Annotated in this window: 52 protein-coding genes (2 of these 52 cut by a window edge); 31 read left to right on the top strand and 21 right to left on the bottom strand. The window is 64.7% G+C overall.

Features of this window, described 5'->3' with window-relative positions:
• On the bottom strand, positions 1 to 626 hold the 5' end (the start) of the coding sequence (locus BMZ97_RS25020) for a hypothetical protein (RefSeq protein ID WP_092176268.1). It extends 850 nt beyond the left edge of the window; the window shows 626 of its 1,476 coding nt (coding positions 1-626); the start codon lies at positions 624 to 626; the stop codon falls past the left edge of the window.
• Positions 627 to 954: 328 nt separating this feature from the next.
• Between BMZ97_RS25020 and BMZ97_RS25015 the strand changes: the two genes are divergently transcribed.
• The 10 genes from BMZ97_RS25015 to BMZ97_RS24970 all read left to right on the top strand — a co-directional run bounded on the left by BMZ97_RS25015 (position 955) and on the right by BMZ97_RS24970 (position 12,266).
• Positions 955 to 1,731, top strand: coding sequence for an HAD-IA family hydrolase (locus tag BMZ97_RS25015; RefSeq protein WP_092176265.1), 777 nt, complete (start codon positions 955 to 957; stop codon positions 1,729 to 1,731).
• Positions 1,728 to 3,023 (top strand): glycosyltransferase, encoded by a 1,296-nt coding sequence (locus tag BMZ97_RS25010; RefSeq protein WP_092176262.1) that lies wholly within the window; start codon positions 1,728 to 1,730, stop codon positions 3,021 to 3,023. Before BMZ97_RS25015 ends, BMZ97_RS25010 begins: the two co-directional genes overlap by 4 nt.
• Positions 3,020 to 4,159, top strand: a complete 1,140-nt coding sequence (locus BMZ97_RS25005) for a glycosyltransferase family 4 protein (protein ID WP_092176260.1) — start codon at positions 3,020 to 3,022, stop codon at positions 4,157 to 4,159. The genes BMZ97_RS25010 and BMZ97_RS25005 overlap by 4 nt, the downstream gene beginning before the upstream one ends.
• Before the next feature lie 6 nt (positions 4,160 to 4,165).
• Positions 4,166 to 5,677: an oligosaccharide flippase family protein gene (locus tag BMZ97_RS25000; RefSeq protein ID WP_092176257.1), complete on the top strand. Its 1,512-nt coding sequence runs from the start codon at positions 4,166 to 4,168 to the stop codon at positions 5,675 to 5,677.
• Positions 5,678 to 5,736: 59 nt separating this feature from the next.
• A complete protein-coding gene (locus BMZ97_RS24995; RefSeq protein ID WP_092176254.1) occupies positions 5,737 to 6,549 on the top strand; it encodes a hypothetical protein in 813 nt (270 codons plus the stop codon).
• A 234-nt stretch (positions 6,550 to 6,783) separates the two neighbouring features.
• A complete protein-coding gene (locus tag BMZ97_RS24990; RefSeq protein WP_092176251.1) occupies positions 6,784 to 7,941 on the top strand; it encodes an acyltransferase family protein in 1,158 nt (385 codons plus the stop codon).
• Between the two features lie 188 nt (positions 7,942 to 8,129).
• The gene (locus BMZ97_RS30930) at positions 8,130 to 8,342 is read left to right on the top strand and encodes a hypothetical protein (protein ID WP_139221325.1); all 213 of its coding nucleotides are present in this window, start codon (positions 8,130 to 8,132) and stop codon (positions 8,340 to 8,342) included.
• A gap of 614 nt (positions 8,343 to 8,956) precedes the next feature.
• Positions 8,957 to 10,528 carry a Fic family protein gene (locus BMZ97_RS24980; protein WP_092176462.1) on the top strand — a complete coding sequence of 524 codons (1,572 nt, stop codon included), beginning with the start codon at positions 8,957 to 8,959 and terminating at the stop codon, positions 10,526 to 10,528.
• A gap of 271 nt (positions 10,529 to 10,799) precedes the next feature.
• Complete coding sequence (gene dusA / locus BMZ97_RS24975; protein WP_092176246.1) at positions 10,800 to 11,801, top strand: tRNA dihydrouridine(20/20a) synthase DusA; 1,002 nt, start codon at positions 10,800 to 10,802, stop codon at positions 11,799 to 11,801.
• A 9-nt stretch (positions 11,802 to 11,810) separates the two neighbouring features.
• Entirely contained in the window at positions 11,811 to 12,266 is a 456-nt protein-coding gene (locus BMZ97_RS24970) for a PaaI family thioesterase (protein WP_092176459.1), read from the top strand.
• A gap of 360 nt (positions 12,267 to 12,626) precedes the next feature.
• Here the strand turns inward: BMZ97_RS24970 and BMZ97_RS24965 are convergent, their stop codons facing one another.
• The 15 genes from BMZ97_RS24965 to BMZ97_RS24895 form a co-directional block, all read right to left on the bottom strand.
• Entirely contained in the window at positions 12,627 to 13,118 is a 492-nt protein-coding gene (locus BMZ97_RS24965) for a DUF2867 domain-containing protein (protein WP_175525729.1), read from the bottom strand.
• A 372-nt stretch (positions 13,119 to 13,490) separates the two neighbouring features.
• Positions 13,491 to 14,696, bottom strand: a complete 1,206-nt coding sequence (gene mmsB, locus BMZ97_RS24960; protein WP_092176241.1) for a multiple monosaccharide ABC transporter permease — start codon at positions 14,694 to 14,696, stop codon at positions 13,491 to 13,493.
• Positions 14,693 to 16,243 (bottom strand): multiple monosaccharide ABC transporter ATP-binding protein, encoded by a 1,551-nt coding sequence (gene mmsA / locus BMZ97_RS24955; protein ID WP_092176239.1) that lies wholly within the window; start codon positions 16,241 to 16,243, stop codon positions 14,693 to 14,695. Before mmsA ends, mmsB begins: the two co-directional genes overlap by 4 nt.
• Positions 16,244 to 16,455: 212 nt before the next feature.
• Positions 16,456 to 17,523, bottom strand: a complete 1,068-nt coding sequence (gene chvE / locus BMZ97_RS24950; RefSeq protein ID WP_092176235.1) for a multiple monosaccharide ABC transporter substrate-binding protein — start codon at positions 17,521 to 17,523, stop codon at positions 16,456 to 16,458.
• A 75-nt stretch (positions 17,524 to 17,598) separates the two neighbouring features.
• The gene (locus BMZ97_RS24945) at positions 17,599 to 18,501 is read right to left on the bottom strand and encodes an SMP-30/gluconolactonase/LRE family protein (protein WP_092176232.1); all 903 of its coding nucleotides are present in this window, start codon (positions 18,499 to 18,501) and stop codon (positions 17,599 to 17,601) included.
• A complete protein-coding gene (locus BMZ97_RS24940; protein WP_092176229.1) occupies positions 18,495 to 19,421 on the bottom strand; it encodes a Gfo/Idh/MocA family protein in 927 nt (308 codons plus the stop codon). Before BMZ97_RS24940 ends, BMZ97_RS24945 begins: the two co-directional genes overlap by 7 nt.
• The gene (locus BMZ97_RS24935) at positions 19,418 to 20,344 is read right to left on the bottom strand and encodes a dihydrodipicolinate synthase family protein (RefSeq protein WP_092176226.1); all 927 of its coding nucleotides are present in this window, start codon (positions 20,342 to 20,344) and stop codon (positions 19,418 to 19,420) included. Before BMZ97_RS24935 ends, BMZ97_RS24940 begins: the two co-directional genes overlap by 4 nt.
• A gap of 8 nt (positions 20,345 to 20,352) precedes the next feature.
• Positions 20,353 to 21,147, bottom strand: coding sequence for a FadR/GntR family transcriptional regulator (locus BMZ97_RS24930; RefSeq protein ID WP_092176224.1), 795 nt, complete (start codon positions 21,145 to 21,147; stop codon positions 20,353 to 20,355).
• Entirely contained in the window at positions 21,144 to 22,130 is a 987-nt protein-coding gene (gene yjfF, locus BMZ97_RS24925; RefSeq protein ID WP_092176221.1) for a galactofuranose ABC transporter, permease protein YjfF, read from the bottom strand. The genes BMZ97_RS24930 and yjfF overlap by 4 nt, the downstream gene beginning before the upstream one ends.
• The gene (locus BMZ97_RS24920; RefSeq protein ID WP_092176219.1) at positions 22,127 to 23,110 is read right to left on the bottom strand and encodes an ABC transporter permease; all 984 of its coding nucleotides are present in this window, start codon (positions 23,108 to 23,110) and stop codon (positions 22,127 to 22,129) included. Before BMZ97_RS24920 ends, yjfF begins: the two co-directional genes overlap by 4 nt.
• 13 nt (positions 23,111 to 23,123) lie before the next feature.
• Positions 23,124 to 24,683: a sugar ABC transporter ATP-binding protein gene (locus BMZ97_RS24915; RefSeq protein WP_175525738.1), complete on the bottom strand. Its 1,560-nt coding sequence runs from the start codon at positions 24,681 to 24,683 to the stop codon at positions 23,124 to 23,126.
• Between the two features lie 164 nt (positions 24,684 to 24,847).
• Positions 24,848 to 25,801 (bottom strand): galactofuranose ABC transporter, galactofuranose-binding protein YtfQ, encoded by a 954-nt coding sequence (gene ytfQ / locus BMZ97_RS24910; protein ID WP_092176457.1) that lies wholly within the window; start codon positions 25,799 to 25,801, stop codon positions 24,848 to 24,850.
• A gap of 153 nt (positions 25,802 to 25,954) precedes the next feature.
• Positions 25,955 to 27,040 (bottom strand): aldose epimerase family protein, encoded by a 1,086-nt coding sequence (locus BMZ97_RS24905; protein WP_092176213.1) that lies wholly within the window; start codon positions 27,038 to 27,040, stop codon positions 25,955 to 25,957.
• 175 nt (positions 27,041 to 27,215) lie between these two features.
• On the bottom strand, positions 27,216 to 28,742 hold the full coding sequence (locus BMZ97_RS24900; RefSeq protein ID WP_175525728.1) for a PAS-domain containing protein: 1,527 nt from the start codon (positions 28,740 to 28,742) through the stop codon (positions 27,216 to 27,218).
• A gap of 704 nt (positions 28,743 to 29,446) precedes the next feature.
• Positions 29,447 to 30,781: an aminotransferase-like domain-containing protein gene (locus BMZ97_RS24895; protein WP_280141783.1), complete on the bottom strand. Its 1,335-nt coding sequence runs from the start codon at positions 30,779 to 30,781 to the stop codon at positions 29,447 to 29,449.
• Between the two features lie 95 nt (positions 30,782 to 30,876).
• On the opposite strand from BMZ97_RS24895, the gene BMZ97_RS24890 reads away from it, so the two are divergent.
• From BMZ97_RS24890 to BMZ97_RS24875, 4 genes are read left to right on the top strand one after another with little or no spacing between them, the layout of a single operon-like run.
• Entirely contained in the window at positions 30,877 to 31,848 is a 972-nt protein-coding gene (locus BMZ97_RS24890; RefSeq protein WP_092176208.1) for a substrate-binding domain-containing protein, read from the top strand.
• A gap of 31 nt (positions 31,849 to 31,879) precedes the next feature.
• Positions 31,880 to 32,773, top strand: a complete 894-nt coding sequence (locus tag BMZ97_RS24885) for an ABC transporter substrate-binding protein (RefSeq protein WP_092176204.1) — start codon at positions 31,880 to 31,882, stop codon at positions 32,771 to 32,773.
• A gap of 3 nt (positions 32,774 to 32,776) precedes the next feature.
• Positions 32,777 to 33,694, top strand: coding sequence for an amino acid ABC transporter permease (locus BMZ97_RS24880; RefSeq protein WP_092176201.1), 918 nt, complete (start codon positions 32,777 to 32,779; stop codon positions 33,692 to 33,694).
• Positions 33,691 to 34,482 (top strand): amino acid ABC transporter ATP-binding protein, encoded by a 792-nt coding sequence (locus tag BMZ97_RS24875; RefSeq protein WP_092176199.1) that lies wholly within the window; start codon positions 33,691 to 33,693, stop codon positions 34,480 to 34,482. The genes BMZ97_RS24880 and BMZ97_RS24875 overlap by 4 nt, the downstream gene beginning before the upstream one ends.
• A gap of 136 nt (positions 34,483 to 34,618) precedes the next feature.
• Here BMZ97_RS24875 and BMZ97_RS24870 read toward each other — a convergent pair whose 3' ends face one another.
• A complete protein-coding gene (locus BMZ97_RS24870) occupies positions 34,619 to 35,377 on the bottom strand; it encodes an SDR family NAD(P)-dependent oxidoreductase (protein WP_092176451.1) in 759 nt (252 codons plus the stop codon).
• Between the two features lie 183 nt (positions 35,378 to 35,560).
• Between BMZ97_RS24870 and BMZ97_RS24865 the strand changes: the two genes are divergently transcribed.
• The 6 genes from BMZ97_RS24865 to BMZ97_RS24840 all read left to right on the top strand — a co-directional run bounded on the left by BMZ97_RS24865 (position 35,561) and on the right by BMZ97_RS24840 (position 41,641).
• Positions 35,561 to 36,820 carry an extracellular solute-binding protein gene (locus BMZ97_RS24865; RefSeq protein ID WP_092176197.1) on the top strand — a complete coding sequence of 420 codons (1,260 nt, stop codon included), beginning with the start codon at positions 35,561 to 35,563 and terminating at the stop codon, positions 36,818 to 36,820.
• Between the two features lie 78 nt (positions 36,821 to 36,898).
• Complete coding sequence (locus BMZ97_RS24860) at positions 36,899 to 37,804, top strand: carbohydrate ABC transporter permease (protein ID WP_244546589.1); 906 nt, start codon at positions 36,899 to 36,901, stop codon at positions 37,802 to 37,804.
• Positions 37,797 to 38,648 (top strand): carbohydrate ABC transporter permease, encoded by an 852-nt coding sequence (locus BMZ97_RS24855; protein ID WP_092176191.1) that lies wholly within the window; start codon positions 37,797 to 37,799, stop codon positions 38,646 to 38,648. Before BMZ97_RS24860 ends, BMZ97_RS24855 begins: the two co-directional genes overlap by 8 nt.
• A 46-nt stretch (positions 38,649 to 38,694) precedes the next feature.
• Complete coding sequence (locus BMZ97_RS24850; RefSeq protein ID WP_092176189.1) at positions 38,695 to 39,792, top strand: Gfo/Idh/MocA family protein; 1,098 nt, start codon at positions 38,695 to 38,697, stop codon at positions 39,790 to 39,792.
• 143 nt (positions 39,793 to 39,935) lie between these two features.
• Complete coding sequence (locus BMZ97_RS24845; protein WP_092176186.1) at positions 39,936 to 40,577, top strand: ThuA domain-containing protein; 642 nt, start codon at positions 39,936 to 39,938, stop codon at positions 40,575 to 40,577.
• Entirely contained in the window at positions 40,577 to 41,641 is a 1,065-nt protein-coding gene (locus tag BMZ97_RS24840; RefSeq protein ID WP_092176184.1) for a LacI family DNA-binding transcriptional regulator, read from the top strand. The genes BMZ97_RS24845 and BMZ97_RS24840 overlap by 1 nt, the downstream gene beginning before the upstream one ends.
• 549 nt (positions 41,642 to 42,190) lie before the next feature.
• On the opposite strand, the gene BMZ97_RS24835 is transcribed toward BMZ97_RS24840, so the two are convergent.
• Positions 42,191 to 42,838, bottom strand: coding sequence for a TetR/AcrR family transcriptional regulator (locus BMZ97_RS24835; RefSeq protein WP_092176181.1), 648 nt, complete (start codon positions 42,836 to 42,838; stop codon positions 42,191 to 42,193).
• A gap of 110 nt (positions 42,839 to 42,948) precedes the next feature.
• On the opposite strand from BMZ97_RS24835, the gene BMZ97_RS24830 reads away from it, so the two are divergent.
• The 8 genes from BMZ97_RS24830 (at position 42,949) to BMZ97_RS24795 (ending at position 51,137) form a co-directional block, all read left to right on the top strand.
• A complete protein-coding gene (locus BMZ97_RS24830; RefSeq protein ID WP_092176179.1) occupies positions 42,949 to 44,139 on the top strand; it encodes an HlyD family secretion protein in 1,191 nt (396 codons plus the stop codon).
• A gap of 31 nt (positions 44,140 to 44,170) precedes the next feature.
• Positions 44,171 to 45,760: an MDR family MFS transporter gene (locus tag BMZ97_RS24825; protein ID WP_092176176.1), complete on the top strand. Its 1,590-nt coding sequence runs from the start codon at positions 44,171 to 44,173 to the stop codon at positions 45,758 to 45,760.
• 82 nt (positions 45,761 to 45,842) lie between these two features.
• On the top strand, positions 45,843 to 46,853 hold the full coding sequence (locus BMZ97_RS24820; protein ID WP_092176173.1) for an aldo/keto reductase: 1,011 nt from the start codon (positions 45,843 to 45,845) through the stop codon (positions 46,851 to 46,853).
• Between the two features lie 16 nt (positions 46,854 to 46,869).
• Complete coding sequence (locus BMZ97_RS24815; protein WP_092176171.1) at positions 46,870 to 48,054, top strand: thiolase family protein; 1,185 nt, start codon at positions 46,870 to 46,872, stop codon at positions 48,052 to 48,054.
• 453 nt (positions 48,055 to 48,507) lie between these two features.
• Positions 48,508 to 48,852, top strand: coding sequence for an ArsR/SmtB family transcription factor (locus BMZ97_RS24810; RefSeq protein ID WP_092176168.1), 345 nt, complete (start codon positions 48,508 to 48,510; stop codon positions 48,850 to 48,852).
• An 89-nt stretch (positions 48,853 to 48,941) separates the two neighbouring features.
• Positions 48,942 to 49,397, top strand: coding sequence for an SRPBCC family protein (locus BMZ97_RS24805; protein WP_092176166.1), 456 nt, complete (start codon positions 48,942 to 48,944; stop codon positions 49,395 to 49,397).
• 207 nt (positions 49,398 to 49,604) lie between these two features.
• A complete protein-coding gene (locus BMZ97_RS24800; RefSeq protein WP_092176163.1) occupies positions 49,605 to 50,354 on the top strand; it encodes a DUF899 domain-containing protein in 750 nt (249 codons plus the stop codon).
• A gap of 72 nt (positions 50,355 to 50,426) precedes the next feature.
• A complete protein-coding gene (locus tag BMZ97_RS24795; protein WP_092176160.1) occupies positions 50,427 to 51,137 on the top strand; it encodes a DUF1428 domain-containing protein in 711 nt (236 codons plus the stop codon).
• A 377-nt stretch (positions 51,138 to 51,514) separates the two neighbouring features.
• Here BMZ97_RS24795 and BMZ97_RS24790 read toward each other — a convergent pair whose 3' ends face one another.
• Positions 51,515 to 52,741 (bottom strand): SMP-30/gluconolactonase/LRE family protein, encoded by a 1,227-nt coding sequence (locus BMZ97_RS24790; RefSeq protein WP_092176159.1) that lies wholly within the window; start codon positions 52,739 to 52,741, stop codon positions 51,515 to 51,517.
• 337 nt (positions 52,742 to 53,078) lie between these two features.
• Between BMZ97_RS24790 and BMZ97_RS24785 the strand changes: the two genes are divergently transcribed.
• Both BMZ97_RS24785 and BMZ97_RS24780 read left to right on the top strand, forming a co-directional pair.
• The gene (locus tag BMZ97_RS24785; protein WP_092176157.1) at positions 53,079 to 53,912 is read left to right on the top strand and encodes a sulfite exporter TauE/SafE family protein; all 834 of its coding nucleotides are present in this window, start codon (positions 53,079 to 53,081) and stop codon (positions 53,910 to 53,912) included.
• A 29-nt stretch (positions 53,913 to 53,941) separates the two neighbouring features.
• Positions 53,942 to 54,433, top strand: coding sequence for a GNAT family N-acetyltransferase (locus BMZ97_RS24780; RefSeq protein WP_092176154.1), 492 nt, complete (start codon positions 53,942 to 53,944; stop codon positions 54,431 to 54,433).
• 131 nt (positions 54,434 to 54,564) lie between these two features.
• Here BMZ97_RS24780 and BMZ97_RS24775 read toward each other — a convergent pair whose 3' ends face one another.
• Complete coding sequence (locus BMZ97_RS24775) at positions 54,565 to 54,762, bottom strand: DUF1289 domain-containing protein (protein WP_092176151.1); 198 nt, start codon at positions 54,760 to 54,762, stop codon at positions 54,565 to 54,567.
• The gene (locus BMZ97_RS24770; protein ID WP_092176149.1) at positions 54,759 to 55,649 is read right to left on the bottom strand and encodes an adenosylcobinamide-GDP ribazoletransferase; all 891 of its coding nucleotides are present in this window, start codon (positions 55,647 to 55,649) and stop codon (positions 54,759 to 54,761) included. Before BMZ97_RS24770 ends, BMZ97_RS24775 begins: the two co-directional genes overlap by 4 nt.
• A 129-nt stretch (positions 55,650 to 55,778) precedes the next feature.
• Here BMZ97_RS24770 and cobT point away from each other — a divergent pair, with 129 nt between their 5' ends.
• On the top strand, positions 55,779 to 56,478 hold the 5' portion of the coding sequence (cobT, locus tag BMZ97_RS24765) for a nicotinate-nucleotide--dimethylbenzimidazole phosphoribosyltransferase (RefSeq protein WP_092176449.1). 332 nt of this gene lie beyond the right edge of the window; only the first 700 of its 1,032 coding nucleotides appear in the window; it begins with the start codon at positions 55,779 to 55,781; its stop codon lies off the right edge, out of view.

Raw genomic sequence — 56,478 nt, 5'->3', positions numbered from 1 at the left:
GCCGTATCGAGCATGCGATAGGTGGCGTTGCGCATGAAGAACAGATAGTCCGCCGTCTGGGTGTAGTAGGTCAGATAATCGAGCGCGGCGAACAGGATGTCGACGAAGCCGCAGGCGATGAAAGCGCCGGCGAGCCAGCGCTTTCCGTCACGGTCGCCGGCGAAGGCCTGGAAGATGCCGAAACACACGACGTCGCCGATGAAATAAACGGTCTGGGTGACATTGCCGCTGACCGGGCCGAGCGGCGTGAGCAGCAGCCCGCTCTCGCCGCTATCGGTGCGTGCGATGGTGAAGACGTCGGTCCAGCCGGCCAGAATGCGTGGCATGAACAGCGTCACGATGAGTGCGTAGATCAGCGTGCACAGCAGCCACCAGCCTGGGTTGGGCCAGGCATATGACGCAAGCACGCGACCCAGGAAGCGGCGCCGCGCGGCAATCAGCACGACGAAGCCGAACAGGAGATGGGAAGGCGGCAGGTTCGCCGAACCCAGGAACGTCAGCACCGACGCCGTTGCGGCGCCCAGAAGGGTCGAAAGCACCAGCGCGATGATGGCGAAACGACGCCCGTCGAACAGGCAGACGATGCCTGCGACAAGGGTGGCTGCTCCGATCCATTCGAACGACATCGCTTGCGTCACGGCTCCCTGGCCGCCATCGCGACGCGCTCTGCGAAACGCGACGCTGGATCGACCTCGTTTGCTGACAGCTTTCGGCGCGGCCGAGCGAGGCCACGTCTTGGAGACACTGGTTCGCAAGTTCCGTGCCGCCAGGCAAAATCGCTCACAGTCGCGCGCCAATTCTTTTCCGACGCTACGTCATGCTCTGGAATTTTCGCGCAAGGCGATGGCACAGTTTTTGTATGGAGAGGCTGCCTGATCAACTGCCGGCCTCAAGTCCGCGACCTGTAAAGCGGTCGTTTCAGTCTTGAGGTGACATGTCTCGTGCGTGGATTGGATGCGGATGTTTCCCTCGGAGCCCACCCCAGACACGGTGTTATCCTGCGACGTCTTCGACACGCTTCTGCATCGCGACCACCGTTCCCAGTTTCGCAGACTCCGCGATATCGCCGCTCTTTCATCGTCGCGGCTGGCTGCGGAGCGCGGAATCGCTAGGGCTCCGGGGACGATATGGCGCATCCGCATGGAGGTGCAGCGCGAGGCCTATGCGGCCCAGGCCATGGGGCGCCCCAACGGCGACATCAGGTTCCAGGACGTCATCGACGCAACGGCGCGCCTGCTCGCGCTCGACAAGGCCGGCGGCACCATTCTGCATGAGGCGGAGCTCGCCGTGGAGCGGGTGCAGCTGACGCCGCACACGGCCCTGTTCGACTGGCTGAAGGCGCAGCGCGCGCGGACAGGCTGCCGCATCATCGCGATAAGCGACACCTATCACACAGCCGCGACCATCTCGCAGTTGCTCGGTCAACTCGCGCCCGACCATCCGATCGATGCCGTGCACACCAGCGCAGACCATGACGCGACCAAGCGCTCGGGCGCCTTGTTTCATGCAGTCCTGAGGCAAGAGGGCCTCGAGCCTGGACAGATGCTCCATATCGGCGATGATCCGGTCGCCGATATCGCCATGGCGCGCGCCGCGAAATTGCGGCCCTGGCGGGTCGTGCGGCCACGTTATGTCCGGGCGCGGCGGAAATTCGACGCCCTTCTCGGCCGACTTCAGGCGATCATGCACCCGCCAGGCCTGTCCGAGGCGCTTGAAAGCAAGAGCGCATGACCGCGATCGGCAGCGGCGATCTCGCTTCCGCGGAGCGGCAAGCCTTCGGCTACGAGGCGCTGGGACCGATCCTGGCCGAATTCTGCCTGCGGCTCTGGCTGTTCCAGCGCTTCTTCGCCGACGCCGACGACACGACGTTGCTGTTTTGCGCGCGCGGTGGATTGCGGCTTCAGAGGCTCTATGAGCGTTTCCTGGCCCGGACCGGCCTGCCGGCCGCCATGGCGCATGACAATCTGATGATTTCGCGGCTGATTGCGGCACGAACGGCCATCGAACGGCCCGGCGACGGATTGCTGTCGGAACTCGGCCGCGAATTCGCGGGACGCCCGATGAGGGAGGTTGCCGTCGCCCTGACCCAGCGCGGTGATATCGCCCTGTCCCTGGAATGGGACGCAGCCTTCGAAGGCGAGCGCTTCCGCAGCCTGCTTGCCGCGACAGATGACGGGGCGATGGCGTTGAGGCAGGCGGTCGCCAGCCAGGATGCGAGCTTTCGCGACCATCTCGCCAGCAGGACGCAAGGGCGAGGCCGCGTCATCCTTTGCGATACCGGGCTGTACGGCAGCACCGTGCGCCTGCTTCGCGAGGGCATGCCGGAGCGCAAATGGTATTGTCTCCAGTTCGCGCGCGCCAACTACAAGAACCTCGCGACACCGCATTTTGCCCATACGCGCGGGCTCAGCATCGAAAGCGACGTCTACCTGCCCTGGCATGCGCCGACGGCGGGCCTGCGCTTCTGGCATCTGATCGAAGCCGCTCTCGAGCCGGACCTGCCGAGCGCGCGCGTCTTTGAAGGCAGCAAGGCTGGTGGCGACCTCCGCTCGAATCTGGAGGTCGAAGGCTGGCAAGCGCGGATCGCTCCCGATGGGCCGGGCCTGTTTGCCGGCGCGCTGGCCTATATCGACGCGCTGGATGAGATGGCGCTGCCGCATGTCGCGGGCCGGGCGGCGCTGGGCTGGCGTCGCTTCAAGCGTGCCGTCGTCTGGCCGGATCGCGCCGCCGTCGCCGCGCTCAGCCTGAACGACCGCTCGCGCGACTTCGGACGCAGCGACCATGTCGCGCAGTTCGCGCAGGCCGGGGCGATCGGGCCGCTGGCCCGCATCCGCGACAGCCTCTGGCGCGAGGGCGCGGTGAGGCGCGCCTTCCCCCGGCTGGGATGGGCCGGTCTCCTCGTGATCGAGGCTGCGCACACGGCCCGGGCGCTCAGATTCCGCGGGGCGGCGCTTCGGCGTCGCTTCAGGCGAGAAACCTCGATCGATCGCGCCCCCGGCATGGCTCTCGGGGGCGGGCCATGAGGATCCTGCACCTTGCCAATCACTGCCACGAGATCGGCAACGGCATCATGAATGTCGCCGTCGACATCGCGTGCAGCCAGGCGAGCGCCGGGCACGACGTCGCCTTTGCCAGCGCCGGCGGCTCCTATGTCGAGCTTCTCGAACGATATGGCGTCGAGCACATCCTGCTGCCGCAGAACTGGCGGGCCGTCTGGACCCTGCCACGCGCCGCCTGGAGCCTGCATCGGCTCCTGCGCCGCTGGCGCCCCGACGTCGTGCACGCCCATATGATGACCGGAGCACTCCTCGGCCGCCTTGTTCGGGGCCGGAGCCGGTGGCGGCTCATCACCACGGTTCACAATGAATGGCAGCGCAGCGCCATCATGATGGGGGCGGGCGACCGCGTCATCGCGGTGAGCGCAGCTGTGGCGGCGCAGATGGCCGTCCGGGGCATTCCGGCGGACAAGATCGATGTGGTGCGCAACGGGCCGTTGAACTCGCCGCGCCGCCCGCGCAAGGCCGCGATGGCGGAGGCCGGATTGGCGCATCCCGCCATTCTCACGGTTGCCGGGCTTTATGCCCGCAAGGGAATCTCCGACCTGATTGACGCCTTTGTCCTGCTGGCGCCGCATTATCCCGGGGCAGCGCTCTACATCGTCGGAGACGGTCCCGACCGCGCGGTGTTCGAAGAGCGGGCGCAGGACAGCGGCCTTGCCGAGCGTATCAATTTTGCTGGCTTCATCGCGGATCCGCGGCCCTATTTTTCGGGCGCCGACATCTTCGTGCTGGCCTCGCGCAGCGAACCCTTCGGGCTGGTGATCGCGGAAGCCCGCGAGGCGGGCTGCGCGGTGGTCGGCAGCAATGTCGGCGGCATCCCGGAGGTTCTGGAGGAGGGGCGTGCCGGCCTCCTGGTGCCGCCGGGCGATCCATCCGCATTGGCCGAGGCCCTGTCGACCCTGTTGTCCTCCCCCGATCTTCTGGCGCGCTGGCGCAAGGCCGCGGGCGAGAATCTCGCCTGGCTCGACGTCAGCCGGGTGGCGGAGGAAACGGTGCAGGTCTATCGCCGGGCGCTCGGCTGGCAGGGAACTGCGATCGAAACATCGAGCCCTGCCTGCGCCACGGGCGAGATGTCGCTCGATACCGGCCCGAGAAAGTAGGCGCGTATGTCGGACCGCTTCGCGCGCAACTCCCTGTTCAGCACTGTGGCGGGCATCGGCACGGCCCTGAGCAGCCTGCTCAGCATGGTGCTCGTCTCACGGCTGCTCGGACCCTCTGAGGCAGGCACGGTCGCCTATGCCTTGTGGATTGCGACGCTCGCCGTGACGTTTGCCGATTTCGGCATCTATCAGTCCCTGACCCGCTATCTGCCGGAGCTGACTGCTCGGGGTGACGACCATGCGGCATGGGGGCTGGCGGCCTTTCTCCTGCGTCCCTGCCTGATCCTGGCGGCGCTGGGCCTGGCCGTCTTCGTCTGGCGCGGCGGCACGGCGATTGACGAGCCCGGTGCAGCGCTGCCGCCGCGGATGTGGTGGCTGATCGGGCTGCTCTTCACCAGCCAGCTCGTCAGCAGTTTCGGGCTCGGCCTGCTGCGTGGCTTCCAGCGTTTCGACAAGGCGGCCAGGCTGACATTGTCCTCTCTTGTCGTGCAGCTCATGGCCGTTGCCGCAGGCGCCGTCCTGGGCGGAGCCGGCGGGGCGCTGCTGGGCTATTGCGCCGGCAATCTGCTGCCGATCGCGATGATCCTGCGCAGAGAGCTGCTCCATGGCCGGATCGGCCCGGCGCTGCGGGGGCGGGTTCTGAAATTCGCCCTCTACTCCTGGGCCGGCGCGCTCACCGTCGCGATGGTCTGGTCGCGCCTCGAGATCTTCTTCCTGGCGCGCTATCACGGCTCCGAGGCGGTGGCGCTCTACACGGCGGGGCTCACCTTCTCCAATCTCGCCTCCCAGGGGCCTCTTCTGTTGACGGGAGGGCTTCTGCCCTATTTCTCGGAGCGCATCGCCGAAAACTCGCTGCAACAGCTCAACAGCAGCTATGCGACGGCGACGCGTGTCATGGCCTTCCTGCTGTTCCCGATCTGCCTTGGCCTGGCTGCAATCCTTCCCGCTCTGCTCCCGCTCGTCTATGGCCCCGCCTTTGTGGCCGCCATTCCCTCGGCCAGCATTCTCGTCGCCGGCGCGGCGTTTGGTGCCAGCGGCGCCGTAGGCTCGCAGATGATCTATGCGCGCGAACGGAGCGATTTCGTTTTTTTCAGCGGCATCGCCGGCGCGATACTGTCCGTCGCCGCCTATGCGATCGTGATCCCCGTCTACGGGCTCGAGGGTGGCGCCTGGGCGCGGGCCGGGATCCATATCTTCATGGTGGCGTTCGGTTCCTGGTTCATCTGGCGCCGGCTGGCTTGCCCGATACCGCTGCTTTCCATCGCAAAGATCTTCCTCGCCGCCGCGTGCTGCGCTGTTGCTGCTCATCTCTGCGTGAGATTGATCGCAAATCCCCTGCTTTCGCTTCCCACGGCGCTGATTTCGGGCGCGCTCGTCTACAGCCTGTGCGTGCGCTGGTTGAGGGCTTTGCCTTCCCAGGATCTCACCCGTTTGAGCGGGCTGCTCGGGCGGCTGCCGGTTATGGCGCGCATCCCGGCCATCGGATGTCTTGCGCTGCTGTCTTCCGAGCGGATCTGAGCGATGTCGCGGATCTGACCCATGTCGCTTGCGTCCCTGACCGCCACGGAGTTCCCTCGATGATCCGTTACGGACCAGCCCGGATCGCGCGTGCCCTCTATCGCCGGCTGTTGCGGCTGACGCCCTTTCTGGAGGAAAAGATCCGCTGCGACGCCTTTCCACGCCCGCAATTCGCCTATGGCATCTACCTTGCGGCACGCCAGGCGAAAGCGCTGGGCTATGATGGGTTCAGCGCCATCGAATTTGGCGTCGCCGGCGGCAACGGCCTGATCGCCATGGAAAGGATCGCGACCGAAATCGGTCGCAGCATGGGCCTGACGATCAGTGTCTATGGCTTCGACACCGGCCAGGGCATGCCGCCTGCCGTCGACTATCGCGATGCGCCGTTCATCTGGTCCGCAGGCCAGTTCAAGATGGATTTCGCCCTGCTTCAGAGCCGTCTCGATCATGCGACCTTGGTGATCGACGACGTGCAGGCGGGCGTCCAGACATTCCTGAACACAATGAAGGCCGCGCCGATCGGATTTATCTCCTTCGACATGGATTATTACTCATCGACGACGAAGGCGCTGGCGATCTGTGACGCGCCCCATCAGCGCTTCCTGCCGCGGCCGATCTTCTACTTCGACGATATCGTCGGCGACGATGACGAACTGCATTGCGAATTCATCGGCGAGCTTCTTGCCATCCGGGAGTTCAACGATGCTCATGCCGCAATGAAGATCGCGCAGATCCATGGTCTCGAGACAAAGCGCGCCTATCGGGACCACTGGCACGTCAAAACCTTTGTGCTGCATCGGTTCGACCATCCCAGATATTGTGAATTCGCCGGCAGGGACCAGAACTGGCAGATGCCGCTGGAGCAGGTTTGATGTCGTATTGCCTGGAGCAATGTCCGATCCAGCTGGATCGCTCAATTGCTCCAGATCCTTGTCTTAACGCGTTTTCTTCACGCGAACCGGTATCCGCTTCGCTCGAAAACGCTCTGGTGCCGCGCAGGAGGCAGCGCGATGCCGAGAGACGGATTCAGATTTCAGATGGGGGTCACAAAGTGATCCCATCTGAAATCTGAATCCGTCTCTCATGTAAGAGTTGGAGCAGGATCAATGCGAAAAACCGGTGCCCATTTTTTCGCATCCTGCTCTAGCCATGACGCGCGGCTGAATCAGCTCGACGGTCTGCGTGGCGTCGCGGCTTTCAGCGTGGTGATCTATCATTTCGTCTGCGCCTTCGTGCCGTCAGCGACCGATCCTGATGCGACGACCCTCACGCGGCCGGGCGAGGTGGTTCTCCGGTTCCTGTTCAGCGGCTCCTTCGCCGTCGCGATCTTCTTCGTGTTGAGCGGTTTCGTCATTGCCAACTCCGCCGCCGGCCGCCGCCAGCCGCTCCTGGTCAGCGCCTTGCTGCGCTATCTGCGTCTCGCCTTGCCGGCGGCCGCAAGCGTGCTTCTGGCCTGGCTCCTGCTGCGGGCTCTGCCGGACGCCGTCCGCCGGCTCGACGCGATCTCACCGAGCTGGTGGTTCAAATGGACCTATCAGGACCCGATCCCGCCCCTGCTCACCGCATTGCGTGACGGGCTGCTGGACAACTTCCTGACGGGAGGATCGCAGTTCAACAATGTGCTTTGGACGATGCGGATCGAGCTGATCGGCTCGCTGCTGCTCTACGCCATCTTCGCGGTCTCGCGGGGGCGGGTTCGCATCGCCGTGCTTGTCGCCACGGGCGTGCTCTTCATCGCGCTGCAACGCCATCACTATTGCGCTTTCATCCTCGGCGCGCTGCTGCGCGAAGGCTGGGCGGCCGGAAAGCTGCCCAATCTTCCGGCCGGGCGGCTGTTCTGGGCAGGCCTGGTGCTGGGCAGTGGCGCCTCGCTCATCGCTCTGCTGGGCGGTGGTCCGTTTCAGAAAGCCGAGACCATGATCGAGGGGTTGGCCGCGACGGCGGTGGTCTTCGACCTTCTGGCGTGCAACAGGCTCAAATCGCTGTTCGGTTCGGCCGTCCCGCTGTTCCTCGGCCGGATCTCCTTTGGCCTGTATCTCGTCCATGTCCCGATCTTGTATACGCTCGTCGCAACCGGCGTGGTCGGTTTCGCGGCGCTGGGCCCGATGGCCCTGAGCCTCTGGTTCGTCGCTTTCGTGGGCATCAGCCTGTTCGCAGGGCTGGTCTTCACATGGTTTGTCGATGAGCCCGTACTGGGCTTCAACAAGCGCCTGCGCCGGCGAATGGAGACGTGGCATCAGCTGTTGCGGACGCGCTTTGCTTGATCTGACGTAGCTGTTCCAGCGCAGCACCCCAGAATCCGTTCCAAGTGTCTGATTTTTCATCACCTGCGGATAAGTTCGGCCATGTCGGGGCGAAGCTTTGACCCCCCGTTACGGCGGATAGATTTGGCACATTATTTGCTGCTTCGAGCTGAGCCGTTGTTCGGCCGGGTCGTCTCGGAGCTGGACTGATGGAAATCGATTCCGGAAGACATTTTGGATGCGAGGCATGCGGCTCTCCATCCGTCGATTTGCCTTCGCCATTGACCGAGAGCTGCGTCATCCGCTGCCATGCCTGCGGAAAGTGCATCACGACATGGCGCGAGTTTCGCGAACGCATTCATGCCGAGATCCTCAAGCACGAAGGCCCACGCTCCTCCCGCGTGCTCTGCGCCGATCCGTGAGATGGCTGAATAGCACACGGGCCTCGCGGGGAAAGTGCTCCGCAACGGACCCAGCCGCCGCTTGAGCCATTCAGGCGTGGCGGCTTTGGAGTGCAGAGGAGCCTTGCCGAGGTCGCAGATGTCGCCGATATGAAGGTCGATGAGTGCCTCGCATGTGTCCAGCCGCGATGTGTGACGCGTGCGGAGCCTCACCACGATCAAGTCGGCGCTCGGCCCCGGTGGCACGCGAAGCGCCAGATATGCACTGACTTGCAAGAGAAAAATGCAGGACCTCAAGTACATAGATTTTCCGTGGCGCCGATGATGGACGGGGCGGATCGCTTTACGGGCCATCATCTGGAAGGTTCGTACGCAACACGTTCCGTTCTGTTTCATTTTCCTTTGCGCGATTGACACGCCGATTGGTCGCCAGGCGGTGCGGGCTGCCACCCTTGCCTAACCTGCTTTGCGCGAACCTATGCGGGTCTTTTCAAAAGACCGACACGAGGTGGGCGCCAGGCTCGTGATCGAAATTCACGGCGAGGATTCGTTTCGAGTGGTTTGTGGTTGCGAGTTATCAAATTTCATGAAAATATCTCACAGAAATCAGTTTTCATGGATCGATATTGAAATTCATGCAGAAGGGGCGGTGGAAGCCATTTTCAGGCGCCGTGACGGTTTTTCACGGCAGACGCTTGCCGGAAGAGGCCACGCCTGTCGGCTACGCGGCTCTGATCGAAGCGTACGATCTGGCGGCTCCAATCCCGCTCACCCTGGCGGCGATCGGCCCTCGCCATAAGGTCTACCAGGACGATGGCTGGCGCATCTATACGCCCCGTCATGCGCCGGGTGCCGATCTCGTGGGGCACCTGACCTTCGCCCTGCGTTATGAAGGGCTGGACTTGGCCGTGCTGAAGGCACTGTTTCGTGCCACCGGCCCCGATGCGATTATCAGCATGGTGCGGGCCGCTCCGACTGGTGCCTATGCCCGGCGGGTGTGGTTTCTCTATGAATGGCTGTTGGAGGAGCGGCTCGATCTGCCGGATGCGGGGCAGGGGGCTTACGCCCTGATCGTCGATCCGAAGTTGCAATGGGCGATCGAGGGTACGGCCTCCACGCGTCATCGCGTGAAGAACAACCTGCCGGGCACGTCCGGCTTCTGCCCGATGATCTTCCGGACACCGGCGCTGGAGGCGTTCGTCGCCCGCGATCTGGCCGGCGAGGCCCGCCGCCTTGCTGCGGAAGTGCCGGCGGATCTGCTTGCGCGGACGGCGGCCTTCCTGCTGTTCAAGGATTCACGATCGAGCTTCCAGATCGAAGGGGAAGACCCGCCGCAGGACCGAATCCAGCGCTGGGGCCAAGTCATCGCGGAAGCGGGTCGCCGAGCGATCGACCGCGACGAGCTGGAGCGGCTGCAGCGTATCGTCATCGGCGATGCGCGCTTCGTCCATTTGGGGCTGCGTCAGGATGGCGGCTTCGTCGGCGAGCATGAGCGCGAAACGGGCGCGCCCATTCCTGACCATATCAGCGCACGGCATCAGGATCTGCCTGAGCTGGTCGCAGGACTGACCGCTTTCGACAGGGGCGCGGCCCGGGCGCTTGATCCGGTGCTTGCCGCCGCCATTCTGGCTTTCGGCTTCGTCTACATCCACCCGTTCGAAGATGGGAACGGCCGCCTGCACCGCTATCTCATCCATCACGTGCTGGCTGAGCGCGGTTTCAACCCGCCGGGCCTCGTCTTTCCCGTCTCGGCGGTGATCCTCGACAGGATCGACGACTACCGCCGGACCCTGGAGAGCTATTCGCGCCGCCTGCTTCCGCATGTGCGCTGGCGACCGGTCGATCGCGGCAATGTCGAGGTGCTGAACGACACGATCGATTTCTACCGCTATTTCGACGCGACCCCGCATGCCGAGTTCCTGTTTGCCTGTGTCGCTCGTACGGTCGATGTCGACCTGCCGGCGGAGACCGCTTTCCTTCGGGCTTACGACACGTTCAAGGGCCGTGTCTCGGGGATGATCGACATGCCGGACAGGTTGCTGGACCTGCTGTTCCGATTCCTGAGGCAGAATGAGGGGCGGCTATCGCAGCGGGCGCGTGAACGGGAGTTTGCCGCTCTGACCGATGAGGAGACTGCGGAGATACAAGCGATCTACGCAGACCTTCGCCTGAGCTTAGATATCGGGCCTGAACAGCGGAGAGAATAGTCCGAAAACGGGTCGCTGGGCGGCCGACATGCGTCTAGCGCGATCGTGTCGGATTTATCGCAGCCTTGCCTCAAAGGCGGTTTAACGCTGCGGCTTGGCTGAACGTCTACTGACAAAGCGCTTTGATCTCGCGGACTGCCTCCGACGCCTCTTGTCGAGATCGAGCGAAGCACCGGAGCAGTCACCCGATCAGCGAAACCGGTCGAAAATCGCCCGGTTTCGCGTATAAGGGCTCGCCAAGCATGACTTGCATCGCTCTTACCTGGATGAAATGCAGCACTATCAATCACATAGATTTTCCGTTGCGCCGATGATGGACTGGACTGATCGGCATTGCCGCATCATCCATCGCCTGATGTCGCGTCGCGCCCGGCTCTATACCGAGATGGTGACGGCGCAGGCCGTGATCCGGGGCGATCGCCAGCGCCTGATCGGTTTCGACGCCTTCGAGCATCCGGTCGCGCTCCAGCTCGGCGGTAATGATCCCGTCCTGCTGGCTGAAGCGGCCCGGATCGGCGCCGATTTCGGCTATGACGAGATCAACCTGAATTGCGGCTGCCCTTCGGACCGTGTCCAGGGCGGCGCCTTCGGGGCCTGCCTGATGCGCGAGCCCGACCTCGTGGGCGATTGCGTCGCGGCGATGAAGGCCGCCGTCTCCATCCCCGTGACGGTGAAATGCCGCATCGGCGTCGACGATCAGGATCCGGAAGCGGCGCTCGATGCGCTGACCGCGGCGGTGCGCGCAGCCGGCGTCGACGCCTTGACCGTCCATGCCCGCAAGGCCTGGCTCCAGGGGCTCTCGCCGAAGGAGAACCGCGAGGTGCCGCCGCTCGACTATGAGCGCGCCTACAGGCTGAAGGACGCCAATCCCGACCTCGTCGTCACCATCAATGGCGGCATCCGCGCGCCTGAGGAGTGGAGCGGCCATCTCGTCCGTCTCGACGGCGTCATGATCGGCCGCGAGGCTTATCAGAACCCCGAGATCCTGCTCCAGGTCGATCCGCTGCTCTTCGGCGAGGCCGCGCCGGTCGCGGATGCCTTCGCCATGCTGGAAGCGCTGGAGCCGCATATCGCGGCGCATCTGGAGCGGGGCGGGCGATTGCATGCCTTCACGCGCCATCTCGTTGGGCTGTTCCCGGGCCAGCGCGGTGCGCGCCTGTTCCGCCGCCATCTCGCCGAGCATTGCGTTTCCGCGGAAGCGGGGCTTGCAGATCTGCGCGCGGCGGCGGGGCATGTGTCGCGCTATGAAGAGGCAGCTGTTGCCGCCGCCTAGGAGTTGCTGATGCCGGATATCCTGCTCCCGCAGGAGGACATGGTCCGGCGGATCGCCGACAGCTTTGCCAAGCAGGCCTTCATGACCACGCTCGGCGCAAGGCTGCTGCATGTGCGCCCCGGCGAGATCGAGATCGACTTGCCGGTCGCGACGCATCTGACCCAGCAGCACGGCTTCGTCCATGCCGGCGCGGTCGCGAGCATCGCCGATTCCGCCGCTGGCTATGCGGCTTTGACGATGATGCCGGCGGGGGTGGGCGTGCTGACGGCAGAGTTCAAGATCAACCTGCTTGCGCCGGCCGCCGGAGAGCGCCTGCTCGCCAAGGGCAGGGTGATCAAGGCCGGGCGCACCTTGACGCTCGCCATGGCCGAGGTTTTCGCGATCTCGGGCGGCACCCCCAAGCTCTGCGCCATGCTGACCGCGACCTGCATGACGATTGCCGGGCGCGAGGGCGTGTCCGACTAGAGCAGTTTCCGATCCAGTTTGGATCGCTCAATCGCTCTAGGTTATTGTTTTAATGCGTTTTCTCCGCGCAAACGCTTCGCGTTTGTCGCGAGGGAACCGGTATCCACTTCGCTCGAAAACGCTCTTGAGCAGTGTCTGAATCAACTTGATCAGAAACTATTCTAACTCCTTGTTTCAACACGTTTTCTTCGCGTGATCCGGTGCTCGTTCTTCGCGCGGGCCGGTGCCCGCTTCGCTGGAAAACGCTCTGGAGCAACTTCTGAATCAACTTGATCAGAAACTGCTCTAGATCTTTGTTTTAACACGATTTTTAGACAGCCGGTGTCCGCCTGGGGCAGGAACCAAGATCTTCGTGGTCACCTAACCTTGTGCTCGTGCAAGCTGTGCCAGGCTGGTCCTGACGACGAGGTGATGAAAGGGCCTGATCACGTTGAGATAGGTGAGGCCGAAGGCATTATGAGAGTGCACGACGGTCGTCGCGATGAGCTGCGTGCCGGTTGGAGACTTGCGGCGCAGCAGCGACAGTCGGAAGTCGAGGTGTCGATCATCTTCACCCAGCACAATCTCGTCCTGGCCTTCCCATTGCACCGGGAAGAAGTCGACGCGTTCGGTGTCGGCCCTGGACGCTCGGACCTCCCCGGAGGTTTTGACGCCAAAGGGCGTCATCATGGCGTCGCGCAGCGCGACCAACGCCTTGATCCAGGCCGGCTGATCGCCGACTGTCCGGGTCGCCAGCACGCGCATGCTGTCCTGTTTCGATGAACTCAGATCGATGCTGTAGCTATCGAGCAGGCTGGCGTTCTCGTACCAGCTTGCAACGACGCTTTCAGGTGGCGGCGTGGTCCGGCGCACCGGCGCTTTGCGTTCTAAACACATGCCGAAAGCCCGATCATGACAGTATCTGCGACAGCTGGCCGGTCCATAGCGGTGAGGGTACATGCCTTGGAACGAAGCCGGCCGGGACCGATATGATATCGCGCGTGAGCGCCATACACATGATTTACCCGATGACGAATACGCCCTGCTAGAGCCGTCGCTGTCGCAGCCCAGGCGGCGCGGCCGCTAGAGCCGGATGATTTCAGCTGGGATCACCAAGTGATCCCAGCTGAAATCTGAATCCGTCTCTCATCTAAAAGTGCGAGCAGGATCAATGCGAAAAACCGGTTCCCACTTTTTCGCATCCTGCTCCAGGCTTATGATGGATCTTGATGTCGGGTCAGGCGCTCAGCGCTTCTGATTGTAGACGTCGAGGCAGACTGCACCCAGCAGGACCAGGCCCTTGATCACCTGCTGATAGTCGATGCCGATGCCCAGGATCGACATGCCGTTGTTCATCACGCCCATGATCAGCGCGCCGATCACCGCCCCCGAGACACGCCCGACCCCGCCATAGGCCGAGGCGCCGCCGATGAAGCAGGCGGCGATCACGTCAAGCTCGAAGCCCAGCCCCGCCTTTGGGGTCGCCGTGTTGAGCCGCGCCGCGAAGACGAGGCCGGCGAGCGCCGCGAGGACGCCCATATTCACGAAGGTCAGGAAGGTCAGCCATTCCGTGCGCACGCCCGAAAGCTTGGCGGCGCGGGCATTGCCGCCGACCGCATAGATCTGCCGGCCGATGCTGGTGCGCGTCGTCACGAAGGCATAGAGCGCGATCAGCACCCCCATCACCACGAGCACATTCGGCAGGCCGCGATAGGAGGCGATGAGATAGGTCGCGTAGAGGATGATCGCGGCGAAGGCGAGGTTCTTGGCGATGAAGAAGCCCTGCGGCTCGAGCGGGATGCCATGGCTCTGCTGGCGCATGCGGCTCTTGAGATTGAGCACCACGAGCAGGATCGCGAGCGCGGCCCCGATCGCCAGCGAGGTCGGGTAGAGCGCGCCGGCTTCTGGCATCAGCTCGGGGATGAAGCCCGAGGACAGCTTCTGGAAGGTCACCGGGAACGGCCCCAGCGACTGGCCCTGCAGGATCGCCAGCGCCAGCCCCTTGAAGACGAGCATGCCGGCAAGCGTCACGATGAAGGAGGGGATCTTGAAATAGGCGACCCAATAGCCTTGCGCCGCGCCGATCAGCGCGCCCAGTGCCAGGCAGATCAAGGCGGCTGGCACGAAATGCATCTCGTAGCGCACCATCAGCACGGCGGCGACCGCGCCGACCGCGCCCGCCACCGAACCGACCGACAGGTCGATATGGCCGGTGACGATGACGAGCAGCATCCCCAGCGCCATGATGACGATGAAGCTGTTCTGCAGCACGAGATTGGTCAGGTTCAGCGGCCGCAGCAGCGTGCCCCCGGTCACGACCTGGAAGAACAGCATGATCGCCACCAGCGACATCAGCATGCCGTAGTCGCGCAGGCCCGTCTTGAGGTGGCTGCCCGCCGGACGCGCCGGTGCTTCGCTTATGGTTTTGCCGCTCAAGGTTTCGCCGCTCATGCTCTGGTCTCCCCGTTGCGCATGATGGCGCGCATGATTTTTTCCTGGCTTGCATCCTGCGCGGAGAATTCGCCGACGAAGGCGCCCTCGTTCATCACGCAGATGCGGTCGCAAATGCCCAGCAGTTCCGGCATTTCCGACGAGATCACGATGACGCCGCGCCCGGAATCCGCCAGCTCGTTGATGATGCAGTAGATTTCGTATTTGGCGCCGATGTCGATGCCGCGCGTCGGCTCGTCCAGGATCAGGACCTTGGGCTCGGTGAAGAGCCATTTCGACAGCACGACCTTCTGCTGGTTGCCGCCCGAAAGCTGGCCGGTTTCCTGGTAGACGCTGGCGCTGCGGATCCCCATGCGCGAGCGATAGCCCGTCGCCACCTTGAGCTCTGCCATGTCGTCGATGACGCCGCCGGGAGCGACCGCCGGCAGGTTGGCCAGCGTCATGTTCTTGCGGATGTCCTCGGCCAGGATGAGCCCGAGCTCCTTGCGGTCTTCTGTGACATAGGCGAGCCCGGCATTGACGGCGCGCCGCACGGTGGAGAGATCGACCTCGCGCCCCTCCAGCCTGGCGCGGCCGCTGATGTGGCGCCCATAGGAGCGGCCAAAGACGCTCATCGCGAATTCGGTCCGGCCTGCGCCCATCAACCCGGCGATGCCGACGATCTCGCCGCGCCGGACCTGGAAATCCACACCCTTGATCACGCGCCGCCCGGCATCCTGCGGATGGAACACCGTCCAGTCCTCGACCTCGAAGATCACCTCGCCGATTTTCTCTTGGCCTATCTTGGGCTCGCGCTTGGGATAGCGATGCTCGAGATCGCGATCGACCATGCTGCGGATGATGCGGTCTTCCTCGACCGGGCCGGCGCGACAGTCGAGCGTGTCGACGGTGCGCCCGTCGCGCAGCACGGTGATGTGGTCGGCGACGCGCGCGACCTCGTTGAGCTTGTGCGAGATCAAGATCGAGGAGATGCCCTGCGCCCGCAATTCGACCAAGAGGTCGAGCAGCGCCTCGCTGTCGCGCTCGTTGAGGCTCGCGGTCGGCTCGTCCAGGATCAGCAGCCGGACATCCTTGGACAGCGCCTTGGCGATCTCGACGAGCTGCTGCTTGCCGACGCCGAGATCGATGACGCGGGTGTCGGGCGCCTCGTTCAGGCCGACCTTGGCCAGCAGCGCCAGGGCGCCGCGATAGACCGCTCCCTGGTCGATCACCCCGAATTTCGTGGGCGGGTTGGCCAGATAGATGTTCTCGGCGATGGACAGGAGCGGGATCAGCGCCAGCTCCTGATGGATGATGATGATGCCGAGCGCCTCGGATTCGGTGATGTCCCGGAAGCGCCGCTCCTCGCCATCGAAGATGATGGCCCCGTCATAGGAGCCATGCGGGTAGACGCCGCTCAGCACCTTCATCAGGGTCGATTTGCCGGCGCCGTTCTCGCCGACGACGGCGTGGATCTCAGCCGTCTCGACCGAAAACGAAACCTCGCTCAGGGCCTTGACGCCAGCGAAGGCCTTGCTGATGCCGCGCATGGCCAGGATCGGATTCATGTCATCTGCTCCGCGACCGGCGCTCTGCTTCGCGACCGGATTGATCGACGGCCCCGCCTAGAGCCGGATGATTTCAGATGGGCTCACCAAGTGATCCCAGCTGAAATCTGAATCCGTCTCTCATCTAAGAGTGAGAGCAGGATCAATGCGAAAAACCGGTGCCCACTTTTTCGCATCCTGCTCTAGGGCGGGGCCGCGCGCGAGGGGGCGCGTTACTTGATCTGCCCGGCCTTGTAGTAGCCCGACGCGACCAGGATCGCTTCCCAGTTCGACTTGTCGACCGCGACGGGGGTGAGCAGATAGGACGGCACGGTCTTGCGGCCATTGGTGTAGGTCTTGGTGTCGTTGACCGGCACCTCCTTGCCGCTGAGCATGGCATCGACCATGTCGGCGGTGACCTTGGCGAGCTCGCGAGTGTCCTTGAAGATGGTCGAATACTGCTCGCCGGCGAGGATCGACTTGACCGAGGGAACCTCCGCATCCTGGCCCGAAACCAGCGGCATCTTCATCGAACCCGAGCCGTAGCCGACGCCCTTCAGCGAGGACAGGATGCCGATCGAGATGCCGTCATAGGGCGAGAGCACGGCGTCGATGCGCTTGTTGTTGTAGAAGGCGCTGAGCAGGTTATCCATGCGCGCCTGGGCTGTTGCGCCGTCCCAGCGCAGGGTCGAGACCTTGTCCATGCCCATCTGGCCGCTCGCCACCACGAGCTGCTTGGAGTCGATGAAGGGCTTCAGCACCGACATCGCCCCGTCATAGAAGAAATACGCGTTGTTATCGTCCGGCGAACCGCCGAAGAGCTCGATGTTGAACGGCCCCTTCGCCTCGGGCAGGCCAAGACCCTTCACCAGCGTCTGCGCCTGCAGGACCCCGACCTTGAAGTTGTCGAAGGTCGCATAATAATCGACATTCGGTGAGTTCCGGATCAGGCGGTCATAGGCGATCACCTTGGTGCCGGCGGCGGCCGCCTGCTGCAGGATGTCGGACAGGGTGGTGCCGTCGATGGCGGCGATCACCAGGACCTTGGCTCCCTTGGTGACCATGTTCTCGATCTGCGAGAGCTGGTTGGGGATCTCGTCCTCGGCATATTGCAGATCGGTATTGTAGCCGCGCTCTTTCAGCACCTTCACGATGTTGTCGCCGTCGGCGATCCAGCGGGCGGAGGATTTCGTCGGCATGGCGATGCCGACGGTGGGCTTGGATTGCGCCAATGCAGGCCCGGCAAAGGCAAGCGCGCCCAGCGCGAGAGCCGACAGTAGCTTGGTGATCCCGGATGTCATCGTTTTCTCCCTTGGTTGAATATTTCGCTGAACATTCAGTGCCGCCTGCAAGCGGTCTTGGTTGAGACGAGACTGTCAGTGCGCTCCCAGCTTGACCCGCGGCTCCGCCTTTCCGACCGCGCCGGGGGTGAATACGAATGTCGCGCCGCCCAGCGGATCGGCAGCGCGGGCTGCTTCATCCTGACCCTCCCAGGCGCTGGTGACCAGCAGGCGGTCAAAGGCCCGGCCGACGAAGACCGGGCAGCTCGGCTGGCGCGCCGGCACGGCCAGGCTGCGGACGGTCTCGCCCTGATCGGTGAGGACATCGATGCGCGCCCCACCCCAGCGGGCAATCCAGATCAGCCCCTCGCGATCGATCACGGCGCCGTCGAGCCCTTTGCCGTCATCGGACAGGGCAAGCGAGGAGGGCGCCTCGCGCGGCAGCCCCGTCACGGGGTCCAGCGGCACGCGGTAAAGTTCGTTTTGCGCCGTGTCGGCGAAAAACCCTTGCCGGCCGTCGGCCGAGAAGCAGATCGCGTTGGGGATCGTCAGCCCGGAAAAAAGCAGCACGACCTCGCCGCCCGACAGCGCATAGATCGAGGCGGCGCTGGCCTTGGCGCTCTTGCTCATCATGCTGAACCAGAACGCGCCGCCGGGATGCGCGCGCGCGTCGTTTGAGCGTGTCGTGCGGTCATCCGCCTCGACGGCGCGAAACAGCGTCATTGCACCGTCCCGGCGTGAACGCAGATACAGCCCGCTCTCGTTCGAGACGATCTGGCGCTCGTCGTCGACCATGGCCAGCGCCGAGGCCATCAGCGGCAGCTCGTGGCAGATCACCGAGCCGGCTCCCAGATCTGCCTCGAACAGCTTGCGCTCCAGGATGTCGAACCAGAACGCCGAGTCGGTCGCGGCGTCATAGGCGGGGCCTTCGCCGAGATGGCAGCGCGTTTCGCCCAGCAGCACGGGAGCGGGCAGGGCGGCCGGCGTCGCGCTCACCATGTGAAGGCCTCCACGCTGCGACGCTGCCCGAGCAGGAAGGCGTCGGCCACGAGCTGCAGAGGCGTCAGATCGACATCACTCTCACGCCTGCCGACAAGGTCGACGAAACGGCGGTAGAGCGCGGGATACTCCGCCTCCGCCTCGTCGACGAGCGGGCGGCCGTCATGGGTGAGCTTGGCGCCGCCGGCTGAAAGCATCAGCGTTCCGCCTTCCGTCTCCATGCGCATGTCCCAGCTTTGCGGCCCTGTCTGCAGGAAATCGAATTCCGCCCGGATCGGCAAGCCGGCCTCGTCGGCAAGATCGAGCTCGGCTGCGATCGGCGCCGCGCGATTGGCGGGGAAGGCGAGCCCGGCACCCTGGAGAAAGACCGGGCGCGGCAGGATGCGGGTCAGGATCGACAGTGCGTTGATCCCGGGATCGAACACGCCGAGCCCGCCGGCCTCGAAAATCCAGTCCTGACCGGGATGCCAGACCCGGACATCTTCGCGCCAGTCGATCCTGACCGATAAGGGCCGGTGCGCGGCGAGAAAGGCGCGGGCCGGATCGACCGCCGGCGCAAAGCGGGAATGCCAGGTTGCAAACAGCGTCAGGCCCTTGTCGCGCGCGGCCGCGATCAGCGGGGCAAGCTCGCTGACGGTCGCGCCCGGCGGCTTTTCCAGCATGACATGCTTGCCGGCCGCCAGGGCGAGCGCGGCCTGGGCGCGTCGCACCTGCGGCGGCGTGCAGAGCGCCACCGCATCGACCGCGACATCGGAGGCGAATAGCTCGTCGAGGGTCTCAAAGCAGGGCACGCCGTCCAGCCTCGCATTGCGGCTGACGACCGCTGCGATCGCGATAGAGGGCAGGCCCGCCACCGCGGGCAGATGCTGGTCGCGGGCGATCTTGCCCAATCCGACGATGGCCAGGCGCAGCATGCTCATTGGCTCCAGCGCAGAACCGCGGCGTCGAGGCTTTTGGCGATCTCGATCAGCCCGGCCTGCGTCTTGGGATGGGGCAATTCGAGCGGATGACGCAAGGCGGCCGATCCGATGATCCCGCCCTCCTTCATCAGGATCTTCGCAGCCGAGAGGCCGGTCTGGCGGTTCTCGTAATTGATCAGCGGCAGCCAGCGCGCATAGGCGGCCATGGCCTCGTCGCGGCGCCCGGCGAAGTAGGGATCGACGATCTGGCGGATGCCGTCGGGATAGCCGCCGCCGGTCATCGCGCCGGTCGCGCCCGCATCGAGATCGGCCATCAGCGTGATCGCCTCCTCGCCGTCCCACGGCCCCTCGATCGTCTTGCCGCCGAGTTCGAGCAGCGTGCGCAGCTTGGCCGCGGCCTGGGCGACCTCGATCTTGAAATACGAGACGTTCTCGATCTCGCCGGCGAGCTTGGCCAGGAAGGCGGGCGAGAGCGGCGTGCCGGCCACCGGCGCGTCCTGGATCATGATCGGGATCGAGATCGCATCCGAGACGCGACGGAAGAAGGCTTCGATCGCCGCCTCGCCGACCCGGAAGGTCGCGCCGTGATAGGGCGGCATGATCATCACCATGGCGGCGCCCTTGTCCTGTGCGCGGCGCGAACGCTCGGCGCAGACCGCGCTGCTGAAATGCGTCGTCGTGACGATGACCGGCACCCGGCCCGCGACATGGTCGAGCGCCACATCCATCACCGTGTCGCGCTCGGCATCGGTCAGCACGAACTGCTCGGAGAAGTTCGCAAGGATGCACAGCCCATCCGAGCCGGCCTCGATCATGAAGTCCAGGCAGCGGCGCTGGCCGTCCGGATCGAGCCTGCCGTCATCGTGGAAGATGGTCGGCACGACGGGGAAGACGCCGCGATAGGGTCTGGTCGCTGCAGGCATGGCGGTGCTCAATCCTTGTCTGTGAGAAGGCGGGAAGGGGCGATGAGGCGATGCGACCCGGGGAGCCGTTCGGAGGGTTCGCTGCGCGTCGCGCCGTGGCGGCGCAATCCGTTGAAGATGACAGCCACCATGGCGTCGGCTGCGCCCTCGACGTCGCGGGCAGCGATAGCGTCGACGATCTTCCTGTGCGTCATGATGACGATGTCGCGCTCGGGTTCCTCGACCGGCGCGCTCAGCAGGAAGGAGGCCCGCAGCGCAACGTCGATGACGCCGCCGACCGAACGCATGAACGGATTGCCCGAGGCATTGGCGACCGCCACATGCAGCGCGAGGTCGGCATTGGCGAAGGCAACGGAATCGGACGGCTCGCGCTGCATCGCGGCCAGGCCCGCGCGCATCGCCGCGAGATCGGCCTCGGTTCTGCGCTCTGCAGCCAGGGCCGCCGCACGCGGCTCGACCGCCAGCCGAATCTCGGCGAGATCATCTAGGAAGCGGCGGTCGATGCCGGCCTGAAGGTGCCAGGCGAGCAGGTCGCCGTCGAACATGTTCCAGGCGGCGCGCTCGCGCACCACCGTGCCGACCCTTGCCTTGGTGGTGAGCAGGCCCTTGGCGACGAGCGTCTTGACGCTTTCGCGCAGCACCGGGCGCGAGACGCCGAAGCGCAGCATCAGCTCGGCATCGCCGGCGAGCTTGGAGCCTTCCTTGGCGCGCCCGGCGATGATGTCGATCGCGAGCATTCGCGCCACCTCGGCGTGGTTGGAATGCTCCCGCCGTTCGGGAACCGCGACGATTCCGGGTTTCATGGCGTGGTCCCTTTTGCCGCAGTGCCCCGCACCGAGCGACGGGCCAGCGCCAGCGTCGCCTGCTGGAAAGCGATGAAGGCAAACAGCAGGACGCCGGTGACGATCTTGGTCCACCAGCTCGACAACGTGCCGTCGAAATTGATGTAGGTCTGGATCAGGCCCTGCATGAGAACGCCCAGGAACGTTCCCGCCATGAAGCCGTACCCGCCCGTCAGCAGCGTGCCGCCGATCACCACGGCCGCGATCGTGTCGAGCTCGACACCGACCGCCGAGAGCGAATAGCCCGACGAGGTGTAGAGCGAGAACACGATGCCCGACAGCCCCGCCAGGAAGCTCGACAGGGCATAGATCGCGACCGTGTGCCGGCCCACCGAGATCCCCATCAGCCCGGTCGAGACCCGGTTGCCGCCGAGCGCATAGACGTTCGTGCCGAAACGCGTGAGATGGAGCAGGATGCCGCCGGCCAGGAAGACCGCGAGCATGATCAGCCCAACGACGCTGAGCCGGCCGCCGCCGGGCAGGCGCAGCGCGAAGTCGGAAATCGCGCCATAGAGCGGCGCGGTGACCGGGATCGACTCGGTCGAGAGCAGGAAGCTCGCGCCGCGCGCCAGGAACATGCCCGCCAGCGTCACGATGAAGGGCGGCATCTCGAAGCCCTGGATGAGCGCACCCATCGTGGCGCCAAACAGCGTCGCAACCAGCAGCACGAGCATGAAGGCCAGCAGCGGGGGAATGTTCCATGTCCCGATCGCCAGGGCGAGGAAGACCGTCGTGAACCCCACGACCGAACCGACCGACAGGTCGATGCCGCCCGAGATGATCACGAAGGTCATGCCGACCGCCAGGATGCCGAGGAAGGCGTTGTCGGTCAAAAGGTCCGCGATCACGCGCGTCGACAGGAAGGCGGGGAACTGGAGCGCGCAGACGGCATAGCCGAGCGCGAAGACGGCGGCGGTGACGATGACCGGGAGATAGCGCGTCATGCCGATCTCCGGGCCAGCAGGACGCCGAGGCCCGACAGGCGCGGCGATTGCGCCAGCAGCACCACGAGGACGACGACCGCCTTGACCACGAGGTTGAATTCGGGCCTGAAGCCGGCGAGCAGGATGCCGGTGTTCATCGCCTGGATGATCAGCGCGCCCAGCACCGCCAGAGCGAGGCTGAAGCGGCCGCCCAGGAGCGAGCTGCCGGCGATCACGACCGCCAGGATGGCGTCGAGCTCGAGCCAGAGCCCGGCATTGTTGGCGTCCGCGCCCAGGATGTCGGCGGCAGCGACGATCCCGGCCAGGGAGGCGCAGAAACCGCTCCAGACATAGACAGCAATGGTGGTCATGCGCGTCTCGATGCCGGCGAGCGCGCTGGCGCGGGCATTGGCGCCGGTCGCCTCGATCAGGAGCCCGAGCGCACTGCCGCGGACGACAAGCGCCGCCACCGCCAGCACCGACGCGGTCAGCACCACCGGGACCGGCAGTCCCAGGATCGAACCGCCGCCGAACCAGGCGAGGCCGGGCGAGGTGAAGGTGACGATCCGGCCCTCGGTGATCAATTGCGCGACGCCGCGGCCGGCGACCATCAGGATCAGCGTCGCGACGATCGGCTGGATGCGCAGCACGGCGACGAGGATGCCGTTCCAGAGCCCGCAGAGCAGCCCCGCACCCAGCGCCGCCAGCAAGACGACGGGCAGCGGCTGCGTGTCGGCCAGTGTCGCCGCGAGCGCGCCTGAAATCGCCATCACCGCGCCGACCGAGAGATCGATCCCCCTGGTCGCCACGACCAGCACCATGCCGAGGGAGAGGAGCGCCACGGGCGCCCCGCGGTTGAACACGTCGATCAGGCTGCCGAACAGGCGGCCATCCTGCAGCCTGAGGTCGAAGAACTGCGGCGAAACGGCGAAATTGATCAGCAGCACGATGATGAAAGCTGAGATTTGCGGCAGGCCCTTGCGGGGCAGGGTCAGGCTCATCGGATCCGCTTCCTCACGCCGCGAGCGGGGCTGCGTCGGCGGCGATCGCCTGCAGGATCGCGGTGACGTTGACGGCCTCGCCCTCCAGCGTGGCGATCTGCCTGCGGTCGCGCATCACCACGACCCGGTCGGCATAGCTCACGATCTCCTCCAGTTCGGACGAGATCACGACGAGGGTGAGGCCCTCAGTGCAGAGCTGCCGGATCAGGCGGATGATCTCGGCATGGGCGCCGACATCGATGCCGCGCGTCGGTTCGTCGAGAATGAGAAGGCGCGGCTGCGTCGCCAGCCAGCGCGCCAGCAGGGCCTTTTGCTGGTTGCCGCCCGAAAGCAGGCCGATCGGCCGCTCGGGATCGGGCGGGCGGATGTCGAGCATGGTGATGAAGCGCCGCGCGATCTCGTCCTGCTCCCGCCGCGAGAGCGGGTGCAGCGCACCGCGCCGCGCCTGGACGGCGAGCACGATGTTCTCGCGCACCGTGAGTTCGGCGACGATGCCTTCGGTCTTGCGCTCCTCCGGGCAATAGCCGAAGCCCTGCGCGATGGCGTCGCGCGGTGATGCCAGGCGCACGCTGCGGCCGTCGATGGTGAGGCGGCCGCTATCGGCGGCCTCCGCCCCGAACAGCAGGCGTGCCGTCTCCGTGCGCCCCGAGCCGAGCAGGCCGGCAAGTCCGACGACCTCGCCGCTTGCCAGAGCAAGGTCGAAAGGCGCGACATAGCCGGCCTTGCCGAAGCCCTCGAACCGGATCGCGCCGCCGGCTTCGGGCGCGGTCTCGGCGGCGTCCTTGGCCGGATGCTCCGAGGTGGCCTCGCTGAGCTCGCGGCCCAGCATCATCCTGATCAGCTCCATGCGCGGCAGCGCTGCCGTCTCGCGCTCGCCGACGAGCCTGCCGTTGCGAAGCACCGTGATGCGGTCGCTGATCGCATAGACCTGGTCGAGGAAATGCGTGACGAAGAGGATGCCGAGGCCCCGACCGGCGAGACCGCGCATGACGCGGAACAGGATCTCGACCTCATGAGCGTCGAGGCTCGCCGTCGGCTCGTCGAGAATCAGGATCCGTGCCGACATGTCGACGGCGCGCGCGATCGCCACCAGATGCTGCACGGCGACCGAATAGTCGCCCAGCGGCGCGCCAACATCGATATCGAGGTCGAAATCACGCAGCAGCGCCGCCGCACGGCGGCGCATCTCGCCTTCCCGCACGAGGCCAAAGCGCATCGGCTGGCGTCCGAGGAACAGGTTTTGCGCGACCGAGAGGTTGGGCAGCAAGCTGACCTCCTGGTAGACGGTCGCGATGCCGGCTTGCAGCGCCTCCTGCGCCGAACGGGGCGCGATCTCGGCGCCCTCCAGCGCCACGGTTCCCGCGTCGCGCGCGATGACGCCGGTGACCGCCTTAATGAAGGTCGACTTGCCGGCGCCGTTCTCCCCGAGCAGGGCATGGATCTCGCCATGCCGGAGCGTGACGTCGATGCCGGCGAGCGCGGGAAACCCCGCGAAACTCTTCGAGAGCCCGCGTACGGCCAAGAGCGGCGCGGCGTCGATCGGCGGCACGGCGTCAGTCGGGGATAAGGACATGGTCGGGGGCAAAGACATGGGCACGGTCTCCACGCAGGCCGCGCCGGTGGCGCGGCCGTGGGAACAAGCTCGGGAGAGCGTGCGCGCCCTCAGAGCCTGTTTTTGAAACTCGCTCCGGTAAGCCGCGTCAGACGGCCGCCGGAGTAGAGTTTCGGGACAGGCTCTCAGTAGCCGAGGCCTTTCTTGGAGTCGTAGACCTTCTGCGGATTGTCGGCGGCGGTGTAGAGCTTGGATTCGGTCTGGATCCACTTGGGTGGCACAGTGCCCTTGCTCTTATAGGCGGTCAGCGCCTCGAAGGCGGGGCCGGCCATGTCGGGCGTCAATTCGACCGTGGCATTGGCCTCGCCGGCCGCGATCGCCTTGAAGATGTCGGGCACCGCGTCGATCGAGACGGTCAGCACGTCCTTGCCCGGCTTCAAACCGGCTTCCTTCATGGCCTGGATCGCGCCCACCATCATGTCGTCGTTATGCGCATAGACGGCGCAGATCGACTTGCCGCCGCCCTCGGCCTTGATGAAGCTCTCCATCACCTCCTTGCCCTTGGCGCGGGTGAAGTCGCCCGTCTGGCTGCGCACGACCTTGATGTTGGAGGCTGATGCGATCGCCGTATCGAAGCCCTTCTTGCGGTTGGTCGCGACGCTGGCGCCGACCGTGCCCTGCAGCTCGACGACGTTGCAGGGCTTGGAGCCGACCGTCTTGGCGAGCCATTTGCCGGCGACCTCGCCCTCATGGACGCTGTCGGAGGTCACGGCGGTCAGATAAAGCTCCTTGCCCGCCGGATCGATGTCGCGATCGAGCAGGATGACCGGGATTTTGGCTTCCTTGGCTTCCTTCAGCACGGAATCCCAACCGCTGGCGACGACGGGAGCGAGGAAGATCGCGTCGACGCCCTGCGCGACGAAGGAGCGGATCGCCTTGATCTGGTTCTCCTGCTTCTGCTGCGCATCGGCGATCTTGAGCGTGATGTTGCGCTTCTTGGCCTCGCTCTTGGAGACCGAGGTCTCGGCTGCGCGCCAGCCCGATTCCGAGCCGATCTGTGAAAAGCCGACAGTGAGTTCCGCCGCGCTGGCGGCATTGAGACCGCCGGCCAGCATGGTCGCGGCAAGCAGCGTGGTCATGGATGAAAGACGGCGCATGAGCTTCTCCCGGAACATTATCAATCGAGGCGCCTCTACGTGCGCATCCCTGTTCTACCGGGGTCTCCTGAACCTGTAAATAGTCATACTATCTTACTAATGGGCAGGTGTGTGTGTGTGTGTGCGAGGGCCGCTTCAGGCGGTGAAGCGATAGAGCGTGCGATGTCGGTAGATCATGCCCGGCGTCAGCCTGGCCGATGGGAAATCCGGACGATTGGGTGCGTCGGGCCAGATCTGCGGCTCCAGGCAAAAGGCGTCGGCCTGGCGGTGGAGCCTGCCGTGCTTGCCCGCCACGCTGCCGTCGAGAAAATTGCCGGAATAGAGCTGGAGGCCGGGCTGGTTGGTATGCAGCTCCATGATCCGCCCGGAGCGGGGTGCCTCGACGCAAGCGGCCAAACGCAAGGCATCTGCCGGCAAACCGTCCGTCGGCAAGCCATCAGCCGGAGCCAGGCAGAAATTATGGTCGTAGCCGCGGCCGCGCCGCAGCTGTTCGTCGGACTGCCGGATGCGGGCGCCGATCGGATGGGCCTCGCGGAAATCGAACGGCGTGCCAGTGACGTCTCGCGGCGGCTCCTGCAATGGGATCGCGGTCTCGTCCACCGCGAGAAAACGATCGGCGGCGATCTGCAGGCGATGCTGCAGGATATCGCCTGCCGTCGCGCCGTCGAGATTGAAGAAGCTGTGATTGGTCAGGTTGACCACCGTCGCCTGGTCGCTCGTCGCGGTGATGTCGAGCAGGAGTTCATGTGGCGCCGGCAGGCTATAGCGCAATCGGGTCTCAACCGTGCCGGGATAACCTTCCTCGCCATCGGGGCTGCGGCAGGCCAGCGTCAGCGACGGAACGGGGCCATCCTCGGCCGAGACGATCCTCCACGTCTTGCGGCTGAAGCCGTTGACGCCGCCATGCAACGCATTGGGGCCATTGTTGCGGGCAAGCGAAACCTGCGCCCCGTCGATGACGAAGCGGCCGCCCGCAATGCGGTTGGCGTAGCGCCCGACCGTCATGCCGAAATAGCAGCCCGGGCGGGTATAGGGCTCAAGCGCGTCAAAGCCGAGGACGATGTCGTCGATTGCTCCTGCGCTGTCGGCCACCAGCAGCGCCTGGAGAGCTGCGCCATAGCTGATGATGCGCGCCGTCAGCCCGCCATCCCGCCTGAGCGTGACGCGCTCGATGGCGGTGCCGTCCGGCAGGTGCCCGAAGATCTCGCGTTCGACCGGCATGCGTCTCTCTGCTTCGGCGCTCTTCGGCAAGTGTCGGCAAGTCGATGTCGACAAGCCAATGTCGGCAAGCCGAGGCTCGCCGTCGCGACTGAAGTCTGCCGCCAGAGCGGCGCGATGTACATCGTTCTCGTATTCCGCAGGCGCGCATCCGCAGGACCGCGGCGTCCGGGGCCGCTCAGCCTGCCCGCAGCCGCGGCATCGCGGCGGCCTGATCGGTCCGGTCTTCGATCAGGCTGATCAGGTACTGCGCTCCGTCTTCACCGCTGGAAGCGGGAAGATGCCGGATTGCCGCGACGCGCTCGCCATTGCCCGGCGTCGTTATAGTCCGGATCGCAACTGCGGCGGCCTTGACGGGCGGGGCTTTGCCGCTGCCCTCGATCGCCTCGGCGGTCTCCTCGCCGAAGACGTCGCCTGCCGTTCGCCCGACTATGGCGGCGCGCGGCAGGCCGAACAGGGTTTCCGCGGCCCGGTTGACGAGCAGATAGCGATGGCTGAGCGCGTCCTTGGCCAGGATGGCCTCGTGCACGTTCTCGACGATCGTTCCAAACAAGCGCTCCATGCGCTCCAGCGTCTGCTGCAGATGCTGCTGCTTGGTGAAGTCCTCATGGGTCGCAACCCAGCCGCCATCGGGTGTCGGCTGCTCGAACACGCGGATCTTGCGGCCGTCCTTCAAATCGACATGGCTTACCGACGGTTGGCCGAGCGCGATCCGGGTCAGGATCGTTCTGACGTAAGTTTTGCTGTCTCCGGAAAACAGGCCGGATTCGGCGCGGTATCGCAGTATGTCGCGAAGATTGCAGCTCGAAGCCATGATCTCTTTCGGCAGATTATACATCTTCCGGTAGGATTCGTTCATGAGAATGACGTTCGCGTGCACATCGAGCATGATCAGGCCCTGGGCCATATTGTTGATCGCCGCAATGAGATGGATCTTGTTCTCTTCGAGGTGATCGCGTTCCCGCGATGTCGCCAGCTCGCGCTTCTGGAGCTCACGGTTTCGCTCGATCGTGCTCTGCAGTTGCTGGACAGCCAAAGCGAGCTTGCCGATTTCATCCTTTCTGCCGGCGTGCGGGATCGCTGCCAGAATCTTGCCGGAGACAATGCTGTCGGCTGCCCATGTGATGGCGAGCAGCGGCTCGATCACCGAGGCCCTGAACAGAGAGGCTGTCAGCCAGGTCAGGGCGATAGCGCCGATGCCGAGGATCACCAGCAATATGGTCGTGAACTCGACCTGCTCTCCCAGCTTGGCGATGGCGTGGGCGCGCTTGAAGTAGACCGTCGCGAGAGCCGTGAGATCCTCGTTGAGTGCGATGCGCACCTGGCGGTTCGCGTCGTTGTCTCCCCATTCGCGACCTGCTGCCTGGCCGATGGTGTTCGCGCGCCGCACGAGCTCCGCGCGGAAACCGATAAACTCGGAGACACGGGTCTTGAAGGCCGCGAAGAGTTCCGTATCGTCATTGCGAACGATGCGCTGCCATTGATCCATGACCTCGGCCAATTCGCGGTTTCGCTGCAGGAGCGCGACGCCATAGCGCTTCACAGTCGCCATATCGCTCGACATGTAGATGCCGCGCGATTCCATGACGACGGCGAAGATCAGGCCGTTGACCTTTTCGACGTTGGCAGCAGCCTGCGCCGAAACGTCAAGTTGCCCATGATAGGCGGATTGTTCACGGACCGAATAAACCGAAAGCGCGACCAACATCAGGATCAGGATTAACAAACCGGAAAAAGCAGCATAAAATTTTACTTTTATGCTGGTTTCATGCGGGATGTATGGAAAATTATGTGTCAGCGCAGCCATTGCATGTGCCTTTTATCGTCCAGATTTGAAGTTTATAGCGTGGATTGTTGAATTTTGCTTTCGATCCTACGTTGTTGATGCCTGTTCGATTGTGCGCCTCTCGCGGCGGGTGCGCTAATCGGATTGCGGAGCTTTCCGGACAATCGCGGCGAGGCTATGCCTCGCCTTTCAAAGCTGATCGTCTCGCAACGTCTGCGTCCCGCAATGCCTTCGCATGTCTCGCAGCTGGAGCGAGCGCCAATCCGGTGCGTCGTGAGATGGCAGCCCGCGTGCTCGCTGATCAGAGGTGAGGGGACGAACTCCGGCTGACGGGCATGGTTTGCGGTGGCTCTGCGCAACTGCAGCAGACTTTGGGTTTCCCCACAGGTCTGTGTGCGCGACCCCAGGTTGGTCGGCATCGGCCTCTGGACGTGATTGATTTCGTTCAGGCCAAATTGCGTCGTCACACTGAGTGAGGAGAGCCAGCGACGTTCGCGATATTGACGCCGGTGTCGCGAACCAGCGGCTGGCGCGGGATTTGGCCGGAGCTGAAATGATCGAAGCCGCCGTCGCCGATCGCGCGCGAGACGGCGAGACAAGCGGAACCAGTCTGATTTGGCCGATCAGCTGTCGCCTGTAACCGCAAGCCGGATCGACTCCGCGACATAGTCGTGGCGATCGGCGAGGATGGCCGTCGCGACGCGGATGTGGCGGGTTGGCATCACCGCGCATTTGCTCCCGGGCAGGACGGCGATGCGTCGCGCCGCGAGCGTGACCAGGGCAAACTGCTCGGAGGCGACCGGTATCCAGATGCTCAATCCGTCGCCGGGCGGGATTGCGATGCCACGTGCGCCGAGCGCGGTCACCAACGCCGCGCGCCGCTCTGCATAGAGACGCCGGTTGGCGGCGAGGCACTCTTGGGTATTGCCGTCGGCCAGCAACCAGGCCGTCGTCTCCTGCAGCAGCCGGCTCGTCCAACCCGAACTGAAGCTGCGATAGGACTGAATCTGGCGCCGAACCGTCGCGGGGCTCGATAGCACGGCAAGGCGTAGATCCGGGCCGTGCGATTTCGAGAAGGACAGGATATGGATGACCCTGTCGGGAAATCGGCTGCCGAGGCTCATGAGCGGTTGCGGCGAGGCCTCTCCGATGCCGTCGTCCTCGATGATCAAGCAATCGCTGCCCGCCAAGACCTCAGCCAGAGCGGCAAGCCGCGCGGGGCTGACGGCACGGCCCGTCACCGAATGCGTGCGAGGCTGGTAGACGAACGCGGCGGGCTTCGCCGCCAGGGCCTGGGCGAGCGCGTCCGGCAGCGGTCCTTCCGCATCGCAGGCGACAGAGAAGGGGCGCGCGCCCCTGTCCTCGATGATGTCGAGCAGACGCATCCCGGTCGGATCCTCGATCGCGACTATCGCGCCTGGCATGATCAGCGCCTGCACCACCGAATAAAAGGCGTTGTAGCCGCCATTCGTTGCCAGGAAGGCTTCCGGTTCATAGGGCCAACGCTGCTGCACCGCATGACGAAGGCTGTCCAGGATCGGGGTTCGCTCATAGCTGTGCAGGTTCTGGGCCGCAGACGCGTGTCGTAGCGCCGCATCCAACGGCGGCAGCACGTTCACGTCGGGTACGGAGAGCGAGAGGTCGAGCACGTCGCTGCCGAAGGCGCCCGACGTCGCGGTGCGGGCCGGGCGCGGTCCGATCGTATCACCCGCAACCCAACTTCCCGAGCGTCCGCGCCCCTCGATCATGCGTTGATGCCGCAATTCGCTCCAGGCTTCGGAGATGGTCGCCGGACTGATGCCGAGCCGATAGGCGAGGTCCCGAACCGTCGGCAGCTTTGTGCCGGCCGGCAGCACGCCTCGGCGGATCAGCATCGCGGTCTGGTTCGCGATACCGCGCGCACTGATGTCGGAGAAATGCCCGGCAAGCCAGGCCGCATCGTCGGTTCCGTCTGCCACAGAATCCACTCTAGTTTGTTCGATAACGTAATAACGATTGATCGCCGCTTCTGAACATTCAATTCTCCGCCGAATTGTCAATGTGGAGTAGGCCGATGAAGGTCGAAGTCCGGCTGGCCTTGCGCGATTGGGACTATGTGACGCCGCTCGTGCTGGGCGATGTCGCCGACGAGCGGATCGCTCTGAAGGTCGATCGCGTCGGCACCTTGCCCGAAGATCTGGCGACCGACCCGGATTTCGATGCCTGCGAGGTCTCGTTCAGCCGCTACACGACCGGCCGCAGCCGCGGCGAGGGCGGTATCTTCGGTGTGCCGAACTTTATCATGCGTGGCTTCCGGCAGCGTTGCATCGTCACGAGCCGTGCGAGCAAGCTGACGAAGCTGGAAGAGCTGAAAGGCTGCCGCATCGGCGTCACCGGCTGGCAGGATTCCGGCAACACCTGGACGCGCGCCGCGCTGTCGCGCGCTGGCGTCGGCATCGAGGACGCGCGCTGGTACGCCGGGCGCCTCAGCGCCGCCCATCCGATTACCGACCGGCTCGGGCCTTATGCCCGGCCGGGGCGGATCGAGGCCATGCCCGGCGAGAAGCCGATGCTCGACGCATTGCTCGACGGCGAACTCGACGCCATCTTCACGCCCTTCATGCCGCCAGGCTTCTATGAGCCGGAAGCGCCGTTCCGGCATCTGCTGACCGACTTGCCCGGTGCCGAACTCGGCTATTTCCGCGAGGTCGGCTACGTGCCGGGCATCCATATTCTCGGCATCAAGGCCGATTTTGCCCGGCGCCATCCCTGGTTGCCGCAGGCGCTGAGCGATCTCATCGACGAGTCGCAGCGGCTTTGGCTGGAGAAGCGTCGCAAATACGCCGACACGACGCCCTGGATCATCGACGAGCTCGGCCGCTGTGGCCGCGACCTGCCGGAAAACTGGAACGCCAGCGGGCTCGAGGCCAACCGGCGGATGATCGCGGGCTTCCTCGATGAAATCCGTAGCCAGGGCCTGGCCGAGACCGATCTGACGCCGGATGCGCTGTTTCCGCCGCTCGAACATCTTGCCGACGCCGCCTGAACCGACAAGCACAAGCAAAGGGGTCCCGACCATGAAGCTTCGTATCGCGGTTTGCGCCGCCGCCTTCGCCACCCTCGCAGCGGCTCCGGCCTTCGCCCAGGCCGATCCTGGCGTGAAGATCGCCAAGCAGAGCGCGAACGAGCCGTTGCGCGCGCGCCTGCCGGAAGCGCTCCGCAGCGCCGGCAAGATGACCGCGGTCAATAGCGGCTCCTTCCCGCCCTACGAGATCGTCCAGTCGCCGACCGAGGTGACCGGCGCGAGCGCCGATCTCGGCGATGCCATTGGCGAGCTGCTTGGCATCAAGATCGAGCACGCGACGGTGAACGGCCTGTCGTCGATCCTGACCGGCATCAAGGCTGGCCGCTATCAGTTCGCGATGGGGCCGGTCGGCGACTTCAAGTCCCGGCAGGAAGCCAACGATTTCGTCGACTGGGTGCGTGAATACGTCGTCTTCGCCGTGCAGAAGGGCAATCCGGGCGGCATCAACAGCCTGGACGAGGCCTGTGGCAAGCGTATTGCCGTACAATCGGCCGGCTCGGCCGAGAAGGTCATCAAGGCGCAGGCGGAGAAATGCGCCGCCGAGAGCAAGCCAACGCTCACGGTCCAGTCTTATCCCGACCAGCCGACCTCGATCCTCGCCGTCCGCTCGAAGCGGGCCGACGCCTTCTTCTCTTCGCAGGCGCCGCTGACCTATTTCGTCCAGCAGTCCAATGGTGAGCTGGAATTGGCGGCCGTCGGCAAGTCCAACGGCTTCAGCGACCTGTTCCAGGGCGCTGTGGTGCCGAAGGGCTCCGAGCTCGGCGGCGTGCTGAAGGACGCCATCAAGGTCCTGATCGACAACGGCACCTATGCGGCGATCATGAAGAAGTGGGGGCTCGACAACAACAAGATCGACGCCCCCGGCATCAATCTTTCGCAGAACTGAGCCATGGCAGGCGCTTCGATGGAGACCGATCTGGCGAAGGCGTCGCTGCGCGACGTTGCCAACGCGCATCAGCCCGCTGAATGGGGGCGCTGGCTGCTTTGGGCCTTCATGCTGGCTGTGGCGGCGGAATTCGCCTGGATCGTCGCGCGCAACCCGAATTTCGGATGGCCCATCGTCGGCCAGTGGTTCACCGAGGCCTCGATCATGCGCGGGCTCGGTGTCACGCTCGGCCTGACCGTGGTGGCGATGGCTCTGGGCACGGCGCTCGGCCTCGCGCTTGCCGTCGCGCGCATGTCGCAGGACCGGCTGTTCGGCACGCTCTCGGGGCTGTTCATCTGGTTCTTTCGCGGCACGCCGCTCCTGGTGCAGTTGATCTTCTGGTACAACCTCTCGACGCTCTTCCCCGAGATCGTCCTCAAGGTGCCGTTCGGCCCGGTCCTGGCGACCTGGAACACCAACGACCTGATCACGCCGATGACCGCCGCGATCGCCGGGCTCTCGCTCAACGAGGCGGCCTATATGGCCGAGGTCATCCGCGGCGGCCTGCTCTCGGTCGACAAGGGGCAGGTCGAGGCCACCGACGCCTTCGGCATGACCCGCGCCCGGGCGCTCCGGCGCGTCATCATCCCGCAGGCAATGCGCTCGATCGTGCCGCCGACCGGCAATCAGCTCATCAGCATGATCAAGGCGACCTCGCTGGTCAGCGTCATCGCCATGGCGGATCTGCTCTACTCGGCGCAGAACATCTACAACCGCACCTTCGAGGTCATCCCGATGCTGATGGTCGCGGTGATCTGGTATCTGATCATCACCACGGTCCTGAACGTCGTGCAGGGCTTCATTGAACGCTACTACGCACGCGGCGAGCGCGGCACGGGCAATGCCGACCATGCGCCCGTTCGGGTGGAGGAGCCGGCATGAACAAGGCCGCGGAGGGGGCCGCGCCGATGGTGCGCGCCCGCAACGTCCATAAATCCTTCGGTCTCAACGAGGTCTTGAAGGGCATCGACCTCGATGTCGCCTCGGGCGAGGTCGTTGTCGTGCTCGGGCCTTCCGGCTCAGGCAAGTCGACCTTCCTGCGTTGCATCAACCATCTCGAATCGATTCGGCGGGGCTTCATCGAGGTCGATGGCGAGCAGATCGGCTACGCGTTGCGCGGCACCCGGCTCAACCGGTTGTCTGACCATGCCATCGCCGTACAGCGGCGCAAGATCGGCATGGTCTTCCAGCAATTCAATCTCTACCCGCATATGACGGCGCTGGAGAACATCGTCGAGGCGCCGATCGGTGTGCATGGGCAGCCACGTCGCGAGGCCGAGGCCTATGCGATGGAGCTCCTCGCCCGCGTTGGGTTGACCGAGAAGGCGAATGCCTATCCGCGCCAACTGTCCGGCGGGCAGCAGCAGCGCGTCGCCATCGCGCGAGCGCTCGCGATCCGGCCGAAGCTGATGCTGTTCGACGAACCGACCTCGGCTCTCGACCCCGAACTCGTCGGCGAAGTGCTGAACGTCATGCGCGACCTCGCCGGTCAGGGCCTGACCATGATCGTCGTCACCCACGAGATCGGCTTTGCTCGCGAGGCTGCCGACCGGGTCGTCTTCATGGATGGCGGCGTGGTCGTGGAACAGGGACCGCCGGAGGCGGTGCTGGGCAACCCGCAGCATCCGCGAACGCGGCTTTTCCTAAGCCGCTTCATCGAGAAGATCTGAAGGGGGACACCTAGAGCATTTCCGCGTTTCTCCGAATCGCGAAAATGCTCTATCTCCTTATTTTAACGCATTTTCTCCGCGCAAACGCTTCGCGTTTGCCGCGAGGGAACCGGAGCCCACTTCGCTCGAAAACGCGCTAAACCCACCCGCCATCCACGACATAATGCTGTGCGGTGCAGGCTGACGCTTCATCCGATGCGAGGAATACGGTGAACTTCGCCAATTCGTCCGGCGTCAGCCGGCGCTTGAGACATTGCCGCCGCATCAGCTCGGCCTCGCTTTCCGGCGTCAGCCATTTCTCGATCTGTCGCTCGGTCATGATCCAGCCGGGCGCGATGGCGTTCACGCGGATGTTGTAGGCGCCGTAATCCCGCGCCAGCGAGCGGGTGAGACCGATCACGCCGGATTTGCTGGCGGTGTAGGCGGCCATGCCGCCTTGACCCGCCATCCAGGAGGTCGATCCGAAGTTGATGATGGCGCCGCCATTGGCGGCCTTCATGTCCGGCAGCACCGCTTGCGCCGCGAAGAACTGGTGCTTCAGATTGACCGCAATCCGATCGTCCCAGTACTCCGGCGTTACCTCCTCGGTCGCATGCCGCTCATCATGGGCGGCATTGTTCACGAGGATTTCGATCGGCCCATGGAGCGCGCGCGCCTGTTCGATGCCGGCCCGCAGTGCCGGGATGTCGGTGAGGTCGACAGGCTGGAAATGCGCCGCCAATCCAGCCGCGCGCAGCTCCCGCGCCAGCGCCTCGCCGGTGTCGCGCATGATGTCGAACAGCACCACGGTCGATCCCTGCTCGGCAAATCGGCGCGAGATCGCCGCGCCGATGCCTGAAGCGCCGCCTGTGACCAGAACCACCTTGCCGGCAAGATCGCGATAGACGGCAGCCATCATCAACTCCGATAGGCATTGGCGCTGACCGCTCGGCCCGGTTCCGCCGTGAACGGCCAGTCAGTTGCGGAACAGACGAAAGCATTCGGCGAGCGCTCATGCAACGCATTTTCTGAGTTGCGTACCTCAGAATTTGAGTTAGGTTGGCGTCAACCCGCAGACAGACGGGACTGGGAGGATGCGATGCGATTTCTCACGAGGCTGGCGCTCGCCGCCGCAGGATTGACAGTGGCTGCTGGCGCCGCGGCCGCGCAGACCACCGTCCGCTGGCTCCACCTCGAGCAGAACCCCGCCCAGGTGAAAATCTGGGAGGAGGTCGCCCGGCGCTTCGAGGCCAAGAACGCCGGCGTGAAGGTCGAGATGCAGTTCCTCGAGAACGAGGCCTACAAGGCCAAGCTTCCGACCATCCTGCAGTCCAAGGACCGGCCGCACATTCTCTATTCCTGGGCCGGCGGCGTGCTGAAAGCCCAGGTCGAGGCCGGGGTTCTGGAGGATGTCACGGCCGGCGTCGGCGCCTACAAGGACGCGCTGTCGGCGAGCGCCGTCGCGGCCTTCGCGGTCGATGGCAAGCTCTACGGCCTGCCTTACACGGTCTCGCAGGTCGGGTTCATGTACAACAAGGATCTCTTCGCCAAGGCTGGCGTCGACGGCGGCGCGATCAAGACCTGGGACGATCTCCTGGCCGCGGTGAAGACGCTCAAGGCTGCCGGTGTCACGCCGATCGCCGTCGGTGGACAGGACAAGTGGCCGCTGCATTTCTACTGGACGCATCTCGCGGTCCGGCTCGGCGGCAAGCCGGCTTTCGAGGCGGCGCTCAAGGACCAGAATGGCGGCTTCGAAGGCGAGACCTTCCAGAAGGCCGGCGAGTTGATGAAGCAGCTTGTCGATCTCGAGCCGTTCCAGAACGGCTTCCTCGGTTTCAAGAACCAGCAGGCGCTCGGCTTCTTCGGTGATGGCAAGGCCGCGATGAACCTCGCGATCTCGAGTCACTCAGCGACGCAGCGCGCGCTGGCGGCCGACAAGAAGGGCATCTCCGAGGAGAAGCTGGGCTGGTTTGACTTCCCGATGCCTACCGGCGCCAAGGGCCGGCCGTCCGACACGCTTGGCGGCGTCAATGGCTGGATCATCACCAAGGGTGCCCCGAAGGAGGCGGTGGAGTTCGTCAAGTTCTTCATCTCCGACGAGGTCCAGCGCGAGCTCGCCAAGCAGAACTTCATCATCCCGACCTTCAAGGGGGCGGAAGCGGCCCTGAGCTCCGCCTTCATGCAGAACGTGGCCAGGAACATCGCCGCGTCCCAATACCACCAGAACTTCTACGATCAGGATCTGGGCCCCTCGGTCGGCCGGGTGGTGAATGACGCGACGGCCGAGATTGCCGGTGGCTCGATGACACCGAAACAGGCCGCCAAAGCGATCCAGGACGCATTCAAGCAAGGCAATTGAGCAAGCAAGGCAATTGAGACCGGCCCGCGCGTCAACCTGCGAGTGACACTGATGTCTCAGTACAGCGGAGCAGCCGTCATGAGCGGCAAGCCTGCAGCGTCCGGTGCTCGCCGGAGAGCGGCGACCGACGGGCGCCTCGCCTCGCTCCTGCTGTTCCTGCCGCCGGCGCTGTTGCTGTTCACAGTGTTCGTGGTGCTGCCGATTGGCGAGGCGGCCTGGTATTCTGGCTTCAACTGGAACGGGTTTGGCAGCCCGACGCGCTGGATCGGCTTCGACAATTACCGCTTCGTCTTCGATACGCGCGGCTTCGGCACGGCGTTTCGCAACAACCTGCTGATCATCGCGGTGTCGCTGGTGATCCAGCTGCCCCTGGCGCTGACGCTGGCTCTCATCCTCGCCGACAAGTTTCGCGGCTCGGTGGCGCTGCGAATGCTGTTCTTCCTGCCCTATGTGCTGGCCGAGGTCGCGACCGGCCTGATCTTCAGCTTCATCTATGACGGCAATTATGGGCTTCTCGCATCCATCTACAGGACGTTTGGGGCCGAGGCGCCGCACCTGCTCGCCAGCACGCAGACTTCGATGCTGGCCATCCTGGTCGTCGTCGTCTGGAAGTATTTCGGCTTCCACATGATGCTGTTCATCGCCGCGCTGCAGGGCATGGACCGCAATCTGGTCGAGGCGGCGCGGATCGACGGCGCCTCGCGCTGGCAGGTGCTGCGCCATGTGGTGATCCCGCTGCTCTATCCGACGATCCGCCTCTCGGTATTCTTCGCCGTCGTCGGCTCACTGCAGCTCTTCGACCTCGTCATGCCGCTGACCCGGGGCGGGCCGGCCGACTCCTCCAACACGATGGTCACTTTCCTTTACAACAACGGCGTCTCGCGCATGCGTGTCGGCTATGGCAGCGCCATCGGCGTGATCCTGTTCGTGATCTGCGTGACCTTCGCCATCACCTACAAACGCTGGTTCATGCGCGATGAGTGACACGTCCATCGTTGGCCGCCGGCCGCTCGATCTCGTCCTGATCTACAAGGTGCTGTTCCTCGCGCTGGTGGCGGCATTCGTCGCCGTGCCGCTGCTGGCGACCTTGCTTGGCGGCTTCAAGACGCTCGGGGAACTACGCACCAATCCGTTCGGCCTGCCAGAGACCTGGGAGTGGCAGAACTACACCGGCATCCTGTTGTCCAAACGCTACTGGCAGTTGCTGGGGAACTCGTTGGTGATCGGGAGCTTCACTGTCGTCCTGACGCTGATCGTGGCGTCGATGGCGGCCTTCGCCTTCGCTCACATCCATTTCTTCGGCAGCTCCATGCTGCTGAGCTATCTCACCATGGGACTATTGTTCCCGGCCGCCACCGCCATCCTGCCGCTCTTCATCAAGGTTCGCGATCTCGGCCTGCTGGACAATTATTTCGGCGTCATTCTGCCTCAGGTCGCCTTCAGCCTGGCCATGAGCATCCTGCTCCTGCGGCGCTTCTTCAAGGATCTGCCCCACGAACTGCTGGAGGCCGCGCTCGTCGATGGTTGCAGCTACTTCGCTTTCTTCCGCCACGTGACGCTGCCTCTGTCGCGGCCGATTCTCGCGACTGTCGGCACCATCACCTTCGTCCACAGCTGGAACAGCTACCTGCTGCCTCTGGTGATGCTGAATTCCGAACAGCTTTATCCCTGGCCGCTCGGCATCATGATCTATCAGGGCGAATTCTCGTCGGAATGGCACCTGATCCTGGCGTTCATCACGCTGACCCTGCTGCCGACGATCCTGCTCTTCATCTTTGCTCAGAAACACATCGTCGCGGGCCTCACCGCCGGGGCGGTCAAGGGCTGAGCGCGTCTCGAATAACCGGCCTCGGACATCACCTGTGGAGACAAGAATGCGCAAAGTCGGAATCGGCGTCATTGGCTGCGGCAACATCAGCACGAAATATCTCGAGGCGATGCGGCAGTTTCCGATGCTGGAACTCAAGGCCGTCGCAGATATGCGCAGCGCCGCGGCGGAGAAGCGTGGCGCCGAGTTCGGCGTGCCCGGGCTGCGCGTGGGCCAACTCCTCAAGCGCGACGACGTCGAGATCGTCGTCAACCTGACCGTGCCGCTCGCCCATACCGATGTCAGCCTCGCGGTGCTCAACGCCGGCAAGCATGTCCATTCCGAGAAGCCGCTTGGCATCAACACGGTCGAGGCCCGCAAGGTCATGGATCTCGCCGCCCAGAAGGATCTGCGCGTCGGCTGCGCGCCGGACACCTTCCTCGGCGGTGGCCACCAGACCGCGCGGAAGCTGATCGACGACGGCGCGATCGGCACGCCGGTGGCCGGCAGCGCCTTTTTCGGCTGCCCCGGCCATGAGAGCTGGCATCCGGCGCCGGGTTTCTACTATCTGCGCGGTGGCGGCCCGATGCTCGACATGGGGCCCTACTACATCACGGATCTGGTGCAGTTGCTGGGGCCTGTGGCCGGCGTGATGGGCTCGACGGCGCGACCGCGCTCCGAGAGGCGCGTCACCAGCCAGCCGATGAACGGCGCGCTGATCCCGGTCGAGGTCGAAACCCATGTCGCCGGGACGCTGGAGTTCGAGAGCGGCGCCGTGGTCTCGATCACGATGAGCTTCGACGTGCCTCAGCACACCCATTCGCCGATCGAGATCCATGGCGACAAGGCAAGCCTGCTGGTGCCCGATCCGAACAAATTCGGTGGCGAGGTCAAGATCGCCAAGCCGCGGGGCAGTTGGGAATCGGTTGCCCTTTCGCATGGCCATGCCGATGGCGAGTTCCGCTCGATCGGCGTTGCCGACATGGCCGCCGCGATCATTGCAGGCCGCCCGCATCGGGCCAGCGGCGCACTCGCCTTCCACGTCCTTGAGGTGATGGAGGCATTCCAGAAATCGGCCGACGAGGGGCGCCGGATCAAAATCGAGAGCCGTGTCGAGAGACCGGCTCCCCTGCCTGCCGGGCGCATGACCGGCCAGATCGACTAGAGCAGGATGCGAAAAAGTGGGAACCGGTTTTTCGCGATCGATCCTGCTCTAACTCTTGGATGAGAGACGGATTCAGATTTCAGACGGGATCACGAAGTGACCCCGTCTGAAATCATCCGGCTCTAGAACGAAGGATGACGAGAATGCGCAAGGCGATGATCGTATGGGGCGGCTGGGCGGGTCACGATCCCGATCTCTGCGCCTCGATGATGAGGGGCTGGCTGAAGGCTGAAGGGTTCGAGGTGCGCGTCGAGACGTCGACGGAGGCCTTCCTCGATCCCGCGATCCGCGATCTCTCCCTGATCGTGCCGATCTACACGATGTCGAAGATCGAGAAGCCGGAGGCGCTGGCGCTGTGCGATGCCGTCCGCGGCGGCGTCGGGCTGGCCGGCCATCATGGCGGCATGTGCGACGCGTTCCGCGATTCTGTGGACTACCAGTTCATGTGCGGCGGCCAGTGGGTTGCCCATCCCGGCAACATCATCGACTACAAGGTCGATATTACGAGGCCGGATGACCCGATCATGGCTGGCATCTCCGGTTTTGAGCACCGTTCGGAGCAGTACTACATGCATGTCGACCCCGCCAACGAGGTCTTGGCGACGACGCGGTTCAGCGGCGAGCATGCCTCCTGGATCGACGGCGTCGAGATGCCGGTCGTGTGGAAGAAGCGCTATGGGCAGGGCCGGGTGTTCTACTGCGCGCTGGGTCATCGCGCCTATGAGCTGGATCTGCCGGAGATACGCACCATGCTGACGCGCGGGATGCTCTGGGCGGCGCGATAATGGGGGCTGGAGAGACAGGGGTCATCGGCCGGGCGACGCTGGAGCGGGCGACGCTTGAGGACGTCGCGCGCGCTGCGGGCGTGTCGCTCGCGACCGCGGACCGCGTCGTCAACCGCCGCGACGGCGTGCGCGACAAGACGATCGCGCGGGTCGAGGCGGCCGTCTCCAGGCTCGGTTACCGGGCCGATCCCGCAGCCGCCCGTCTCGCCCGCAATCAGAACTTCCGCTTCCTCTTCGTGCTGCCCAGCGGAGCCAACAGCTTCATGACCATGCTGGGCGAGCAGGTCGCGCGCACCGCCGAGTGGCTCGCCGCCCAGCGCGCCTTCATCGATGTGGAGCATGTCGACGTCTTTGATGCCGATGCGCTGGCGCGCGTCCTCGAGGGCGTCCTGCCCGGCTATCACGGCGTTGCGACGATCGCGCTCGATCATCCGCGCGTGCGCGCCGCAATCGACGATCTCGCCGATCGCGGCGTCCCCGTCGTCACTCTGGTCTCCGACGTGCCGAGCGCGCGGCGCCTGCATTATGTCGGCATCGACAATCCCGCTGCGGGACGCACAGCGGCGACGCTGATGGGCCGCTTCCTGCGAGGCCGCCAGGGCGTCGTCGCTGTGGTCGCCGGTTCGCTTTCGCTACGCGACCACGCAGAGCGCCTCTATGGCTTCAATCAGGTCATGGCGCGCGAATTTCCTGATCTGATCATGCTCCCAGTGGTGCAAGGGCGCGACGACAACGAGCAAACGCTGGCAGCGACAGCGGCCCTGTTACGGCAGCATACAGATCTCGTCGGTCTCTATAATGCGGGCGCCGGCAACCGTGGCATCGCAGCAGCGCTGCAGCAGGCCGGTCGTGCCCAGGAGATCGTCTGGATCGCTCATGAATTGACGCCGCATACCCGGCGCTTCCTGCTGCACGGCGACATCGACGCGATCATCAGCCAGGACCCAGGTCATGAGGCGCGCTCGGCGGCGCGCGTGCTGCTGGCATACTGCTCAGGCGATCGGCTGGTGGCGGATCAGGAACGCATCGGGATCGACATCTTCCTGCGGGACAATCTGCCTTGATCTTGGCGTCCGGGTTCTTGGTGTCCAGAATCTTGGCGCCCAGGATTTTGGCGTCCATGCCAGGATTTGCTCGGCCCGGCGATCTCTCCTGACGATTGACCTGCCTCCAGTTTCTTGGGCGGTCCAAAGCTGGAAGATTCCTGTTCAGCAGCACGGACTGGGGATTAAGTTCTCGGCATGACGAAGTCGAAATTCACTCAAGGCACAGATCGGGGCTGACGGCATGGTCCCCAGCGGGAGCCAGTAGGCAGAGGCGCATTCGATGCTCTGCCGTTCTACGAAGCGCAGTTCCGGTAGGTGCAGCGTGCCGCGAGGTTGGGGTGGGGGAGGCGACTCGGACAGTCGTCGACGATCGTCTCGCTCCAAGCAACGAGGTCGCCAAGGCTCATCCTCGCCATTCCCTTCGAAGCGTCGATCTATCGTCGACCAGTCAGTTTCCGACCCAAAATCTGCTCTCGTCCTGTTCGGCTCAGCTGTTGACGGCGAGCCGACGCTTGCCGCCAACAGCGTCACTTGAAGGGTCGTTTCGGCTAGGCTGGCGCCTTGGTATTACGCCTTGCAGCCGTTGTAGAAGACGTCCGCGCATTGCCTCGCCCGAAGCGCGATCTCGTCGCGATGCGGAGCGCCTCGCTGTCCCATCATCGCCGTGCGCTGCGGCTCCATGATCATCATGCCGCGCAGCAGGCCCGAGGTGATGTGGACATCGTCAAAGCGCAGGAGACCTTTGTCCTTCTGCCTCGTCAGCCAGGCTTCAATGATGCCGTTCACGGGCACGATGGCTGATTGGTAGAAAGCCCGGGCGACCTCGGGAAACCGCTCGCACTCGCTGATGACGAGCCGCGTGATCGCGATGGTCTCCGGACTCAGCGTCAGGACGCCGAATGCAAACAGGATGTGCTCAAGCGCGGCTCGCGGATCGAGATCGTCGCTGATGTCGTCGACCACATCGAGCAGGAAGCGGCCAATGCGATCTTGGATCGTACGCTCGAACAACTCCGCCTTTGTGGCAACGAGCTTGTAGAGCGTCTTGGTCGAGACACCGGCGCGCTGCGCCACCGTCATGATGCTCGTACCGGCATAGCCCTTCGACTGAAATTCGCGATCGGCCGCTTCAACGATGAGATGCAGGGTGTCGGCATCGCACCGCTTCTGGGGGCGTCCGCGGGAACGCTTCACCGTCTCGTGATTTTGGCGCATGACTATTTTCCAAAATTGGATTGACACAGCCAATGTAAGGACTATTTGGAAAATAGCAATTTTCTAAATGACGAAACAGCCGATCACGACGCCCATTAGGAGCTGGATCGATGAGCACACATGAAGATCGCATCAAAGCCGAGCGCGCCGTGCCTGGCGAGCGGGTTGTCCCGGTACCCACGGTTGAAAAGCCGGCCGATTCTGCTTTGTCGCTGCCGCCAGAGGAAAAAGCTCGCAGCAACCACGGCCTGCGCCGCTTGGCTCTGGGAGGCGTCGCACTGATCGCGCTCGTTGGCATCGGCTATTGGGGTCATGGGTATTGGAACGTCGGTCGCTTTCAGATCTCGACGGACGATGCCTATGTGAAGGCCGACAGCACCACGATTGCTCCGAAGGTCTCCGGCTATATCGGCGAAGTGCTGGTTCGCGACAACGAACCGGTCAAGGCCGGCCAGGCTCTTGCCCGGATCGACGATCGAGACTTCCGCGTCGCGCTTGATCAGGCAAAGGCCGACGTCGAAGCAGCCCGAGCCGCCGTCGCCAGCAAGCTGGCCCAGCTTGAGGCCCAGCAGTCTGCGATCGACACAGCCAAGGCGACGGTCGAAGTCGACAAGGCAAATGCGAATTTCGCCGAGCAGGACAACGAGCGCTACGCCAACCTCGCCAAGACGGGCTATGGCTCCGTGCAGAACGCCCAGGCGGCGGTCGCCAAAATCTCGGCTGCGCGTGCTGCGATCGATCGCGATGTCGCTACGCTCGCCCAGGCACAAAAGCAGGTTGATCTGATCAAGGCCGACTTGGCCCAGGCGAGGGCCACGGTCTCTCATGACGAAGCCGTTCAGCATCAGGCCGAACTCAACTTATCCTATACCGCCGTTCTCGCTCCCGTGGACGGCATTGTCGGAAACCGGACGCTTCGGGTCGGCCAGTATGTCCAGGCGGGCACGCAGCTGATGGCCGTTGTTCCGGTCGCGAACGCCTATGTCGTTGCGAATTTCAAGGAAACACAGCTGACCCATGTGAAGCCCGGTCAGAAGGTCGAGATCGAGGTCGACATGTTCCCGGGTGTCACGGTGGAGGGGCATATCGACAGCATCGCCCCGGCCAGCGGCCAGGAATTCGCCCTGCTTCCGCCCGACAATGCGACCGGCAACTTCACCAAGGTCGTCCAGCGCGTTCCGGTCAAGATCGCCCTCGATCCCGGCCACAGCCTTACTGGCAGCCTGCGACCTGGCATGTCGGTCGTTCCGACTATCGACACCAAGGTTTCCGAGAACAATTCAGTGGCGGACGCGCGGTAGTCCGCGCGCCCGGCTTGCAAGGAGCTGGGCCATGTCTACGCAAATGCCGACCGTTGCCCCATCGACCCCGTCAACCGGGGACAAGGCGAGCTTGTCGACCTGGATCGCGATCACGGCCGGGGCCATCGGGGCCTTCATGGCGATCCTCAACATTCAGATCACCAATGCCTCGCTGCTCGATATCGAGGGAGGCATCGGCACCGGCATCGACAACGGCGCCTGGATCTCGACGTCCTACCTGATCGGCGAAATCATCGTCATTCCTCTGACGAGTTTTCTCAGCCGCGTCTTCTCGTTCAAGCTCTATATGATCTGGAGCACGATCGCGTTCGCCCTGTTCTCGATGGCCTGCGCCTTCGCCAGCAATCTCGGCGAGATGATCGCCATGCGCGGCCTTCAGGGCTTTGCCGGCGGCGTGCTCATCCCGATGGCTTTCACCATGGTCGCGACCCGCCTGCCGAAATCGCAGCAGCCGATGGGCCTGGCCATGTTCGCGCTAGCGGTGACATTCGCTCCGGCGATCGGGCCGACGATTGGTGGCTACCTCACCGAGAACTACGGCTGGCAGACGATCTTCTTCATCAACACGCTGCCCAGCGTCGCGATGGTGGTCGCGCTTTCGCTGACGCTTGAAAAGCAGCCATTACAGCTGGGCCTTCTCAAGGAGGGCGACTGGGCTGGCATCGCGACGATGGCGATTGGCCTGTCGGCGCTGCAGACCCTGCTCGAGGAGGGCAACAAGGAGGACTGGTTCCAGTCGACCTTCATCGTCCGTCTCGCGGCGATTGCCGCTGTGTTTCTGGCGGCCTTTATCTGGATCGAGCTGACGGTCAAGAAGCCGCTTGTCGATCTCTCGCTGTTGAGGAACCGCAACTTTACGGTCGGCACGCTGTCGAACGTCCTGGTCGGGTTTGGCCTGTTCGGCTCGGTCTATGTCCTGCCGCAGTATCTCGGCCAGGTGCAGGGCTATAACGCCGAGCAGATCGGCATGGTCCTCGCGTGGACCGGGCTCCCGCAGCTTCTCCTGATTCCGCTCGTCCCGATGCTGATGAAGCGCTTCGACATCCGTTACATCACCTTCGTCGGCATCGCCCTGTTCGCCGCCTCATGTTTCATGAACACGCATATGTCGCTGAACTATTCCGGCGACCAGCTGTTCTGGCCCAACGTCGTGCGTGCCGTCGGCCAGTCGATGGTGATCACCCCGCTGACGGCGATTGCGATGATGAGCATCCAGCCGAAGGACGCGGCGAACGCGTCGGGTCTGTTCAACATGCTCCGTAATCTCGGAGGTGCGGTCGGCACTGCGGTGCTTGGGACGATCATCACCAAGCGGGAGCAGTTCCATTCAAACATCATCGGACAGGCCGTCACGCCCTTCCGCGACGAGGTCAGGGGCCGCCTCGACCAGATGACGGGCTACTTCATGTCGCACGGCGTCTCGGATCATGCGGCCGCCCAGCAGCAGGCGGTCATCGTGCTCGGCAAAACGGTGAAGCGGCAGGCGTTGGTCATGGGCTTCAGCGACACCTTCGCGATCATCGGCGTCATCCTGGCCATCGCGGCTGTTGCGATCCTGTTCGCCCGAAAAGGGCAGGGCAGTTCGGCTGCCGCGCACTGATCACCACAACCAAGGTCGGCCACCCGCCGCAGGCGAGTTTCCCAAAAATTCCCAACCTCCTCCACACTCCGGGACACATCCCATGAAATACAAGCTATTTGGCCGCTCAGGCCTGCGCGTTTCCGAAATCGCACTCGGAACTGCCAATTTCGGCATCGCCTGGGGGCATGGTGCCGATGCCGAGACAAGCCGCGCCATCTTCGACGCCTTTGCGGCGGCCGGCGGCAATTTCATCGATACAGCCGACATCTACCAGTTCGGCCAGTCTGAGGCGATGCTCGGCGAATTGCTGCAGGGCCGGCGCGAGGAGTTCGTGCTGGCAACGAAATTCACGAATGGTGCGGCCCCAAATGCCAGCCGCCTCGTCACCGGCAACAGCCGCAAAGCGATGGTCGCCTCGGTCGAAGCGAGTCTGAAGCGGCTGAAGACCGACCGGATCGATATCTACTGGGTGCACCATCCCGATGGCTTGACGCCTTCGGAGGAAATCGTGCGCGGTTTCGACGACCTCGCTCGGGCGGGCAAGATCCTTTATGGCGGCCTCTCGAACTTTCCGGCCTGGCGGCTGGCACGCGCCGTTACGCTGGCCGAGTTGACGCGTGCCGTGCCGATCGCTGCCGCGCAGTTCGAGCACAGCCTCGTACACCGCGAGCCGGAGGCCGACCTCTTCCCTGCGAGTGAGGCGCTGGGCTTGGGTGTCGTCACATGGTCTCCGCTCGGTGGCGGCGTGCTGACCGGCAAGTATCGCCGTGGCGAGAAGGGGAGGGCCGAGGCGCTGGGCGGCAAGGTCTTCCAGGCCGAGGATACAGCCCAGCGCAGTGCCACCCTCGACATCGTGCTCGCCATCGCCGGAGAGCGCGGTGTTAGCCCGGACCAGGTCGCCATCGCCTGGGCGGGCGCCCGTGACGCCGTGCCCATGATCGGACCGCGCTCGCTCGAGCAACTGAGGAGCAATCTCGGCGCGACAGATCTCGCGCTCTCGTTAGAGGAAGTCGACCGGCTCGATGCGGTGAGCCTCCCGGCTAGTGCCGCCGGAGCCGAGCCTGCGAGCCCGCAGGGCGACGCCGTCAAGGCACTGCGCGCGGTCGCCTGAGAAAGAGGAGCCAATCATGCCGAAGACCGAAATCATCCTCGCCCATCCCGTTCGCACTCCGATCGGCGGCTATAATGGTGCGCTGAAGGGCACGCCTGCCACTGCGCTCGGTGCTATCGTGGTTCGCGAAACGCTGAAGCGCGCCGGCCTCGATCCGGCGGCGCTTGACGCTGTCGTCATGGGCAATGTCGTGCAGGCCGGCAACCGGATGAACCCAGCCCGGCAAGCCTCGATCGGTGGGGGCGTACCGGTTGCCGTGCCGGCACTCACGGTCAACCGCGTCTGCGGGTCCGGCGCACAGGCCATCGTCTCGGCTGCTCAGGAAATCCGCGCGGGAGACGCCTCCGTTGCGGTCGCCGGCGGCATGGAGAACATGGATCGAGCGCCCTACCTCGTCGAGGGCGGGCGCTGGGGCTATCGCATGGGACCTGCGACCATGCTCGACAGCATGCTGACCGATGGGCTCAACGACGCCTTCTCCGGTGAGCATTCCGGCTGGCACACCGAGGATCTTGTCGCGAAGCTCCAGATCTCGCGTCGAGATCAGGACGAATTCGCCGCACGTTCGCAGCAGCGTTTCGCAGAGGCCCAGAAGGCGGGCAGCTTCACGGAGGAAATCATCCCGGTGGAGCTCAAGGGCCGGAAGGGACCGGAGCTCTTTGCTGCCGATGAAGCGCCACGCCCGGATACGACCGTCGAGCTGTTGGCGAAGCTGAAACCGGCCTTCCGGGCGGAGGGCACGATTACCGCGGGCAACGCGCCCGGCCTCAACAGCGCGGCTGCCGCGATGATCGTGGCGGATCGCGGTTATGCGGAGACGAACGGCATCCAGCCAATCGGGCGGCTGGTCGCACATGGCGTCGCGGCGGTGGAGCCCGGCATGTTCGGTCTCGGTCCGGTGCCGGCCGTACGCAAGGCGCTCGAACGCGCAGGCTGGACGCTCGGCGATATCGAGCGCATCGAGATCAACGAGGCGTTCGCCGCCGTTCCCATCGCGGTCGCACGCGAACTCGGCCTGCCGGAGGACATCGTCAATGTCGAGGGCGGCGCTATCGCCCATGGCCATCCGATCGGTGCTACCGGCGCGATCCTCGTGACGCGGCTACTGCATTCGATGAAGCGCAACGGCATCCGCAGGGGCATGGTCACGCTCTGCATCGGCGGTGGGCAGGGCATCGCGCTCGCCCTCGAAACGCTCTGACCGCGGAGGCCGCCATGACCGACGTTGCAACCGCCATGGCGGCGCTCTCGATTGCGAGACGCCGGTAGACCCACGCACATGGCGCCTGCTTGAGGCACGCTCATCATGGGCCTGCCTTTGCTGAGAGGGCACGAGCATTCCTGAAGGTGCTCGACGCGACGGTCTGCCACTTCACGCTGTGGATCGCGCTGCACGGCATCTAGCGCAGAACGACACAATTCAAATATCGGCCTATCTCGAAAGCTATTCTCGACCGGGCGTTGCGCACCAGAGAAGAAGTGCATCGATTAACCCGCGTCTTTTGGTAGTCGGTAATGCCGACGAGCTTCGCTCGCCTGCGCCGGCTCACTGCCGCCTTATACCGGCAAACCTCCTGCATTGATGCATCTGCGACAGTCGCGAAGCGCGAAGCTAGGCTTGACGGCGCCGTGTCGCACGCCTAAACTTAACCCAATGGTTAAGTTTCAAGAGACACAGCTCGACCGCACCTTTTCCGCTCTGTCCGATCCGACGCGGCGGGCGCTGCTGGCGCGTCTTGAGGGGGAGGACGGGCTTTCGATCAGCGACTTGGCGCGGCCCTTTCCGGTCTCGCTGCCGGCGATCATGAAGCATCTCGACGTGCTCTCCGATGCTGGGCTGGTCACGCGCTCGAAGCAGGGGCGCACGGTGTCGTGCCGCCTCAACGCGGAACCGATGGAGGAGGCGATGGGCTGGCTCGCGCGCTACCAACGGTTCTGGACGCAGCGCCTCGACGCGCTGGAGGCGATGCTGAACGCGCAGCGCCAAGAGAAGACGTGAAAGAGAGAAGACCTGAAAGAGAAGACCTGAAAGACGACGCCCGAACGAGGGCGGCGCCTGAAACAAGAAACGCGCCGGGAGGCGATGCGATGGACGCTCGAGCCAAAACCACTCCGACCAAGACCACTCCGAGCCTGACGATGAAGCGGCGCTTGAACGCCAGCCCCGCCGAGGTCTATCGGGCCTGGACCGATCCCAAGCTGCTGACGCGCTGGTTCGGGCCGGAGAATGTCGAGACGCTGGAGGCTGAGCTCGATGTCCGGGTCGGCGGCGTCTACCGCATCGTGATGCTGGAAAACACCGGCGTGCGGCATCAGGTTTCGGGCGCCTATCAGGAGGTCGTCGCAAACGAGCGGCTGGTCTTCAGCTGGTCCTGGGTGACGACGCCCGAGCGCGTCTCGCGCGTCACGGTCACGCTGAAGCCCGATGGCGACATCACCATCCTGACGCTGCTGCACGAGCAGCTCTTCGACGAGCAGGTGGTCAAGAGCCACACCCATGGCTGGACCGGCTCGATGGTCAAGCTGGAGGCGTTGTTCGCCTGATCGCGGATGCGATCGGCAACGGCTTTGGAGACTAGAGCGTTTTCGAGCGAAGTGGATACCGGTTCGCGTGAAGAAAACGCGTCAAAACAAGGAGTTAGAGCAGCTTCCGATCCAATTGAATCGGAAGCTGCTCTAACCGACCGGGCAAACTGCTGTCGACAAGAGCCCGGCCCAACCAAAAAGCCTGCCCAACAAGGAGACGAGACGATGCAACATCAAGTCGTATCCCGCGAAGACTGGCTCTCGGCCCGTAAGGCCCATCTCGCCCGCGAAAAGGCGTTCACCCGGCAGCGTGACGCGCTCAGCGCCGAGCGGCGCGCCTTGCCCTGGGTCAGGGTCGACAAGGATTATGCTTTTGAGGGGCAGGGTGGCCGCCTGACGCTGGCCGATCTGTTCGGCGGCAACAGCCAGCTCGTGATCTATCATTTCATGTTCGGGCCGGGCTGGACGGAAGGCTGCCCGGGCTGCTCCTTCCTCGCCGACCATTTCGACGGCGCAAACCTGCATCTGAAGCATCATGATGTCAGCCTCGTCGCCGTGTCGCGGGCGCCCTATGCGGAGTTCCAGCCGTTCCGGAAGCGCATGGGCTGGGATTTCGCCTGGGTCTCCTCGGAGGGCTGCGCCTTCAACGACGACTTCCACGTCTCGCCGAGCCCGGCCGAGCGTGCGGCGCGCCGCTACGACTACAATTACGAGATGCATGACGGGGAGGGCGGCGAGATGCCGGGCTTCAGCGTGTTCTATCGCAACGAGGCCGGCGAGATCTTCCACACCTACTCGACTTATGCGCGCGGCGGCGACCTGCTGATCGGGGCGAACAACTTTCTCGACATGATGCCGAAGGGCCGCAACGAAACGACGATCATGGACTGGATGCGCCACCATGATCGCTACGAGGACAAACCCGCCGCGACGGGAGCCTCCGAGCCGGCGCCCGCGAGCGCCTGCTGCGGCTGAGGCCGCTCAACTGAACGATCTAATCAGATCGGACATTCCTCTAACCCGCCTCGAACCCAAGGGAGTGAAGCCATGACCTATGTGCAAGGATTCGTCGTCGCCGTTCCGGCCGCGAACAAGGAGGCCTATCGCAAGCATGCCGCTGATGCCGCCCCGATCTTCAGGGAGTTCGGCGCGACCCGCCTCGTCGAGGCCTGGGGCGACGACATCCCCGACGGCAAGCTGACCGACTTCAAGGGCGCAGTGAACGCTGCGCCAGACGAGGTCGTCGTCTTCTCCTGGCTCGAATTTCCCGACAAGGCTGTCGCCGACGCGGCAAATGAGAAGATGATGAGCGACCCGCGCATGAAGGAGATGGGCGCGTCCATGCCCTTCGACGGCAAGCGCATGATCTATGGCGGTTTCGCGTCGCTTGCCGAGCAGGGCGTCAGCAGTGGCATGGCCTATGTCGACGGCATGGTCGCAGCGGTTCCGACCGGCAACAAGGACGCCTATCGCGACTTCTGCAGGCATCATGGCGCCGTTCTGCGCGAACACGGGGCTGCCCGCGTCGTCGACAGCTGGGGCGAGGATGTTCCCGACGGCAAGCTCACCGATTTCACGCGGGCAGTGAAAGCGACGGGTGACGAGAAGGTGGTCTATTCCTGGATCGAGTGGCCCTCAAAGGCGGTCCGCGATGCCGGCTGGCAGAAGGTCATGGCCGATCCGCGGATGCAGCGCGAGATGCCCTTCGACGGCAAGCGCCTGATCCATGGTGGCTTCAGGCCGATCCTCGACGCGTAAGGCCGAGGTCTTCGGCGGGCGCGGGGAACCCCTCTCCCGCATCGAAGTCGGGTATACCCGACTTCGACACTTTGAGTGCTGAACCCGGGTATACCCGGGTTCAGTGAGAGGGGCAGGGGTGAGGGTGTGCCCTCTCAGTAGAAGGCGCTGCGGCGCGGTTGTGCCCCAACAATCAGCGGCAGGCCCTCATCCCTGCCCTTCTCCCATCCGGGAGAAGGGTTCCCCGCGCCTCTCGACGAGGCGCGCAGCCTCGAGAATAACGCCATCGGTCGTCGCTGAAGGCCGTCAGTATAAGGCCATCCGCTGTGCCGCCGGAATGACGGAGGAGCCTCGGAGCAGACGCCCCGGGGCTCCTCCATGAGTGACATCAGGCTGGCTCAGCCCGGCCCAGCCCCCTGCGTCGCGAGATACACCGCGTAGATCGACTGGCTCGCGGCCATGAACAGCCGGTTTCGCTTGGGGCCGCCGAAGCAGATGTTGCCGCAGACCTCCGGCAGCCTGATCCGGCCGATCACCTTGCCGGCCGGGTTGAACACCGTGACGCCGTTATAACCGACATTGCGCCCAGCATTGGACGAGGCCCAGAGATTGCCCTCGACATCGCAGCGCAAGCCGTCCGGCCCGCAATTGATGCCGTCGATCATGCAATCGGCGAAGAGCTTCTGGTTCGAGAGCTTGTTGTCGGCGCCGACATCGAAGACATGGATGTCGCCCTTGCCGCCCGGCCCGGTGTCGCCCGGCCCTTTTCCAGTCGAGCAGATGTAGAGTTTCTTGTAGTCGGGCGAGAAGGCGAGCCCGTTCGGGTCGGGCACCTGCTGCTCGGTGGTGACGATGTCGAGGCGCCCGCTCGGATCGAGCCGGTAGGTGTTGGTCGGCAATTCGCGCTTCGCCAGCCCGATGCCGGGCAGCTGGCCGAGCCGCGGATTGATCTTGCCACTGGCGTTGCTCGGGCCGCCGGCCGCGTCCGGTGCGCCCTCATAGAGCTGGCCGCCATAGGGCGGATCGGTGAACCAGTAGCTGCCGTCGGGATGGGCCGCGATATCGTTGGGCGAGTTCAGCTTCTTGCCCTGGAAACTGTCGGCGAGCACTGTCGCCGAGCCGTCGAGCTCATAGCGCACGACGCGGCGGTTGAGATGCTCGCAGGAGAGCTGCCGGCCCTGGAAATCGAAGCTGTTGCCGTTGCTGTTGCCCGAGGGCGCGCGGAAGACGCTGACATGGCCGTCATCCTCGATCCAGCGCATCTGGCGGTTGCGCGGGATGTCGCTCCAGACCAGATATTGCCCTTGTGCGCTCCAGGCCGGCCCCTCGACCCAGAGCCCGCCGGTCCAGAGCCGTTTGATCGAGGCATTGGGCTGGGCCAGGCCATTGAAGGACGGGTCGACCGCGATGACGTCGGGATCCCAGAAATAGGTCGTCGGCGCGCCGCGCGGGCTGAAATCGCGCGGCGGGTTGGTGATGGTGGTCGGCGGAGCGGCGGGGCTGGCGGCGGTCTGCGCCAGAACGGGGCCGGCTGCCGCGGCGAGCACGCCGGCGCCGGCCGTCCTGATCAGGGCACGCCGCGAAAGCGCGCCTTCTGGAGATGTCGCTTCATAGGGGTCTGTCATCCTAACCTCCCTCAATTTTTATTGATTGAAACGATTTAATCCGGGTGCTGCGTGCCATCCCTGGGTGGTCTCTGTTCCTTTCCGATGATGGGTTGCAGCGGCGTCGCCTGGGACGCGGCCTCAGGATCGGCCGGGCTGTTGCGCTCGGTCGAGCCCTCATGGCAGCGGGGCTGCCTTGCCGCTACCGCATGGGATGAGCCTCGCTACGGTCCGGCTCTTGCTTGCCCGGCACCTGTCTGGCCCGTCCTGTCTTGGCATGCCGGCTCTGCCGCAGGCGCCTTGCCGTCACCGGCGAAATCGCCCACAGGATGTGGCTGACCACCACCGGGCTCATCCCATGTTTGCTGGAATACCGATCGGCGATCTCGTCTTCCTCGCCGTCTCGCTCGTCGTCGCAGGCGCCTTCACCGGCGTGCTCGCGGGCCTTTTCGGCGTCGGCGGCGGCGCGGTCATCGTGCCGGTGCTCTACGAGGTCTTCCGCGTCATCGGCGTGCCCGAAGAGGTGCGCATGCCGCTTTGCGTCGGCACCTCGCTTGCCATCATCATCCCGACCTCGATCCGCTCCTTCAACGCCCATCGCGCCAAGGGGCTGGTCGATCTCGACATTCTCAAGGTCTGGGCCGTGCCGGTCGTGCTCGGCGTCATCCTCGGCAGCTATGTCGCCCGCTTCGCGCCGCCCGACCTGTTCAAGATCGTCTTCGTCGTCGTCGCGGTCGCCAGCGCCATGCGCCTGCTCTTCGCCTCGGATCGCTGGCAGCTCGGCTCCGAGATGCCGGGCAGGCCGCTGATGACGGTCTATGGCGGCATCATCGGCGTGCTCTCGGCCCTGATGGGCATTGGCGGCGGCCAATTGTCGAGCCTGTTCATGACCTTCTATGGCCGCCCGATCCACCAGGCTGTCGCAACCTCCTCGGGGCTGGGCGTGCTGATCTCGATCCCCGGCGCGCTCGGCTTCATCTATGCCGGCTGGCCGAAGATGAACCTCCTGCCGCCGCTCTCGCTCGGCTATGTCTCCTTCATCGGCTTCCTGCTCTTCATCCCGACCTCGATCTGGACGGCCCCGATCGGCGCGCGCCTGGCGCACAGGCTCTCGAAGCGCAAGCTGGAGGTGGCCTTCGGGCTGTTCCTGCTGGTCATCGCCTCACGCTTCCTCTGGTCGCTGCTTGTCTGAAGGGGGCAAGTGATGAAGGGAGGCAAGTGATGGCTGCTCAGACCCGGCAAATCCGCATTCGTCCTCTCACGGAAGCTGACCATCCGGCGCTGGTGGCGCTGATGGTCGAGATGCAGGGGCATTACCGCGTGCCATGCCCGGAGCCGGCGCAGATCCTGGCCGGAATCGCGGCGCCGCCGGCCGGCGTCGAGCTTCTTATCGCTGGGGATGGGGCGGCGCTGCTCGGCTTCGCGGCGGCGGCGGCGATCTATCCCGGCCCCGGCCTGACCTCGGGCTTCTTCCTGAAGGAGCTTTACGTGGCGCGTGAGGCGCGCGGAGCCGGCATCGGCCGCGCCCTGATGCGCGCCCTTGCCGACCTCGCCCTAGTGCGCGGCCATAAGCGTCTCGACTGGACGGCGGACGCCGCCAATCCCGAATTGCTGCGCTTCTATGAGAGCCTGGGCGCGGTCGCGCAGCGGGAGAAGATCTTCTACCGGCTGGCGGGCGAAGCGCTCGTCGCGACGGCGACAGGGTCGGAATAGGCCCCCTCGGCGCCCGCACCCGTCATTGCGAGGAGCGAAGCGACGAAGCAATCCAGCGGGACTGGGTAGGACACCTCGCCCAGTCCCCCCTGGATTGCTTCGCTCCGCTCGCAATGACGGGCGGCGGCTGCTCAGTTTCGATCGACTTGCGCCCGCATGCGTTCGGGCAGCAGCGCCATAACCGCCAGCCGCTGCGCCTCGCTCATCCCGGTCCATTGCGCGATTTCTCGGAGCGTCCGGCAGCAGCCCTGGCAAAGCTTGCTGGCGGGGTCGATCACACAGACCTTGACGCAGGGACTCGATAGGCTTGGACTCGATGCCGCCGTCACGGCTTGGTCGCTCCCAGCATGAGCGCGAAGCCGAGATAGATCGCGATCTCGGAGAGCTGCTGCATCGCGCCGACGATATCGCCGGTCTGCCCGCCGATCAGGCGGCGGCAGAGCCGCTTGAAGACCGCCACGGTGCCGACGCTGAGGAACCAGCCGAGCACCAGGCCGAAGGGCGGCAGGGCGAATGAGGTGTCAAGAACGATCGCAAAGGCAGCCGACAGGCAAAATGCGATCAGGGCCGTGCGTCCCGTCGGCCGGCCGACCGCCACCGATGCGCCCTCCATGCGCGCCGGTTTCTCGGTCGCGAGCAGATAGATGCCCTCCGCCCGCGACCAGGGCGCGGCGATGAGGACGGCGCCGGCCGCAGCCCAAGGGCCCGCCGCCGCCAGGATCGCGGCCAGCGTCGTGACGCGCAGCAGCAGCGACAATCCCAGCGCCATCGCCCCAAAAGTTCCGACGCGGCTGTCCTTCATGATCTCCAGGCGCCGTTCCGGGCTATGTCCGCCGAACAGCCCGTCGGCGGTGTCGGCGAGACCGTCCTCATGGAAGGCCCCGGTGGTGAGCACGAGGGCGGTGACGGCGAGCACGGCTGAAAGCGTCGGGTTGATGCCGGCAAGGCCCGCGCCCAGCAGGATCAGCGCTGCCGGCAGCGCGATGAGGAGGGCGGCGAGCGGCAAGGCGCGCGGCACCAGCCGGAAATCTGGCATGGCGTGGACCTCGCCCTCGCTCGCCAGGCGCGGAAACGGCAGCCGCGAATAGAAGCGCACGCAGATCGCGGTTGCCGCCAGCCAGCCCGGCCAAGTCGGCTTGTCCTGAGATGACGGCTCGTCTTGAAATGACGGCTCGTTTCGCGGGGCGTTTGCGCTCTCGGCCTGCGTCTCGCTCATGGTGTTTCGCTCATGCCGTCTCGTTGTCCTCGATTGTCTTCATGCGCCCGAGCCTATAGCAGCAGCGGCGAGCCGGCCGCCATGGCGAAGCGCCCGGTGCCCATCTCCGCATCGCCCGACGAGACGCCCATGCCCGCTTCCGGCTTGCCCTTCGACGATATCCGCCAGCTCATTGCCGCCATGCCTGGCCCCGACATGGCCGCGGCCAATGCGGTGCGCGCCCGCGACAAGGAATTGACCAAGCCCGCCGGCAGCCTCGGCCGCATGGAGGAGATCGCCGAATGGCTCGCCGCCTGGCAGGCCAAGCCGATCCCGCGCGTCGACCGGCCGCTGGTCTGCGTCTTCGCCGGGAATCACGGCGTCGTGGCCCAGGGCGTCTCCGCCTTTCCGCAGGCGGTGACGCGCCAGATGCTGGAGAATTTCGCCGCCGGCGGCGCGGCGATCAACCAGATCTGCGCGGCTTTCGATATCGGCTTCAAGGTCTTTGACCTCGCGCTCGACCTGCCGACCGGCGATTTCACGCAAGGGGACGCGCTCGACGAGCGCGCCTGCGTCGCCACCATGGCCTTCGGCATGGAGGCGCTCGCGGGCGGGGCTGATCTGCTATGCCTCGGCGAGATGGGCATCGGCAACACCACCTCGGCCGCCGCTATCTATGCCGCGCTCTATGGCGGTGATGCGGCGATGTGGTGCGGCCGCGGCACCGGCGTCGATGATGCGGGTCTGAAGCGCAAGGTCGCCGCCGTCGAGGCGGGGCTTGCCCTGCACGCGGCCCATCTCGGTGACCCGCTCGAGGTCCTGCGCCGCTTCGGCGGGCGCGAGATCGCGG

It is taken from the genome of Allobosea sp. OK403 (assembly GCF_900113835.1).
Lineage (GTDB): Bacteria > Pseudomonadota > Alphaproteobacteria > Rhizobiales > Beijerinckiaceae > Allobosea.
Note: the sequence above shows the minus strand (reverse complement) of the source record. Positions and strands in the feature narration are given on the sequence as shown.

Bases quoted from the DNA above. Each gene is read 5' to 3' on its own strand.
- BMZ97_RS25015 (WP_092176265.1), top strand. From the start codon at position 955: ATGCGGATGTTTCCCTCGGAGCCCACCCCAGACACGGTGTTATCCTGC.
- BMZ97_RS25010 (WP_092176262.1), top strand. From the start codon at position 1,728: ATGACCGCGATCGGCAGCGGCGATCTCGCTTCCGCGGAGCGGCAAGCC.
- BMZ97_RS25005 (WP_092176260.1), top strand. From the start codon at position 3,020: ATGAGGATCCTGCACCTTGCCAATCACTGCCACGAGATCGGCAACGGC.
- BMZ97_RS25000 (WP_092176257.1), top strand. From the start codon at position 4,166: ATGTCGGACCGCTTCGCGCGCAACTCCCTGTTCAGCACTGTGGCGGGC.
- BMZ97_RS24995 (WP_092176254.1), top strand. From the start codon at position 5,737: ATGATCCGTTACGGACCAGCCCGGATCGCGCGTGCCCTCTATCGCCGG.
- BMZ97_RS24990 (WP_092176251.1), top strand. From the start codon at position 6,784: ATGCGAAAAACCGGTGCCCATTTTTTCGCATCCTGCTCTAGCCATGAC.
- BMZ97_RS30930 (WP_139221325.1), top strand. From the start codon at position 8,130: ATGGAAATCGATTCCGGAAGACATTTTGGATGCGAGGCATGCGGCTCT.
- BMZ97_RS24980 (WP_092176462.1), top strand. From the start codon at position 8,957: ATGCAGAAGGGGCGGTGGAAGCCATTTTCAGGCGCCGTGACGGTTTTT.
- dusA (WP_092176246.1), top strand. From the start codon at position 10,800: ATGCAGCACTATCAATCACATAGATTTTCCGTTGCGCCGATGATGGAC.
- BMZ97_RS24970 (WP_092176459.1), top strand. From the start codon at position 11,811: ATGCCGGATATCCTGCTCCCGCAGGAGGACATGGTCCGGCGGATCGCC.
- mmsB (WP_092176241.1), bottom strand. From the start codon at position 14,696: ATGAGCGGCGAAACCTTGAGCGGCAAAACCATAAGCGAAGCACCGGCG.
- mmsA (WP_092176239.1), bottom strand. From the start codon at position 16,243: ATGAATCCGATCCTGGCCATGCGCGGCATCAGCAAGGCCTTCGCTGGC.
- chvE (WP_092176235.1), bottom strand. From the start codon at position 17,523: ATGACATCCGGGATCACCAAGCTACTGTCGGCTCTCGCGCTGGGCGCG.
- BMZ97_RS24945 (WP_092176232.1), bottom strand. From the start codon at position 18,501: ATGGTGAGCGCGACGCCGGCCGCCCTGCCCGCTCCCGTGCTGCTGGGC.
- BMZ97_RS24940 (WP_092176229.1), bottom strand. From the start codon at position 19,421: ATGAGCATGCTGCGCCTGGCCATCGTCGGATTGGGCAAGATCGCCCGC.
- BMZ97_RS24935 (WP_092176226.1), bottom strand. From the start codon at position 20,344: ATGCCTGCAGCGACCAGACCCTATCGCGGCGTCTTCCCCGTCGTGCCG.
- BMZ97_RS24930 (WP_092176224.1), bottom strand. From the start codon at position 21,147: ATGAAACCCGGAATCGTCGCGGTTCCCGAACGGCGGGAGCATTCCAAC.
- yjfF (WP_092176221.1), bottom strand. From the start codon at position 22,130: ATGACGCGCTATCTCCCGGTCATCGTCACCGCCGCCGTCTTCGCGCTC.
- BMZ97_RS24920 (WP_092176219.1), bottom strand. From the start codon at position 23,110: ATGAGCCTGACCCTGCCCCGCAAGGGCCTGCCGCAAATCTCAGCTTTC.
- BMZ97_RS24915 (WP_175525738.1), bottom strand. From the start codon at position 24,683: ATGTCCTTATCCCCGACTGACGCCGTGCCGCCGATCGACGCCGCGCCG.
- ytfQ (WP_092176457.1), bottom strand. From the start codon at position 25,801: ATGACCACGCTGCTTGCCGCGACCATGCTGGCCGGCGGTCTCAATGCC.
- BMZ97_RS24905 (WP_092176213.1), bottom strand. From the start codon at position 27,040: ATGCCGGTCGAACGCGAGATCTTCGGGCACCTGCCGGACGGCACCGCC.
- BMZ97_RS24890 (WP_092176208.1), top strand. From the start codon at position 30,877: ATGAAGGTCGAAGTCCGGCTGGCCTTGCGCGATTGGGACTATGTGACG.
- BMZ97_RS24885 (WP_092176204.1), top strand. From the start codon at position 31,880: ATGAAGCTTCGTATCGCGGTTTGCGCCGCCGCCTTCGCCACCCTCGCA.
- BMZ97_RS24880 (WP_092176201.1), top strand. From the start codon at position 32,777: ATGGCAGGCGCTTCGATGGAGACCGATCTGGCGAAGGCGTCGCTGCGC.
- BMZ97_RS24875 (WP_092176199.1), top strand. From the start codon at position 33,691: ATGAACAAGGCCGCGGAGGGGGCCGCGCCGATGGTGCGCGCCCGCAAC.
- BMZ97_RS24870 (WP_092176451.1), bottom strand. From the start codon at position 35,377: ATGGCTGCCGTCTATCGCGATCTTGCCGGCAAGGTGGTTCTGGTCACA.
- BMZ97_RS24865 (WP_092176197.1), top strand. From the start codon at position 35,561: ATGCGATTTCTCACGAGGCTGGCGCTCGCCGCCGCAGGATTGACAGTG.
- BMZ97_RS24860 (WP_244546589.1), top strand. From the start codon at position 36,899: ATGAGCGGCAAGCCTGCAGCGTCCGGTGCTCGCCGGAGAGCGGCGACC.
- BMZ97_RS24855 (WP_092176191.1), top strand. From the start codon at position 37,797: ATGAGTGACACGTCCATCGTTGGCCGCCGGCCGCTCGATCTCGTCCTG.
- BMZ97_RS24850 (WP_092176189.1), top strand. From the start codon at position 38,695: ATGCGCAAAGTCGGAATCGGCGTCATTGGCTGCGGCAACATCAGCACG.
- BMZ97_RS24845 (WP_092176186.1), top strand. From the start codon at position 39,936: ATGCGCAAGGCGATGATCGTATGGGGCGGCTGGGCGGGTCACGATCCC.
- BMZ97_RS24840 (WP_092176184.1), top strand. From the start codon at position 40,577: ATGGGGGCTGGAGAGACAGGGGTCATCGGCCGGGCGACGCTGGAGCGG.
- BMZ97_RS24835 (WP_092176181.1), bottom strand. From the start codon at position 42,838: ATGCGCCAAAATCACGAGACGGTGAAGCGTTCCCGCGGACGCCCCCAG.
- BMZ97_RS24830 (WP_092176179.1), top strand. From the start codon at position 42,949: ATGAGCACACATGAAGATCGCATCAAAGCCGAGCGCGCCGTGCCTGGC.
- BMZ97_RS24825 (WP_092176176.1), top strand. From the start codon at position 44,171: ATGTCTACGCAAATGCCGACCGTTGCCCCATCGACCCCGTCAACCGGG.
- BMZ97_RS24820 (WP_092176173.1), top strand. From the start codon at position 45,843: ATGAAATACAAGCTATTTGGCCGCTCAGGCCTGCGCGTTTCCGAAATC.
- BMZ97_RS24815 (WP_092176171.1), top strand. From the start codon at position 46,870: ATGCCGAAGACCGAAATCATCCTCGCCCATCCCGTTCGCACTCCGATC.
- BMZ97_RS24810 (WP_092176168.1), top strand. From the start codon at position 48,508: ATGGTTAAGTTTCAAGAGACACAGCTCGACCGCACCTTTTCCGCTCTG.
- BMZ97_RS24805 (WP_092176166.1), top strand. From the start codon at position 48,942: ATGGACGCTCGAGCCAAAACCACTCCGACCAAGACCACTCCGAGCCTG.
- BMZ97_RS24800 (WP_092176163.1), top strand. From the start codon at position 49,605: ATGCAACATCAAGTCGTATCCCGCGAAGACTGGCTCTCGGCCCGTAAG.
- BMZ97_RS24795 (WP_092176160.1), top strand. From the start codon at position 50,427: ATGACCTATGTGCAAGGATTCGTCGTCGCCGTTCCGGCCGCGAACAAG.
- BMZ97_RS24790 (WP_092176159.1), bottom strand. From the start codon at position 52,741: ATGACAGACCCCTATGAAGCGACATCTCCAGAAGGCGCGCTTTCGCGG.
- BMZ97_RS24785 (WP_092176157.1), top strand. From the start codon at position 53,079: ATGTTTGCTGGAATACCGATCGGCGATCTCGTCTTCCTCGCCGTCTCG.
- BMZ97_RS24780 (WP_092176154.1), top strand. From the start codon at position 53,942: ATGGCTGCTCAGACCCGGCAAATCCGCATTCGTCCTCTCACGGAAGCT.
- BMZ97_RS24770 (WP_092176149.1), bottom strand. From the start codon at position 55,649: ATGAGCGAGACGCAGGCCGAGAGCGCAAACGCCCCGCGAAACGAGCCG.